58 protein-coding genes and 1 tRNA gene (1 of these 59 cut by a window edge) are annotated in these 55,116 nt (G+C 61.2%); 18 read left to right on the top strand and 41 right to left on the bottom strand.

The genetic code is table 11. From position 1 onward, the window contains the following. From E1K68_RS01905 to E1K68_RS01890, 4 genes are all read right to left on the bottom strand, one after another. Positions 1 to 213: the 5' portion of a biopolymer transporter ExbD gene (locus E1K68_RS01905; RefSeq protein WP_003187607.1), read on the bottom strand. Its footprint begins 189 nt before the window's first position; only the first 213 of its 402 coding nucleotides appear in the window; its start codon is at positions 211 to 213; its stop codon lies beyond the left edge, outside the window. A gap of 1 nt (position 214) precedes the next feature. After that, complete coding sequence (locus tag E1K68_RS01900; protein WP_212614865.1) at positions 215 to 937, bottom strand: MotA/TolQ/ExbB proton channel family protein; 723 nt, start codon at positions 935 to 937, stop codon at positions 215 to 217. 25 nt (positions 938 to 962) lie between these two features. Then, positions 963 to 1,775, bottom strand: coding sequence for an energy transducer TonB (locus E1K68_RS01895; RefSeq protein ID WP_003187602.1), 813 nt, complete (start codon positions 1,773 to 1,775; stop codon positions 963 to 965). Between the two features lie 235 nt (positions 1,776 to 2,010). Then, entirely contained in the window at positions 2,011 to 2,862 is an 852-nt protein-coding gene (locus E1K68_RS01890) for a LysR substrate-binding domain-containing protein (protein ID WP_003187599.1), read from the bottom strand. 105 nt (positions 2,863 to 2,967) lie between these two features. On the opposite strand from E1K68_RS01890, the gene E1K68_RS01885 reads away from it, so the two are divergent. Both E1K68_RS01885 and E1K68_RS01880 read left to right on the top strand, forming a co-directional pair. After that, positions 2,968 to 3,429 carry a nucleoside deaminase gene (locus E1K68_RS01885; protein WP_003187598.1) on the top strand — a complete coding sequence of 154 codons (462 nt, stop codon included), beginning with the start codon at positions 2,968 to 2,970 and terminating at the stop codon, positions 3,427 to 3,429. After that, positions 3,416 to 4,603, top strand: coding sequence for a CynX/NimT family MFS transporter (locus tag E1K68_RS01880; RefSeq protein WP_212613717.1), 1,188 nt, complete (start codon positions 3,416 to 3,418; stop codon positions 4,601 to 4,603). The genes E1K68_RS01885 and E1K68_RS01880 overlap by 14 nt, the downstream gene beginning before the upstream one ends. Here the strand turns inward: E1K68_RS01880 and E1K68_RS01875 are convergent. Next, positions 4,574 to 6,889 (bottom strand): TonB-dependent receptor, encoded by a 2,316-nt coding sequence (locus E1K68_RS01875; protein ID WP_057709526.1) that lies wholly within the window; start codon positions 6,887 to 6,889, stop codon positions 4,574 to 4,576. The genes E1K68_RS01880 and E1K68_RS01875 overlap by 30 nt on opposite strands. Positions 6,890 to 7,044: 155 nt before the next feature. On the opposite strand from E1K68_RS01875, the gene E1K68_RS01870 reads away from it, so the two are divergent. The 3 genes from E1K68_RS01870 to E1K68_RS01860 all read left to right on the top strand — a co-directional run bounded on the left by E1K68_RS01870 (position 7,045) and on the right by E1K68_RS01860 (position 10,330). Beyond that, positions 7,045 to 7,989, top strand: coding sequence for a LysR family transcriptional regulator (locus tag E1K68_RS01870; protein WP_212613716.1), 945 nt, complete (start codon positions 7,045 to 7,047; stop codon positions 7,987 to 7,989). Between the two features lie 101 nt (positions 7,990 to 8,090). Further along, the gene (locus tag E1K68_RS01865) at positions 8,091 to 8,552 is read left to right on the top strand and encodes an HIT family protein (RefSeq protein ID WP_212614864.1); all 462 of its coding nucleotides are present in this window, start codon (positions 8,091 to 8,093) and stop codon (positions 8,550 to 8,552) included. Between the two features lie 170 nt (positions 8,553 to 8,722). After that, positions 8,723 to 10,330: an alkaline phosphatase family protein gene (locus E1K68_RS01860; protein ID WP_212613715.1), complete on the top strand. Its 1,608-nt coding sequence runs from the start codon at positions 8,723 to 8,725 to the stop codon at positions 10,328 to 10,330. Positions 10,331 to 10,456: 126 nt separating this feature from the next. Here E1K68_RS01860 and E1K68_RS01855 read toward each other — a convergent pair whose 3' ends face one another. Continuing rightward, the gene (locus tag E1K68_RS01855) at positions 10,457 to 11,362 is read right to left on the bottom strand and encodes a TauD/TfdA family dioxygenase (protein ID WP_003187589.1); all 906 of its coding nucleotides are present in this window, start codon (positions 11,360 to 11,362) and stop codon (positions 10,457 to 10,459) included. A 183-nt stretch (positions 11,363 to 11,545) separates the two neighbouring features. Here E1K68_RS01855 and E1K68_RS01850 point away from each other — a divergent pair, with 183 nt between their 5' ends. After that, positions 11,546 to 12,466 (top strand): LysR family transcriptional regulator, encoded by a 921-nt coding sequence (locus E1K68_RS01850; RefSeq protein WP_003187586.1) that lies wholly within the window; start codon positions 11,546 to 11,548, stop codon positions 12,464 to 12,466. 106 nt (positions 12,467 to 12,572) lie between these two features. Here E1K68_RS01850 and E1K68_RS01845 read toward each other — a convergent pair whose 3' ends face one another. After that, positions 12,573 to 13,574, bottom strand: a complete 1,002-nt coding sequence (locus E1K68_RS01845; protein ID WP_003187584.1) for an ABC transporter substrate-binding protein — start codon at positions 13,572 to 13,574, stop codon at positions 12,573 to 12,575. 279 nt (positions 13,575 to 13,853) lie between these two features. On the opposite strand from E1K68_RS01845, the gene E1K68_RS01840 reads away from it, so the two are divergent. Both E1K68_RS01840 and E1K68_RS01835 read left to right on the top strand, forming a co-directional pair. After that, positions 13,854 to 15,452: an ABC transporter permease gene (locus E1K68_RS01840; protein ID WP_212613714.1), complete on the top strand. Its 1,599-nt coding sequence runs from the start codon at positions 13,854 to 13,856 to the stop codon at positions 15,450 to 15,452. Further along, entirely contained in the window at positions 15,449 to 16,264 is an 816-nt protein-coding gene (locus E1K68_RS01835; RefSeq protein WP_003187579.1) for an ABC transporter ATP-binding protein, read from the top strand. Before E1K68_RS01840 ends, E1K68_RS01835 begins: the two co-directional genes overlap by 4 nt. Here the strand turns inward: E1K68_RS01835 and E1K68_RS01830 are convergent. Beyond that, positions 16,251 to 17,324: a fatty acid desaturase gene (locus E1K68_RS01830; RefSeq protein ID WP_003187578.1), complete on the bottom strand. Its 1,074-nt coding sequence runs from the start codon at positions 17,322 to 17,324 to the stop codon at positions 16,251 to 16,253. The genes E1K68_RS01835 and E1K68_RS01830 overlap by 14 nt on opposite strands. A gap of 101 nt (positions 17,325 to 17,425) precedes the next feature. Between E1K68_RS01830 and E1K68_RS01825 the strand changes: the two genes are divergently transcribed. Beyond that, positions 17,426 to 18,430 (top strand): AraC family transcriptional regulator, encoded by a 1,005-nt coding sequence (locus E1K68_RS01825; protein ID WP_137205028.1) that lies wholly within the window; start codon positions 17,426 to 17,428, stop codon positions 18,428 to 18,430. Positions 18,431 to 18,493: 63 nt separating this feature from the next. Here E1K68_RS01825 and E1K68_RS01820 read toward each other — a convergent pair whose 3' ends face one another. Next, positions 18,494 to 18,820, bottom strand: a complete 327-nt coding sequence (locus E1K68_RS01820; RefSeq protein WP_212613713.1) for a hypothetical protein — start codon at positions 18,818 to 18,820, stop codon at positions 18,494 to 18,496. Between the two features lie 189 nt (positions 18,821 to 19,009). Between E1K68_RS01820 and E1K68_RS01815 the strand changes: the two genes are divergently transcribed. Both E1K68_RS01815 and uraH read left to right on the top strand, forming a co-directional pair. Continuing rightward, a complete protein-coding gene (locus tag E1K68_RS01815) occupies positions 19,010 to 19,483 on the top strand; it encodes a heme-binding protein (protein ID WP_003187574.1) in 474 nt (157 codons plus the stop codon). 27 nt (positions 19,484 to 19,510) lie between these two features. Then, positions 19,511 to 19,921: a hydroxyisourate hydrolase gene (gene uraH / locus E1K68_RS01810; RefSeq protein ID WP_032894191.1), complete on the top strand. Its 411-nt coding sequence runs from the start codon at positions 19,511 to 19,513 to the stop codon at positions 19,919 to 19,921. On the opposite strand, the gene E1K68_RS01805 is transcribed toward uraH, so the two are convergent. Beyond that, positions 19,916 to 20,602: a Crp/Fnr family transcriptional regulator gene (locus E1K68_RS01805; protein ID WP_003187570.1), complete on the bottom strand. Its 687-nt coding sequence runs from the start codon at positions 20,600 to 20,602 to the stop codon at positions 19,916 to 19,918. The genes uraH and E1K68_RS01805 overlap by 6 nt on opposite strands. 83 nt (positions 20,603 to 20,685) lie before the next feature. On the opposite strand from E1K68_RS01805, the gene E1K68_RS01800 reads away from it, so the two are divergent. Beyond that, entirely contained in the window at positions 20,686 to 21,210 is a 525-nt protein-coding gene (locus tag E1K68_RS01800) for an Mpo1-like protein (RefSeq protein ID WP_019819908.1), read from the top strand. A 127-nt stretch (positions 21,211 to 21,337) separates the two neighbouring features. Here E1K68_RS01800 and E1K68_RS01795 read toward each other — a convergent pair whose 3' ends face one another. The 6 genes from E1K68_RS01795 to dibA form a co-directional block, all read right to left on the bottom strand. Beyond that, positions 21,338 to 22,306 carry a sulfate ABC transporter ATP-binding protein gene (locus tag E1K68_RS01795; protein ID WP_094774325.1) on the bottom strand — a complete coding sequence of 323 codons (969 nt, stop codon included), beginning with the start codon at positions 22,304 to 22,306 and terminating at the stop codon, positions 21,338 to 21,340. A gap of 3 nt (positions 22,307 to 22,309) precedes the next feature. Continuing rightward, entirely contained in the window at positions 22,310 to 23,182 is an 873-nt protein-coding gene (gene cysW / locus E1K68_RS01790; RefSeq protein WP_137205032.1) for a sulfate ABC transporter permease subunit CysW, read from the bottom strand. Between the two features lie 13 nt (positions 23,183 to 23,195). Then, positions 23,196 to 24,014: a sulfate ABC transporter permease subunit CysT gene (cysT, locus tag E1K68_RS01785; protein ID WP_032894195.1), complete on the bottom strand. Its 819-nt coding sequence runs from the start codon at positions 24,012 to 24,014 to the stop codon at positions 23,196 to 23,198. A gap of 200 nt (positions 24,015 to 24,214) precedes the next feature. Continuing rightward, positions 24,215 to 25,225 carry a sulfate ABC transporter substrate-binding protein gene (locus tag E1K68_RS01780; protein ID WP_003187562.1) on the bottom strand — a complete coding sequence of 337 codons (1,011 nt, stop codon included), beginning with the start codon at positions 25,223 to 25,225 and terminating at the stop codon, positions 24,215 to 24,217. 64 nt (positions 25,226 to 25,289) lie between these two features. Beyond that, a complete protein-coding gene (oscA, locus tag E1K68_RS01775) occupies positions 25,290 to 25,472 on the bottom strand; it encodes a sulfur starvation response protein OscA (RefSeq protein WP_003170956.1) in 183 nt (60 codons plus the stop codon). A 298-nt stretch (positions 25,473 to 25,770) separates the two neighbouring features. After that, the gene (dibA, locus tag E1K68_RS01770) at positions 25,771 to 27,687 is read right to left on the bottom strand and encodes a phosphodiesterase DibA (RefSeq protein WP_034134600.1); all 1,917 of its coding nucleotides are present in this window, start codon (positions 27,685 to 27,687) and stop codon (positions 25,771 to 25,773) included. Positions 27,688 to 27,853: 166 nt separating this feature from the next. Between dibA and desA the strand changes: the two genes are divergently transcribed. Both desA and E1K68_RS01760 read left to right on the top strand, forming a co-directional pair. Then, positions 27,854 to 29,038, top strand: coding sequence for a delta-9 fatty acid desaturase DesA (gene desA / locus E1K68_RS01765; RefSeq protein ID WP_003187559.1), 1,185 nt, complete (start codon positions 27,854 to 27,856; stop codon positions 29,036 to 29,038). A 187-nt stretch (positions 29,039 to 29,225) separates the two neighbouring features. Further along, positions 29,226 to 30,227, top strand: coding sequence for a sensor domain-containing diguanylate cyclase (locus E1K68_RS01760; RefSeq protein WP_003187557.1), 1,002 nt, complete (start codon positions 29,226 to 29,228; stop codon positions 30,225 to 30,227). A 99-nt stretch (positions 30,228 to 30,326) separates the two neighbouring features. On the opposite strand, the gene E1K68_RS01755 is transcribed toward E1K68_RS01760, so the two are convergent. From E1K68_RS01755 to E1K68_RS01705, 11 genes are all read right to left on the bottom strand, one after another. Next, positions 30,327 to 31,529, bottom strand: coding sequence for an HDOD domain-containing protein (locus tag E1K68_RS01755; RefSeq protein WP_169856429.1), 1,203 nt, complete (start codon positions 31,527 to 31,529; stop codon positions 30,327 to 30,329). Positions 31,530 to 31,743: 214 nt separating this feature from the next. After that, complete coding sequence (gene gabT / locus E1K68_RS01750; protein WP_212613712.1) at positions 31,744 to 33,021, bottom strand: 4-aminobutyrate--2-oxoglutarate transaminase; 1,278 nt, start codon at positions 33,019 to 33,021, stop codon at positions 31,744 to 31,746. A 177-nt stretch (positions 33,022 to 33,198) separates the two neighbouring features. After that, positions 33,199 to 34,641, bottom strand: coding sequence for an NADP-dependent succinate-semialdehyde dehydrogenase (gabD, locus tag E1K68_RS01745; protein ID WP_003187552.1), 1,443 nt, complete (start codon positions 34,639 to 34,641; stop codon positions 33,199 to 33,201). Between the two features lie 296 nt (positions 34,642 to 34,937). After that, entirely contained in the window at positions 34,938 to 35,252 is a 315-nt protein-coding gene (locus tag E1K68_RS01740) for a RebB family R body protein (RefSeq protein WP_003187551.1), read from the bottom strand. A 50-nt stretch (positions 35,253 to 35,302) separates the two neighbouring features. Beyond that, positions 35,303 to 35,617: a RebB family R body protein gene (locus E1K68_RS01735; RefSeq protein ID WP_003187550.1), complete on the bottom strand. Its 315-nt coding sequence runs from the start codon at positions 35,615 to 35,617 to the stop codon at positions 35,303 to 35,305. A 79-nt stretch (positions 35,618 to 35,696) separates the two neighbouring features. Then, complete coding sequence (locus E1K68_RS01730) at positions 35,697 to 36,008, bottom strand: hypothetical protein (protein ID WP_212613711.1); 312 nt, start codon at positions 36,006 to 36,008, stop codon at positions 35,697 to 35,699. Between the two features lie 40 nt (positions 36,009 to 36,048). Beyond that, the gene (locus E1K68_RS01725) at positions 36,049 to 36,675 is read right to left on the bottom strand and encodes a hypothetical protein (RefSeq protein ID WP_003187547.1); all 627 of its coding nucleotides are present in this window, start codon (positions 36,673 to 36,675) and stop codon (positions 36,049 to 36,051) included. An 82-nt stretch (positions 36,676 to 36,757) separates the two neighbouring features. Continuing rightward, positions 36,758 to 37,324, bottom strand: a complete 567-nt coding sequence (locus E1K68_RS01720) for a hypothetical protein (protein WP_169913134.1) — start codon at positions 37,322 to 37,324, stop codon at positions 36,758 to 36,760. Between the two features lie 18 nt (positions 37,325 to 37,342). Further along, complete coding sequence (locus E1K68_RS01715) at positions 37,343 to 37,570, bottom strand: RebB family R body protein (RefSeq protein ID WP_003187543.1); 228 nt, start codon at positions 37,568 to 37,570, stop codon at positions 37,343 to 37,345. A 103-nt stretch (positions 37,571 to 37,673) separates the two neighbouring features. Further along, positions 37,674 to 38,216 carry a sigma factor-like helix-turn-helix DNA-binding protein gene (locus E1K68_RS01710; RefSeq protein WP_212613710.1) on the bottom strand — a complete coding sequence of 181 codons (543 nt, stop codon included), beginning with the start codon at positions 38,214 to 38,216 and terminating at the stop codon, positions 37,674 to 37,676. 87 nt (positions 38,217 to 38,303) lie between these two features. Next, positions 38,304 to 39,020 (bottom strand): Crp/Fnr family transcriptional regulator, encoded by a 717-nt coding sequence (locus E1K68_RS01705; protein ID WP_212613709.1) that lies wholly within the window; start codon positions 39,018 to 39,020, stop codon positions 38,304 to 38,306. A gap of 195 nt (positions 39,021 to 39,215) precedes the next feature. Between E1K68_RS01705 and E1K68_RS01700 the strand changes: the two genes are divergently transcribed. After that, positions 39,216 to 39,292, top strand: a tRNA-Arg gene (locus E1K68_RS01700). Between the two features lie 194 nt (positions 39,293 to 39,486). Here the strand turns inward: E1K68_RS01700 and E1K68_RS01695 are convergent. Then, a complete protein-coding gene (locus E1K68_RS01695; RefSeq protein ID WP_038448426.1) occupies positions 39,487 to 40,662 on the bottom strand; it encodes an ATP-binding protein in 1,176 nt (391 codons plus the stop codon). 5 nt (positions 40,663 to 40,667) lie between these two features. Further along, positions 40,668 to 41,357, bottom strand: coding sequence for a response regulator (locus E1K68_RS01690; protein WP_003187519.1), 690 nt, complete (start codon positions 41,355 to 41,357; stop codon positions 40,668 to 40,670). A 218-nt stretch (positions 41,358 to 41,575) separates the two neighbouring features. On the opposite strand from E1K68_RS01690, the gene E1K68_RS01685 reads away from it, so the two are divergent. Together E1K68_RS01685 and E1K68_RS01680 are read left to right on the top strand one after the other, a co-directional pair. Beyond that, on the top strand, positions 41,576 to 42,388 hold the full coding sequence (locus tag E1K68_RS01685) for a MipA/OmpV family protein (RefSeq protein ID WP_003187517.1): 813 nt from the start codon (positions 41,576 to 41,578) through the stop codon (positions 42,386 to 42,388). Between the two features lie 113 nt (positions 42,389 to 42,501). Then, entirely contained in the window at positions 42,502 to 43,722 is a 1,221-nt protein-coding gene (locus E1K68_RS01680) for an alginate lyase family protein (protein WP_212613708.1), read from the top strand. A gap of 252 nt (positions 43,723 to 43,974) precedes the next feature. Here the strand turns inward: E1K68_RS01680 and E1K68_RS01675 are convergent, their stop codons facing one another. Next, positions 43,975 to 44,874: a LysR family transcriptional regulator gene (locus E1K68_RS01675; RefSeq protein ID WP_212613707.1), complete on the bottom strand. Its 900-nt coding sequence runs from the start codon at positions 44,872 to 44,874 to the stop codon at positions 43,975 to 43,977. 116 nt (positions 44,875 to 44,990) lie between these two features. On the opposite strand from E1K68_RS01675, the gene E1K68_RS01670 reads away from it, so the two are divergent. Beyond that, complete coding sequence (locus E1K68_RS01670; protein ID WP_212613706.1) at positions 44,991 to 46,022, top strand: SDR family oxidoreductase; 1,032 nt, start codon at positions 44,991 to 44,993, stop codon at positions 46,020 to 46,022. 42 nt (positions 46,023 to 46,064) lie between these two features. Here the strand turns inward: E1K68_RS01670 and E1K68_RS01665 are convergent, their stop codons facing one another. The 11 genes from E1K68_RS01665 to E1K68_RS01615 all read right to left on the bottom strand — a co-directional run. Beyond that, positions 46,065 to 46,367: a hypothetical protein gene (locus E1K68_RS01665; RefSeq protein WP_034134591.1), complete on the bottom strand. Its 303-nt coding sequence runs from the start codon at positions 46,365 to 46,367 to the stop codon at positions 46,065 to 46,067. Positions 46,368 to 46,376: 9 nt separating this feature from the next. Then, on the bottom strand, positions 46,377 to 47,000 hold the full coding sequence (locus tag E1K68_RS01660) for a LysE family translocator (RefSeq protein ID WP_034134590.1): 624 nt from the start codon (positions 46,998 to 47,000) through the stop codon (positions 46,377 to 46,379). 52 nt (positions 47,001 to 47,052) lie between these two features. Then, positions 47,053 to 48,357: a SidA/IucD/PvdA family monooxygenase gene (locus E1K68_RS01655; protein WP_034134589.1), complete on the bottom strand. Its 1,305-nt coding sequence runs from the start codon at positions 48,355 to 48,357 to the stop codon at positions 47,053 to 47,055. A gap of 10 nt (positions 48,358 to 48,367) precedes the next feature. After that, entirely contained in the window at positions 48,368 to 48,835 is a 468-nt protein-coding gene (locus E1K68_RS01650) for a GNAT family N-acetyltransferase (RefSeq protein ID WP_057709507.1), read from the bottom strand. Then, positions 48,832 to 50,085, bottom strand: coding sequence for a diaminobutyrate--2-oxoglutarate transaminase (ectB, locus tag E1K68_RS01645; RefSeq protein WP_212614863.1), 1,254 nt, complete (start codon positions 50,083 to 50,085; stop codon positions 48,832 to 48,834). Before ectB ends, E1K68_RS01650 begins: the two co-directional genes overlap by 4 nt. A 341-nt stretch (positions 50,086 to 50,426) precedes the next feature. After that, entirely contained in the window at positions 50,427 to 50,969 is a 543-nt protein-coding gene (locus E1K68_RS01640) for a hypothetical protein (RefSeq protein WP_212613705.1), read from the bottom strand. Then, on the bottom strand, positions 50,966 to 51,538 hold the full coding sequence (locus E1K68_RS01635) for an RNA polymerase sigma factor (protein WP_212613704.1): 573 nt from the start codon (positions 51,536 to 51,538) through the stop codon (positions 50,966 to 50,968). Before E1K68_RS01635 ends, E1K68_RS01640 begins: the two co-directional genes overlap by 4 nt. A 193-nt stretch (positions 51,539 to 51,731) precedes the next feature. Beyond that, positions 51,732 to 53,354 (bottom strand): VWA domain-containing protein, encoded by a 1,623-nt coding sequence (locus tag E1K68_RS01630; protein WP_212613703.1) that lies wholly within the window; start codon positions 53,352 to 53,354, stop codon positions 51,732 to 51,734. 201 nt (positions 53,355 to 53,555) lie between these two features. Then, entirely contained in the window at positions 53,556 to 54,206 is a 651-nt protein-coding gene (locus E1K68_RS01625) for a DUF799 domain-containing protein (RefSeq protein ID WP_003187506.1), read from the bottom strand. Next, the gene (locus tag E1K68_RS01620; protein WP_003187504.1) at positions 54,203 to 54,565 is read right to left on the bottom strand and encodes a DUF4810 domain-containing protein; all 363 of its coding nucleotides are present in this window, start codon (positions 54,563 to 54,565) and stop codon (positions 54,203 to 54,205) included. Before E1K68_RS01620 ends, E1K68_RS01625 begins: the two co-directional genes overlap by 4 nt. Positions 54,566 to 54,594: 29 nt before the next feature. After that, positions 54,595 to 55,116, bottom strand: a 522-nt coding sequence (locus E1K68_RS01615) for a CsgG/HfaB family protein (protein ID WP_212613702.1), incomplete at its 5' end; no start/stop codon positions are given.

The raw sequence follows: 55,116 nt of genomic DNA, 5'->3' as shown, positions 1-55,116 counted from the left end.
CACTTTGCCTGCGCCGTCGATGCTCACCACCAGCGGGTCTTTCTGCTCGACCGGCGCTACGGCCTGGGTCTTGGGCAGGTTGATCGGGATGGAGTTGGTCAACAGCGGCGCGGTGACGATAAACACCACCAGCAGCACCAGCATCACGTCCACCAGCGGCGTGACGTTGATCTCGCTCAGCACCTCATCACTGTCTTGCGTGGAGAAGGCCATGTCAGGACGCCTCCTTCACTTTTTGCGGGCTGGCGACGCTGGCTTTGGTCAGTGTCGGATGCAACAGCACGCGGAATGAGTTCTTCTGCGCCAGGCTGTAGAAGTCGTGGGCAAAGTCATCCAGGTCTGCCGCCGTCAGCTTCAGGCGGCGCAGGAAATAGTTGTAGACCAACACCGCAGGCACCGCGACGGCGATCCCCACGCCGGTCGCAACCAGCGCCGCACCAATCGGCCCAGCCACGGTTTCCAGGCTGGCGGACCCGGCGGCGCTGATCCCCTTCAGCGCTTCCATGATGCCCCACACGGTGCCAAACAGGCCGATAAACGGCGAGGTGCTGCCGATACTGGCAACTACGGCCAGGCCGGTCTCCAGGGAGCGGCGCTCGCGCACGATTTGCTGGCGCAGGGCGCGTTCGAGGCGGTCCTGGTGATTGATCGCCTGGCTCAAATCCGCAGCGTGGGTGGTATCGCCCACCTGGATCGCGGCATAGCCAGCTTGGGCTACACGGGCGGCGGCGCCAGGCTGGGTGTCGGCGAGTTCGGCGGCCGAGTCGAGGCTCGATGCCGCCCAGAACTGTTTGTGAAACTTGCGATCCTGGGCTTTGAGGCGACCGAACTGCACGCCCTTGAGCAAGGCCAGGCACCAGGTGGCGACCGAAAAGGCCACCAGCAGCCAGATCACCGCGCTTTCGATGGATTCAAGTGGAGATGCCAATGCCATGATGTTTTCCCTCTGCGCCGCTGAACAATTAATGAATCTTGAAATCGATGGGCACGCTGACCCAGCCGTTCTGGGCCACATCGCCCTGCTTGGCAGGCACGAAACTCCAGCGCTTCACCGCTGCCAATGCCGCGTCATCCAACTGCTGGCGACCGCTGCTTTTTTGCACCTGGATCTCACCCGGTTTACCGCTGGCCAGCACCTGCACGCGCAGCAACACCGTGCCTTCCCAACCGCGGCGCTGAGCCAGTGACGGGTATTCCGGCGCCGGGTTTTTCAGGTACGCGGCGTTGGCCGAAGCAGGCGTCACCGGCTCTGGCGCCGCAGGTGCGGGCGGTGCAGGTGGCGCTGGCGTCGGTGGTGCAGGTGGCTGCTCGACGGCCTTGGGGGCCGGCTTGGGCTCAGGTTTAGGCACGGGCTTGGGCTTGGGTTTCACAATGGGTTTGGGCGGCGCCGGCTTGGCCGCCAACTCATCCACCACCGGCGGCGGTGGCTCGACCACAGGCGGTGGCGGTGGTGGCGGTACAGGCGGTGGCGGTTCAACCACCGGCGGCGCCGGCTGGGAAAATTCGATGGTCATCGGTGGAATTTCCGGCGGCACAATCGGCAGCACCGGCGTGGGTTTCTGGCTCACCCAATAGATCACTGCACCGTGCAGCGCCAACACCAGCAACCCGAGCAAAACCCCTTCGCGGCGGCTGGAAAAACGCTTCGGGGTCTTCTGCAGGCGCAATTGCCCCAACGGCGCGCGATGCGGCCGGCCAAGGTCGACCAACTCACCACTCGGTGCCTGGCGCCACTGCGCCTCGGGTGCACTGGCGGCGGTCTGGACATTGCCCATTGATTCACTCCCTGCGGTTTTGAAAAACCGACGGGGCCTACGTGAAGGCCCGTCGAGGGCTGAATCATCGGGGCCAGACACTTATCTCTTAAAGTAATCTTTAAAGTTATAAATAGAACAAAATTGCATATATAAAACAGCCGTTAACGCCAAAGCCACGGGGTACGTGGCCTGGCTTCAAGCCGTCGTTTTTCAATGCCCTAAAGGCATACAAAATATTCAGCAAAGGTATGGCTCAGTGCGGGTTTCCACTGCACAAAGCCAGCAATTCACCCAGCAAACTCTGGCCCGCGGCGCCCAAACCACTGCGGCCATACAGGGCCAATCGCACGCCATGAACAGGTGGCAAGCCACTCTCTGGGCCGAGTATGCGATGGCCCGGTTGCAACACCCGTTCCGGCAATAAACTGATGCCCAAGCCTGCCGCCACCGCCGAACACACGCTGGCCAGGCTGGCACTGGAATAGCCGATGCGCCAACGCCAACCGGCACGCTCAAGATGGTGCAGCATGTCGTTGCGATACAGGCCGCCCACGGGGAAAGCCACCAGCGGCAGCGGGTCACGGCCCAGGGCCGGGGTGCTTAGGCTGTCGACCCAGTACAAGGGCTCCGGCCACGACGCCACACAGTCGTCGCTGTCACCCATTTGCTTGACCAGCAACACGTCGAACTCACCGCCCCGGTACTGGCGCTGCAATTCAGGGCCCAGCCCGCTGGTGACTTCCAGTCGCACCCGTGGATAAGCCACGACAAACGCCGAAAGCAGCGGCATCAGGCGCTCGGCGGCAAAGTCCTCCGGCACGCCGAGGCGCAACACGCCATCGCTTTGCTGGTTGATCAGCACATCGGCGGCTTCTTCGTGCAGCGCGAGGATGCGGCGCGCATACGCGAGCAGGCGCTCACCCTCGGCGGTGGCCACTACCCGGCGCTGGTCGCGGTCGAGTAACTGATAAGCCACTGCGTCTTCCAGGCGGCGGATCTGTTGGCTGACGGTGGACTGGGTCAAGTGCAGGCGCTCGGCGGCGCGGGTGAAATTGCCGCAGTCCACCACGGCGACAAAGCTGCGCAACAACACGGGATCGAACAACGTCATCACCATTGTGTTTGCCACTGATTGGCATGTTTATATTTAATTTCAGAATACCTTGCTGGCTGACCATACTTCACCTTTCATCGCATCCGGGGGCCTTGTATGACCAACGATCAACCACACCTGCAACGCGCTATTGCCTTGGCCCGCGCCAACGTCGCCCAAGGTGGCCGCCCCTTCGGCGCAGTGCTGACGCGCAACAATGAGGTGCTGGTGGAAGCCGTGAATGAGATCCACCTGACCCAGGACCCCACCGCCCACGCCGAGCTGCTGGCGATCCGCGCAGCGAGCCGACAACTGGGCGCACGCCTGGAAGGGTGCGTGATCTATGCCAGCGGACAGCCTTGCCCGATGTGCTTGAGCGCCATGTACCTGTGCGGTGTAGAACGCGTAGTGTTTGCCGCCAGCAACGAAATGGCCGAGCCGTTCGGCCTGTCGACCGCAGCCATTGGCCAACAGGTCGGCCTGCCAATCGGCGCGCAACGCCTGCCCATCCAGCACCTTCCCGACGCCGCAATGACTGCGCTGTATCACCAGTGGAAAACCCTGCATGAGCCTGAATAAATCCCTCGCCGGCTGGGGCCTGCTGGTGGTGCTCGGCCTGAACCTGCGCCCCATCCTCAGTTCCATCAGCCCGCTGCTCGGCGAGATTCGCCAGGCCACCGGCCTGAGCTTTCAGAGCAGCGCCCTGCTCACCAGCCTGCCGGTGATCTGCATGGGGTTGGTGGCACTGGTCGGCGTGCGCGTGGAGGCGCGCCTGGGCGAGCGTCGCGGCATCGCCCTGGGCTTGTTGATGATTCTGCTGGCGTGCCTGGCGCGCTGGCTGATGGGCCAGGCTTCGGCACTGCTGGTGACCGCGCTGCTCGGCGGCGCGGGCGTGGCGCTGATCCAGGCGTTGGTGCCGGCGATGATCAAGCGCGAATTCCATCACCGCGTGCCGGTGGCGATGGGGGTGTACTCAGCTTCGCTGATGGCCGGCGGTGGGCTGGCGGCGTTGTTCAGCCCGGTAGTGGCCACGTATTTCGAGCAATGGCAGGCGGGATTGGGTGTGTGGCTCCTGCCGGCGCTGGGGGCACTGCTGCTGTGGGCCTGGCTGCCGCTGGGCGCGGCACGAAACCCACAGCAGGCGCCTGCGTTCAAAGGGTTACGCAACCGCCGCGCCTGGTTGCTGGCGCTGTATTTCGGCCTGGTGAACTGCGGCTACATGAGCATGGTCGCGTGGCTGCCCGCCTACTATCAGCAACTGGGTTGGGGCGTGCTGCCCAGCGGTTCATTGTTGGCGTTCATGACGATTTTTCAGGTGACGGCCGCCCTGCTGATGCCAGTGCTGGCGCAACGCGGTATCGACCGTCGCCCATTGCTCAGCATCAGCCTGTTGGCGCAAACCATTGGCTACCTGGGCCTGATCATTGCGCCGCAGGAATATCCTCACCTGTGGGTGGCCTTGTGCGGCTTCGGCCTGGGCGCCTGTTTCGCCCTGAGCCTGCTGCTGACCCTCGACCACCATCGCGACCCTCGCCAAGCGGGGCAACTGGCGGCGTTCGTGCAAGGCCTGGGCTTTTTGATCAATGCGATTTCGCCGTGGCTGACCGGCTGGCTGCGCGAGCTTACCGGCAACTTTGTCAGTGCCTGGGTGGTGCTGACGGTGACGGTAGTGGCAATGCTGCTGGTGACGCGGGTGTTCAGCCCGGCCACCTATCGCACCGACCTAGAAGTCGTAGCGCCCAGTCACGCCTAAGGTGCGCGGCGTGCCCAGCAAGCCCTCGTAACCGCCGTTACCGCCGGTCCACAGAGTGGTGTAGTAGGTTTTGTCGAAGGCGTTTTTCAGCCACAGCGACACATCCCACTGCCCTTGGTCATAGTCGCCGCGCAAACCGGTAGACAGGTTGACCACCGCATACGCCGGGATCTGCCCGTAGTCGGAATCTTCCACCGTGCCCACCGCCTTGGAACGGAACGCGTAGCTGGCGGTGACGTAGGGTTCGAAGCCGTTCGCCAGGTTCCACTTGTACTCGCCGTTGGCGTTGGCGATCCACTTGGAGGCGCCCACTACCTGATGGCCGCTCAAGTCGCAGGACGCCGGCGCACCGGGACGCAGGCTGGTTTCCGGCGGGCATGGCGCATCCTTGTAAGACAGGTACGTCACGTCATTGAAGGAGCCGTTGATGTTCAGGGTCAGGCCCTTGATCGGCACCAGGGTGCTTTCCACTTCCACGCCCCGCGAGCGCACCGAGCCGGCGTTGGTCAGGTACTGCACGCGGTTGTCCTGGTCGTAGGCGTTGGTCTGGTAGCCGTTGACCTGGGTCCAGAACAGGTTGGCATTGAGCTGCAGGCGGCGGTCCCACAACGTGCTCTTGAAACCCATCTCGGCGTTGTTGGCGCGCTCGGTGCCGATCAGCAACGAGTCGGCACCCGCTGTTGGCGCAGACCCCACCGCCAGGTTCACACCGCCGGATTTCTCGCCATGGGACAGCGTCGCGTAGCCCAGCAGGTTTTCGTTGAAGTGATAACTGAGGTTGAGCAGCCCCGACGGCGTGGCGCTGTATTGCGACAGGTCGCCTGAATCATAGGCCCCGGTACGCCCACGCCGCGCCGTGGCGGCAGGCCCGCTGACCGCCGCGCCACCGACTGGCGCATTGCGCGTGACCCAGGCGCTTTTTTCTTCATAGGTGCCGCGCACACCGGCGGTGAAATCCAGGCGCTCGGTCAGGTGCCAGGTGCCTTGGGCGAACAGCGCGAAGCTGTCGGTGCGGATATGCCCGTTGCCCACACTGCTCACATTGCTCAACGCACCGGCAGGCGTGCCGTTCCAGATATCGGCCTTGGGCCCGTAGTAGGCAAAGGATTTGTTATCCAGGTCGGAGCCGAAGTAGTAAGCGCCGAGTACGTAATCGAAGAAACCACCGCTGGGCGACGCCAGGCGAAACTCCTGGGACCACTGCTTATCTTCCACCGAAACCCCGGCGTTATACGACGCCGGTACATTGAGGCCGTCATCGTTGCGCGGGGTGAAATTCCACCAGCGGTACGAACTCACCGAGGTCAGGGTGAAGTCGCTGGGCAGCGTCCAGTTGGCTTCCAGCGACGTACCGCCCTGGAACACCGTGACGTGCTGGTCGTTGTCCAGGTTGACCTTGCGATGGGTGCCGTCCACCAGGGTGGCGCCTGCCGCGTTGGCCCGGGATTGATACAGGTTGGTGCCATTGATGGTCGGCCCGGTGCTGTACAGCACGCGGGTGCCGGCGCTGGAGTCTTCTTCGTTGTAGTCGCCGATCCAGCGCAGGTTGAAGGCCTCGCTGGGTTTGTACAGCAGTTGCCCGCGAAAGCCCTGGCGGGAGCCGCCGTTCAGATCATGGCCGTCATGTTCATTCTTGATATCGCCGTCGCTGCGCGTGCGATAGGCCGAGAAACGCCCCGCCAGGTCATCGGTCAGGGGTCCGGAAATCGTGCCCTTGGTCTGGAAATAACCGTCCTCGCCCAGGGAGGTTTCGATGCTGCGCTCTGGGGTAAAACTCGGCGCGCGGGTGCTGATATTGATCACGCCAGCGGTGGTGTTCTTGCCGAACAACGTACCCTGGGGACCGCGCAAAACCTCAAGCTGCTCGATGTCCATCAGGTCGAACACCGCCATGCCCGGGCGCCCCAGGTAGACGTTGTCGATATACAGCCCCACGCTGCCTTCCAGGCCATCGCTGGCCGGGTTGTTGCCCAGGCCGCGGATCGATACGCTGGACTGGCGCGCATGCATATAGGCGACGTTGACGCTGGGCACCAATTGCTGCAAATCCTGGATGCGATACACCCGCTGGGTTTCCAGGGCCTGGCCGCCGACCACGCTCATGGGCGTCGGCACGGCCTGGGCACTTTCGGTCCGCCGCCGGGCAGTCACCGTGACGGTTTCCAGTTGGCCACTGGCGCTTTCGCCCTTGCCAGCAGGCGCGGGGTTTTCAGCGGCCTGGGCCGGCGACCAACTGGTACTGCCGGCCACCAACATAGCCAGGGGCAAGGACTTGAACAGACTCATAAGCGGCTCCAGAACCCCGGAATACTCGTCGCCTAATATTCCCAAAGGTTATTTATTTATGTTTTTACGAACATTTACTGCATAAGAGATAGCCTTTATAAGGAGTCGACGTAATGCATAGCCAATGCATTTCCCGGATATTTTTGATGTGAAAAATGCATATCGACTTGCGCCAGCTTCGCCACTTCATCGCCCTCGCCGAACAGCGCAGTTTCGTCGCGGCAGCCGCAGCGGTGAACCTGTCGCAGTCGGCGTTCAGCCGTAGCATCCAGGCCCTGGAACACAGTGCCGGCTGCCAACTGGTGGACCGTGGCCGCAAAGACCTGGCGCCCACCAAGCAAGGCCAGGTGCTGCTCGAACATGCACGCCGCCTGGTCAGTGGCGCACAACAACTGGCCAACGAAATCAGCCAGTTCAATGGCCTGGAAGCCGGTGAACTGCGCTTCGGTTGCGGCCCCGCGCCGGCAGCGGGGTTAGTCCCACGTGCCATCGGCAGTTTTATCGGGCGCTACCCCAAGGCCCGCGTGCAGTTCCAGGTGGACGACTGGCAAAGCCTGGGCAAGCGCCTGCTCAGCGAAGAGTTCGAATTCTTCGTCGCCGACACCCGCCACTTCGAAGCCAACCCCGACTACCACACCCACCGCCTGCGCCCGCGCCGTTGGCACTTCTGCTGCCGCGCCGGCCACCCCTTGGCAGCGCACAACAGCGTCAGCGCCGCCGAGCTGATGAGCTACCCGCTGGCAGTGACCATCCGCCCGCCGAACCTGCGCAAAGTCATCGTCGACCTCAGCGGCCGGCCGGATTACCAGCCCAATGTGGAATGCGAAAACGGCTACAGCCTCATGGGCGTGGTACTGCGCTCGGACGCCATCGGCATCGTCAGCGCCAACAGCGACGTGCTGCACATGGCGCGCGGCGAACTGGTGTGTTTGCAGATTGAGGGATTGGACGAAAACCTGGAGGAGCGCTACACCCGCTACGGAATCGTCAGCCGCGCAGGGTATCGGTTGTCGCCGCTGGCGCAGGCGATGATTGAGCAGATCAAGGAGATAGATGAGAGGGACGAGGATGCTTATGCGTTGGAAAATATTGCGGTCTGACTAAGCGGCTGCCCGTCACCTGCGTGAAGTCATCATTAGATAACAAAGATCACCTACAAGAGGGTCTATAACCTTTTGACCCGCACGAGGAAGCGCGTTTGATGGACTGTATCTTTTGCAGCATTGCCCGCGGTACTGCACTCTCCCACCTCCTGTGGGAAGACCAGACCCACATGGCCTTTCTCTCCATATTTCCCAATACGCCGGGGTTCAGTGTGGTTATCCCCAAAACCCATCACGGCAGCTATGCGTTTGCCGAACCGGACACCGTGCTGTGTGACTTGGTCATCGCAGCCAAGAAGACGGCGAAGCTTTTGGACAAAGCGCTAAAAGGTGTGGCTAGAACGGGCATGATTCTGGAGGGTTATGGCGTCGATCATCTGCACGCCAAATTATTCCCGATGCACGGGACCGGGGAAGATAGCGCCTTCAAAAAAATCAGTTCGACCCAGGACAAATATTTTGAGCGTTATGAAGGCTATGTCTCCTCCCATGACGCGGCCAGGGCAGATGATAAAGCGCTGGCAGGACTGGCCGCTCACATCAGGTCCTTCGCCGGGTAAGCCTGCTCCCACAGGGGAATGCATTTCAACTGTGGGAGCTGGCTTGCCTGCAATGACGTCAGCAGCCACACCCATGCACTCAATGCATAGAACCCAGTCCCCAAATGCACTTGCCAGAGCGCCCCTCGAACGGCGAAAAAACCCACCTGTCCTCCGTTCGGTAAATTCCTATGTCTGACGCCAAACCCGTGCGCAACGTGCTCTACATCATGTGCGACCAACTGCGCCGCGACTACCTGTCCTGCTACGGCCATGCCCATTTGCACACCCCGAATATCGACCGCCTGGCCGACGCTGGCGTGCGTTTCAGTCGGGCCTATACACAAGGCACCATCTGCGGCCCGTCGCGCATGTCGGCCTACACCGGGCGTTATGTCAGCAGCCATCAAGTGGCCTGGAACGCAGTGCCGCTGCCCCTGGAAGAACTGACGATCGGCGACTACCTGCGCCCCCACGGCATCCGCACCGCACTGGTGGGCAAGACCCACGCCACGCCGAACCTTGAGGCCTTGCAGCGCCTGCAGATCGACCCCGACAGTGCCCAGGCCGAGCCACTCAATGAGGTCGGTTTCGATGCGTATCTGCGTCACGACGGCATCTACCCCGACAGCCCGCTGTTCGAGGATAAGCGCGAGTCCGCGCCCTACACCCAATACTTGCGTGATCACGGCTACCACGGCAGCAACCCTTGGCACGAATGGGCCAACGCCGCCGAAGGTGAGAACGGCGAAGTGCTCAGCGGCTGGCACATGCGCAACGCCGGCAAACCCGCACGTGTGGCCGAAGAACATTCGGAGACCGTCTACACCACCGACCGCGCCATCGACTTTATCGACGAACAAGGTGAACAGCCCTGGTGCCTGCACCTGTCGTATATCAAGCCGCACTGGCCCTACATCGCGCCGGCGCCTTATCACGCGCTGTACGGTACCGAGCATGTACAGGCACCGATTCAACCTGAGCACACCAGCGATCACCCGGTGTACCAGGCATTCCGCCAACACCAGGAGAGCCAGAATTTTTCCCGTGACGAGGTGCGCCTCACGGTGATTCCGACCTACATGGGCCTGATCAAACAGATCGACGATCAACTCGGGCGGCTGTTCGATTTTCTGCAAAGCACTGGCCGCTGGGACGACACGCTGATCGTGTTCACCAGCGACCACGGCGACTTCCTCGGCGATCATTTCCTCGGTGAAAAAGAATTCTTGCTGGAGCCTGCGGTGGGTGTACCGCTGATCGTGCGCGACCCGCGTGCCAGCGCCGATATCAGCCGCGGCACCGTAGACGAGCGCCTGGTGGAAACCATCGACGCCCTGCCCACCTTCCTCGACGCCTTGGGCTTGCCCGCCGCCGACCATCGCCTGGAAGGCCGCTCATTGATTCCATTGCTGCAGGGCGAGCAACCCAGCTGGCGCCGCTACGCCATTGCCGAATACGACTACGCCTTCCAGGCCCCGGCTCGCGAGCGCCTGGAGCAACCCATCGACCGTTGCCGCATGACCATGGTGTGCAGCGAGCGCTGGAAGTACCTGGCGTACGACGGCTTTCGCCCGCAACTGTTCGACCTGGAAAACGACCCGCAAGAACTGCACGACCTGGGCAGCGATCCTGCCTATGCCCAGGTGCGCGAGACGCACCTGGGTTATCTGTTCGACTGGCTGCGCGGTTTGAAGCGGCGCACCACCATCAGCCACACGGAGGTTGAACTGCGTGGGCAATGGTTTCGTTATGGTGAGCCAGAGGCAGAGAAAGTGGTGAAGATCGGAGTCTGGTAAACACCACGAATCCAAATGTGGGAGCGGGCTTGCTCGCGAATGCAGTGGGTCAGTTGATGAATACGTCGACTGACACTGCGCATTCGCGGGCAACCCCGCTCCCACATTTTTTAATCTTCACTCAGATTAAAGACCTTTAGTGGTTTTGCTTGATTGCCCCTGCACCCCCACCGGCACATCCCCCTTGAGCGTAACCCGGCGCACGATGCGCTCCTGGGTGCCGTAGTCGTCCACCGCGTAATGCTGGGTGGCACGGTTATCCCAGATCGCCACGTCGCCGGTGTTCCAGCGCCAGCGCACGGTGTTTTCCAGGCGAGTGACGTGGCCTTGCAGCAGGTTGAACAACTGCGCCGACTCTGCCTGGGAGTAGCCTTTCAGGCGTTTGACGAAGTGCCCCAACAGCAGGGTTTTCTCACCACTGACCGGGTGCACGCGCACCACCGGGTGTTCGGTTTCGTACACCGTGGAGGTGAACACCTTGCGGTATTCCTCCAGCTTCTCCACCGCCACATCCGGCTTGCGGGCGGCATAGTCGTACTCGTTGCTGTGCACTGCCCACAGGTGGTCAGCCAATGCGCGCAGTTCCACGCTCAGGTCGTTGTAGGCAGCGGCGGTGTTGGCCCATACGGTGTCGCCACCGGAAGCAGGCGCCAGCACCGAACGCAGGATCGAGGCCTTTGGGTACGCATCGACGAAAGTCACGTCGGTGTGCCAGGAATTGGCGCGCTGGCCACGGGTGCCATCCAACTCCATCAAGAAGCGCGTGCCGTCCCGCACCGGCACCGTCGGGTGGGCAATCGGCTCACCGAGCAGGTGAGCAAAGGCTTCCTGGCTCTGGTCATCAAGATGGGTTTGTTCGCGGAAGAAGATCACCTTGTACTGCACCAGCGCCTGCTGAATGGCTTCGACGGTGGCGGCATCCAGCTCACCGGACAGTTTGATGCCACGGATCTCGGCACCGATTCGCCCGGCCACCGGGTGAATATCGAGTGCGTGGGCGATGGGTTGAACGGCTAATGCGGCGTTGCTCATTGTGATGACCCTCATGTGCCTGCGAAATGGTGGGGGACGCTTCCAGCAACGCTCTATTCATATGCAATTTAGGTCTAGCAAATGAATGAATGCTTCGTTGACGAAATAAGAGCTTGCATTTAAAACCTCAGCTTGCTCGGTCGCAAATGCCTTCGACCTATTTTTAAAATGCCGGGAAAGCATATGGATCTTCGCCAACTGCGCTACTTCATCGCCCTCAACGAACACCGCAGTTTCGTGCGTGCCGCGGACGCCATGGGCATCACCCAACCAGCGTTCAGCCGCAGCATCCAGGGGCTGGAGCAGGAGTTCGGTTGCGTGCTCGTAGACCGTGGCCACAAGGACTTGCGCCCCACGCCGGAAGGCCAGGTGGTGTTGCAGCACGCCCTGAGCCTGGTGCATGGCGCAGCGCTGCTGAGCAGTGAAGTGACGCGCATGACCAAGCTGGACGCCGGCGACCTGCGTTTCGGCTGCGGTCCGGCGCCCGCGGTGAAACTGGTGCCGGATGCCGTGGCGCGGTTTATCAACGCGCACCCGAAAATCCGCACCACGTTTCAGGTGGATAACTGGGAAACCCTCAGCCGCCGCCTGAGCCGTGAAGAGATCGAATTCTTTATCGCTGACATTCGTCAGTTCGAGGCCGACCCGAATTTCCAGACCCGCGCACTCACCCCCAAACGCGGGGTGTTTTTCTGCCGCCCTGGGCACCCGTTGTTGGCCAAGGACAGCCTGTCGACCAACGATATGTTCGACTACCCGCTGGCGGCGCCGCTGATTTCCCAAGGCATTCGCAAGCTGTTGGCCAACCTGAGTGGGCGTATGGATTTTTCACCGAGCATCCAGACCGAGCACTTCCCGGCGCTGGTGAGCATCGTGCTGCAAACCAATGCCATCGGTGTCGGCACTGAAGAAGCGTTTGCCGAGGACATTGCCAGGGGGGCGTTGGTACTGCTGCACTGGCGCAACTTGCCGCAGCACATGGACACCCTGAGTGCACGCTGCGGGATTGTCAGCCGCACGGGGTCGCGGTTGTCGCCGGCGGCGAAGGCGATGATTGAGACCTTGGTGGAGGTGGATAGTCAGCAGGTGAGTGTGGCGGTTTGACGGGCCTCATCGCAGGCAAGCCAGCTCCCACATTTGAGCGGTGTACACATTCAAGTGTGTGGGAGCTGGCTTGCCTGCGATAGCGATAGCCCAGGCACCGACAAGCTCAGAGCCCCGCCGCCACCAACCCAGGCGCCACCCAATCACTCACCTGAAACGACTTGCGAATCAACTTCTCCCTGGACGCCAGGTCCACCGCATCCTGCAATTTGCCAAGGAACACCGGGTCCAGTGTGGAGGGGAAAACTTCGCTGAGTTTCTGGTCTTTCAAATCATTGGTGAGGATCACCGGCGGGTAACTGGCCAGCCCTGACACCAGTGCGATGTACGCCTGTTTGTTATTGTCATCGGTCAACCACTGCACCGCTTGCTGCTGAGCCTTGAGCAACGTGGCCACAGCGTCTGGGTGTTCATCGACGAATTTGGCGCTGCCCACCAGCACGGCCTGGATGCTGCCGGCATCGCCCAGGTCTTTGGTGGTCAGCGGTATCTCTGCCAAGCCTTTGGCCTGCAACGCCGTCAGGGTGGAACCGCCCCAGGTGGCGTCAATCTGCTTGGCGGCCAGGGCGGCAGCGGCCGCGTTGAAGTCCAGGTTGATCACCTTCAGGTCCTTCTCGCTCAAGCCCTGGCTGGCCAAAGCGCTGTCGAACGACAACTGGCTGGCCGTGCCACGGAACACCGCCACGCGCTTGCCCTTGAGGTCTTGCAAGGTCTTGATGCCGGAGCCCGGCACCACGCCGAGGTAGTGTTTCACTCCCCGTGCGGAGGCGCTGAGCAGCCGCGTGTCCAGGCCATTGGAGCGGCCGATGATCGCCGCCAGGTCGCCCAGATAGGCCAGGTCCACCTGGCCGTTGGCGAACGCTTCGTTGATCACCGGGCCGGCGCCCTTGAAATAATTCCACTGGATCTGGATGCCTTGGTCGGCAAAGGCTTTTTCAAAGATCTGCTGTTCACGCAACACGTCGGTGATGCCACCGCCGCTGTGCTGGCTGCCGGCACTGAGGTCGGGCACCGCAATGCGGATTTCCTTGAGGTCGGCGGCATGCACCAACCCGGCCAGGGCAGTGCCGACGAACAGGCTGATCAGACGTTTAAAGGGCAGTTTCATAAGCGCAGCTCCTGGTGGGCGACGGTCGCCTGGGGAGCAAAAAGTAGGCACAGACTGAACAAAACTTTAAATACTATAAATTCACAATTTAATAGCTTTTAGAACTATACAAGCTAACCCGCAGCCTCCAGCGGGGTATGCACAAACAGCATCGAAAATATTCTTCGAATGCATTGGATGCGTGGCGGTGTGAGGCTTTAAATGACTTTTCTTATCTCACAATCATCTTGATCACGATTTTGTAAGATCGAAATCACATAACGCATTCGGAGGTCTTCCATGGCCCGGATTTCACTTCTGAGCCTGCCGCTGGCGGCCCCGCCCAAAGGCATCGCGCCGCGCTGGCCGCAGCTGGGCCAGCGTTTATTGCCGTGGCTGCTGCCACTCACGCTGTTTGCCTTATGGTGGCTGGCCAGCCGCAATCATTGGATGAGCGAGCAGATTCTGCCCACCCCCGCCCTGGTGTGGAGCAGCGCGGTGGAGTTGGCCGGCGGCGAGTTATGGAGCCATCTGGCGATCAGCTTGCAGCGCCTGTTCTGGGGCCTGCTGGCCGGTATCAGTGCCGGCGCGATACTGGGTGCGTTCCTGGGCTTCAGTGCGCGCGCCGAGCGCTTGGTATTCCCGACCTTCAGCGCCCTGGCTCAAGTGCCGACCCTGGCCTGGATCCCGCTGTTCATGGTGTTTTTCGGCATTGGCGAAACCCTCAAACTGGTGGTGCTGGTCAAGGCCATCGTGGTGCCCGTGACCCTGCATACCCTGGTGGGCGTGCGCGATGCCCAGCCCAACCTGCGCGAAGCTGCCCGGGTGCTGCGCCTGCCTGGCCACTTGCTGATCCGCCGTCTGGTCCTGCCCGCCGCACTGCCGGCGTTCATGGCCGGCGTGCGTCTGGCCCTGGGGGCCGGCTGGACTTCCTTGCTGGCCGTGGAGTTGCTGGCCTCCAGCGAAGGCATCGGCTACCTGATGGTGTGGGCGCGCCAGTTGTTCATGCTCGATATCGTCTTCGTGTGCATCGTGGTCATTGGCGTGCTGGGTGTGGTGATGGACCGCGGCATCGGCTGGCTGGATCGCAAGTGGGTGCACTGGCCCCACCCTGCCACCGCGCAGATCCGCCGCGGGCCACGCTATGAAGGCTGGCAACGCCTGCAGCCCTGGTTGTTACCCTTGCTGTTGTTGGCGCTGTGGCAGGCAGCGACGCAACAGGGCTGGGTAGACCCGAACATTCTGGTCAGCCCCTGGACCGTGCTGCAAACCACCCTGGCCGGCGCACTGGATGGCAGCCTGACCACAGCCCTGGGCAAAAGCCTGGGCCGAGCCCTGGGCGGCTTGCTGCTCGGCGGCAGCCTGGGCTTTGCCGTGGGCCTGTGGCTGGGGTTGTCGCGGCGCAGTGAGCGACTGTTCGGCCCAACCTTGTCCGCGCTGCGTCAGATTGCGATTTTCGCCTGGGTGCCGCTGCTGACCGCTTGGTTCGGCCTGGGTGAGTTGGCCAAGTGGGTGTTTATCGCCCTCGCCGCCTTCTTCCCGTTGTTTATCGCCACCCAGCGCAGCGTGCTCAACCTGTCGCCCCAGCTGCGCGAAGCCGCGCAGGTGCTGCGCCTGAACCTCTGGCAACGCCTGCGTCGCCTGGTGCTGCCGGGCGCCGCGTCGGGCATTTTCGCCGGCCTGCGCCTGAGCCTGATCTACGCGTGGATGGGCACCCTCGGCGCCGAATATTTCATGCCCTCCAATGGCGGCATCGGCAGCCTGATGATCGGTGCCCAACAGCTGCTGCGCATGGACCTGATCATGAGCGGCATGCTGCTGGTCGGCCTCACCGGCGCCACCCTCAACCTGCTCGGCCAACGCCTCGAAACCCGCGCCACTCGCTGGAGACACGCATGAACGCACCGATTGTCAGCTTCAACCACGTGGGCAAGTCCTTCGACGTCGATGGCTTCGAACTGGAAGCCATCCGTGAATTCAACTTGGAGGTGGCCGAAGGGGAATTCGTCGCGATTGTCGGCGCCAGCGGTTGCGGCAAGTCGACCCTGCTGCGCCTGCTGGTGGGGCTCGATACGCAGTTTCGCGGCGAGATCCAGGTGGATGGCAACGCTGTCAGCGGTATCGGCGGCGAACGCGGCATTGTATTCCAGGAGCACCGTCTGTTTCCGTGGCTGACCGTGGCGCAAAACATCGGCTTGGGCTTGGTCAACGAGCCGCTGAGCGAGGCCGAGCGCACGCGGCGCATCAACGATTTTATCGAGCTGGTGGGCCTTACCGACTTCACCCGTGCCTACCCGCACCAACTCTCCGGCGGCATGGCGCAACGGGTGGCGATTGCCCGCGGCCTGGTGGCCAGCCCGCGCATCCTGTTGCTGGACGAGCCCTTCGGCGCCCTCGACGCGCTGACTCGTCAGCAGATGCAGGATGAACTGCTGGCGATTCGTGCCCGCGCCAGGATCACCACGGTGCTGGTGACCCACGATGTGGAAGAGGCGATTTTCCTGGCCGACCGCGTGGTAGTGATGGAGCCCAGGCCCGGGCGCATCAAGCAAGTGGTGAACATCGCCCTGCCCCATCCGCGCCAGCGCAGCAGCTTTGAATTTCACCAACTGCGCGAAGAACTGCTGCACGAGCTGATCAGCGATGACCACTACCAACCACCCGTGCGCGAACAGATTCGCGATTTGCCCCTGGCGTTTATTGCCTGCTGAGGTGAGCTAAATCGCTGTGTGCCTGCTCACGTCGCTCGAAGCGGTTGGCGCGGGCAAAGGTGCCCAAATCATTGAAGCGCACACCCATCTCGGCCATGACCTTATGCGCCACCTTGGTGGTCATCTGGCGGATGTAAAACGGCTCTTTCACCACAAAGTGATGGATGCCATGGGTGCTGCCGAAGTTGAAGCAGAACGCCTGCAACGGCCACAGCCACCAGGGGTTCAGCACTTGGGTTTGCTGGATCACATTGCCCAGCTCCACATCGCCGTAGTAATGCATGTTGGAGCTGACAAAGTGCAGGCAGAAGGTGCGCAACACGTTCGGGCCGATGATCACCACCGCAGCGATATCGATCACCTGCATCACCTGCAAGGTACCAGCTGACCACTGAATGGGCGCGCCCATCAAACTGGCAATCCCATTGGCGGCATGAAAGCCCAGGAAGACGTACCACGCGCCCCAATGCAGCAAGGCCAGCGGTGCGTACACCAGCAGCACGCGCTTGAGGATGCTGAACCTGTGCGGCCAGGTCTTGGCGCGCAACAGGCGGATCAAGGCCGACATCATGTTGTCCCCCACCATCAGCAACCGCGCGATGCCCCAGGGTTCGCCATTGGTGATCGCGCGCTCTTCCATATCGGCCTCGGTGCCCGAAACCTTGTGATGGTTGAGGTGCAGATGCCTGCGTATCCACGGGTTGATGGTGCTCGGGCGCGCCAGCCACACCAGGCCCATCATCAAATTGTGGGGCACGCGCTGTTTGCGAAAGTACATGCTGTGGATCAGGTCGTGTTCCAGCTCGTGAGTGAGCGAGGCGAAGAACGCATTGAGCAGCAGGCACACCCACCAGGCCATGTGACCGCTGATATAGAGCGCCGCCGAGCCGAGCATGCCTAACAAGGCAAAGGCCAGGATGCCCGCGCCCAGCGCGTCCTGATGCAACAACCAGGGGTGCCGCTGGCGCAGGCGCACGCCCTCGGCCATCACCACCTCGCGGATATGCGCCGAACGCTGTTGTGCGTTCAACGGCTGGGGGCTTGCAGAAGTACCGTCCATGCTTCCATTCTCTTGTGAAGTGATGCCTGAATCCTGCACCTAACCCTAGCGCAGGACGCTAGCCGCGCACGCCAATCTTTTGACCACAAGCGCCAATTGCCATGACCGAACCCACTTCCCTCGCCAGCTGGACCCGCGCCCTGCGCAAGCAGCTCGACGCCCTGGGCCTCGACAGCGCCGCGCTGTGCGCCGAAGCCGGGCTGGACCCGCAGCAGATGGACGACCCCAACGCCCGCTATCGGTTGTCGGCCACTACGCGCTTATGGGCGCTGGCGGTAGAGGCCAGTGGCGACCCGGCGATTGGGTTGCGGGTGTCGCGGTTTGTCAGCCCCACCACCTTTCATGCGCTGGGTTACGCATTGGTGGCCAGCGGCAGCTTGCGCGAGGTGTTCGAGCGCATCGTGCGCTATCACCAGGTGGTCAGTGATGCCCTGGACCTGGAGCTGAGCCGCCACGGCGACGTCTACCGTTTTCGCCTGCTCCAACCCCCAGGCAGCCCCGCGCCCGCGCCGGAAGCGATCGATGCCTTTGCGGCGATCTATGTGCGCACCTGCCGCAACCGCCTCGGGCGTGACTATGCGCCGCTGGCCGTTTACCTACGGCGCCCGGAACCTGCCGACCCCAAGCCGTGGCATACGGTATTTCGCTCGCCAGTATTCTTTGCCGCCGACGAAGACCGCCTGGAGTTCGCCGCCAGCGACTTCGACAGCCACCTGGACGATGCCAACCCGGAGCTGGCCGAACACAACGAAACCGTGCTCAAGCGCACCCTCGCCCAACTGCAACCGCTGACCTGGGAACGCAAGGTGCGCGCCGCCATCGAGGCGCAATTGCCAGACGGCGAGCCGAGTGCCGAACGCATTGCACAAGCGCTGCACTTGAGCCTGCGCAGCCTGCAAAGGCACTTGGCCGATGAGGGGTGTCGGTTTGACGCCTTGCTTAACGAGTGCCGGCAAAACCTGGCGTTATTGCACCTGCGCGACCCGCAGTGCTCATTGGCCGAGATCAGCCATTTGCTGGGGTTTGCCGATACCAGCAGTTTCAACCGTGCGTTCAAGCGCTGGACAGGGATGACGCCGGGGCAGTTTCGGGGGGATTTGCAGTAGCCACCCAAGCATGCGCTGTCTTCCCACAAGAACGACTCCTGAACCGGGCCAAAAACCACCCGCTCACTCCACCGTAAATCTAATAACAGATGTCCATGCGGAACGCTCCAGAGTTGTTTCCTGCCACCCGAAAACACCGACCTCACCTGGGTCCAGAAAATGTGTGAACTCCCATGATCCATCTGGCTTAACTTTAGCGCCGCCAAATTTATCCCCATTTACCGGAGTAAGGGAGAAGTAGACGTCCCAGTCGGGAAGACCCGCGCCTTTGAACATCACTGGGCTCGCATAACTTCCACCTTTCACCGGTAGTTCTACAACCGGTGGGTTTTCTACCCGTTTTCCTGGCCTCGATATTGGAGGGAAAACATCACAAGAATTTTCTGACATGAGCCTTAACTCCTCGATTGTCACGACTGACAATCAAAGTCTGCGCCCTCTGAAACATCAAATCTACTGTCAAAGTTGACAGGTACAAACCCCATGCAGCCAGTTTGATTACAAACCTGTCATCCAATTGTGCGGCTTTTGTCCGCATCCGCTGGTTACCGTGACGGCCTGCTTTCTGGAGCCCTCACTATGTACCGCACTGCCTTGTTCTTGAGCCTCGCCGTGGCCACCGCCGCCCAGGCGGCGCCACAATTGCCACGCCACGCCGAGTTGGATCTGCACACCGCTCGCCAACTGGCCGACGCCAGCCTGGCCCACTGCACCGCTGCGCTGACCGTCCTCGACCGCGGTGGCAACCTGTTGCTGGGCCTGCGCGCTGACGGTGTTGGCCCGCACAACAGCCTCGCCAGCCAACGCAAGGCGTACACGGCGCTGTCGACAAAAAACCCGACCCGGCTGTTTGCCGAACGGGCGCGTAATAACCCCGAGGCCGCCAACCTCAACAGCTTGCCCGAGCTGCTGTTGCTCGGCGGTGGCGTGCCGCTGTTTGCCGACGCCGAACTGGTCGGTGCCCTAGGCATCGCCGGTGCCGGTGGCGCCGCGCAGGATGAAGCCTGCGCCGTGCAGGCCGCCGAGCAACTGGGCCTGAAAATCACCCCTTGATTCCACTTCCCTCAAAAGGACTTCGCGATGAAAACCTTGAGCATGACCCTTGCCGCACTAAGCCTGAGCGGCCTGTGCAACCTGGCCCTGGCCGACGGCAACCCGCTGAGCGTGCACGTACTCAACCTGGAAAATGGCCTGCCAAGCGCCGGGGTCAATGTCACCCTGGAACAGCACGTGGGCGATAAATGGCAGTCGCTGTCTGAAGGTGTCACCAACCAGCAAGGCCGCATCGCCGAGCTGTTCCCGGCCAACCGCAGCCTGCAGCCGGGCGAGTACCGCGTGGTGTTCAAGACCGGCGATTACTACAAGAAGGCTAACCGCGAGACGTTCTTCCCCGAGGTGCCGGTGATTTTCCAGGTCAAGCAGGCCGACCAGCACTACCACATCCCGCTGCTGCTCAGCCCTTACGGCTTCTCCACCTATCGCGGTTCATAGGCCCGCGGCCAGCTGCAGCCCGTTGAGGTCGCATATCTCGATGGCGCCGTAACTCAAGCCGATAATGCCCTGTTGCTCCAGCGCCTTGAGCAGACTGTTGATGGTCTGGCGCGACAGGCCCAGCATTGCCGCCAGATCCTCCTGGGGCAGGTGCAGCACGCGGCGCGCCTGCTCCACTTCGCCGTAGCCTTGGGCAATCATCAGCAACCGATGGGCCAGGCGCTTTGAGGCGGGCATCAGGCTTATCTGTTCGATATTGATCAACGACAGCCGCAGTTTATGGCTCATCAACAGGGCCATCTCCCGCCAGAACAGCGGATGCTGTTCGAGAATGCCGAGCATCGCCGCCTGCGGCACCTGCAACAGCCTGCATGCGCCCGTGGCCAGGGCATCGTGGGTGCGCGGCAGGTTGTCGAACAGGCAGATCTCGCCGAACCAGTAGGGCGTTTCCACCAGGCTCAACACCGCTTCCTTGCCTTGGGCACTGACCGCACTGATGCGCACCGTGCCTTCCAGCACCGCATACACGCCGCACGGCGGGTCACCTCGCTTGAACAGGTACTGCCCCGCCGTCAGCACACGCAACCGCGCTGCCTCCAGCAGGCTACGCTGCAAGTCAGGCGGCAAATGGCTGAACCAATGACCGCGAGCCAATTGCGCGTGCCATGTCCCTGTGTCCATGCGAACTCCGAAGATTGTCGCCCAGTTGACAGTTAGGTACAGGCTGACAGGGCATGATCAAACATCCTACAGGAGGAACAACAATGAAAAGCCTCGTCGACCACCTCAGTCAATACGCCGCATACCACCGCGACCCACGCAACATCGCCAGCCACTTCATCGGTATCCCGCTGATTGTGGTGGCGGTGGCCGTGCTGCTGTCGCGCCCCGAGTGGTCGGTGGGCGGGCTGTGGCTATCACCTGCGGTGCTGCTGGCGTTGTTTTCGGCGTGGTTTTACCTGCGCCTGGAACTGGCCTTGGGCGTGTTGATGACGGTGCTGATGGGCTTGTCGGTGTGGGCCGGGCATGTGCTGGCGGCGCAAAGCACGGCGGTGTGGCTGAGCAGCGGCGTGGGCATGTTTGTGGTGGGCTGGGTGATTCAGTTCGTCGGGCATTACTACGAAGGCAGAAAGCCTGCGTTTGTGGACGATGTGTCGGGGCTGATCGTGGGGCCGTTGTTTGTGGTGGCGGAGTTGGCGTTTTTGCTGGGGTTGCGGCAGGACCTCAAGCGGCAGATTGAAGAGCGTTCGGGGCCGGTGGCGGTACGCGGGAAAAACGCCACGGTCTAACAGGTACTGAAGACCCAATGTGGGAGCCGGGCTTGCCCGCGATGGCGGTGGATCAGCTGGCATAACCGTCGACTGACACATCGCCATCGCGGGCAAGCCCGGCTCCCACAGGGGTATTGTGTTGGGCTCAGGTTTTGGGTTTGAAGAACAGGGTCTCGCCCCGCGCCAGGCCGGTGAGGCTGTCGTGGTCTTTCACCACTTCGGCCTCGATCAGTTCGTTTTGGCCCTCAACCTTGAGCGTAACCCGCGTGGTCGCACCCAACGGCCGGATATCCCGCACCTGCGCCGCATGGTGATCCTCCAGCTCATGGCGCGACAGCGACACTTCGTGAGGGCGGAACAGCACGTGCTGGTCGTCACCCAGGTGCAAGCGGTTGGAGTCACCCAGGAAGTGGTACACAAAGTCGCTGGCCGGGTTTTCGTAGACGTCGCCCGGTGAACCGATCTGCTCGATCACGCCCTTGTTCATCACCACGATACGGTCGGCGACTTCCATGGCCTCTTCCTGGTCGTGGGTCACGAAGACCGAAGTCAGGTTGATGTCTTCGTGCAGGCGCGCCAGCCAGCGGCGCAGTTCTTTACGCACCTTGGCGTCGAGGGCGCCGAAGGGTTCGTCGAGCAGCAACACCTTGGGCTCCACCGCCAGGGCGCGGGCCAGGGCGATACGCTGGCGCTGGCCACCGGAGAGTTGCTCCGGATAACGGTCCGACAACCAATCAAGCTGCACCATGTTCAGCAGCTCATGAACCTTGCTCGCGATCTGGCTTTCGCTGGGGCGTTGGTTTTTCGGCTTCATGCGCAGGCCGAAAGCGACGTTGTCGAACACGGTCATGTGGCGAAACAGCGCGTAGTGCTGGAACACAAAGCCCACGTTGCGATCACGCACATCGTGGCCGGAGACGTCTTCACCATGGAACACGATGCTGCCGGCATCCGGGGTTTCCAGACCGGCGATGATGCGCAGCAGCGTGGTCTTGCCGCAGCCGGACGGGCCCAGCAACGCCACCAGCTCGCCACTTTGGATATCCAGGTTGATGCTGTCCAGGGCCTTGAAGGCGTTGAAGTTCTTGCTGACATTACGGACTTCGATCGACATGACTTATTCCTCACCCGCGCTGTTGCGCAGGCGGTTGATTCGGTTCTCGCTCCACTGCTTGAGCAGCAGGATGAAGAGCGCCAGGATCAGCAACAGGCTGGCCACCGCAAACGCGGCAACGTGGTTGTATTCGTTGTAGAGAATCTCGACATGCAGCGGCAGCGTGTTGGTGACGCCGCGAATGTGGCCGGACACCACCGACACCGCGCCGAACTCCCCCATGGCCCGCGCCGTACACAGCACCACGCCGTAGATCAGGCCCCATTTGATGTTCGGCACGGTGACATGCCAGAACATCTGCCAGCCATTGGCGCCCAGCAGGCGCGCGGCTTCTTCTTCCTGGGTGCCCTGCTCCTGCATCAGCGGGATCAGCTCACGGGCCACGAACGGCACGGTGACGAAGATGGTCGCCAGCACGATGCCCGGCAGGGCGAACACGATCTGGATGTCATGGTCTTGCAACCACGGCCCGAAGAAGCCCTGGGCGCCGAACATCAACACGTATACCAGGCCGGCGATCACCGGCGAGACCGAGAACGGCAGGTCGATCAGCGTGACCAAAATGCTCTTGCCGCGGAACGAGTACTTGCTCACGCACCAGGCGGCGCTGACGCCGAATACCAGGTTGAGCGGCACCGAAATCAGCACGGCGATCACCGTGAGTTTCAGCGCCGACAGCGCGTCCGGTTCAAGGATTGCGGTGAAGAAAGCGCCGAGGCCGTTCTTCAAGCCCTGGGACACCACCACCAGCAACGGCAGCAGCAGGAACAGCACAAATACCAGCCAGCCAAGGCCGATCAGGATACGTCGCGAGGTCGCGCTGCCACGCCGGGCGGCGTTGGCCGAGGACGCGGCGGAAATAGACGATTGGGACATGTTCCGCGCCTCCTTATGGACGTTCGATGCGCCGCTGCAACAAGTTGATCAGCAGCAGCAAGACAAAGGACACCACCAGCATCAGCACACCAATGGAGGTGGCGCCGCGGTAGTCGTATTGGTCGAGCTTGACCATGATCAGCAGTGGCAGGATTTCGGTTTTCATCGGCATGTTGCCAGCGATGAAGATCACTGACCCGTACTCACCCACGCCTCGGGCAAACGCCAGGGCGAAACCGGTGAGCCAGGCGGGCAGCAGCGCCGGCACGAGGATGTAGCGGAACACTTGCAACGGCTTCGCGCCGAGGCAGGCCGCAGCCTCTTCGATTTCCCGGGGGATATCGGCCAGTACCGGCTGCACCGTGCGCACCACGAAGGGCAACGTGACGAAGGTCAGCGCCAGGGTGATACCCAGGGGGGTGTAGGCGATCTTGAAACCCAGGTCGGTGGCAAACTGGCCGACCAGGCCGTTGGGTGCGTACAACGCCGTGAGCGCGATACCGGCGACGGCAGTGGGCAAGGCGAACGGCAGGTCGATCATCGCATCAATGACCTTGCGCCCGGGGAAGGTGTAGCGCACCAGCACCCAGGCCAGCAGCGTGCCGATCACACCGTTGATCAGCGCGGCGTAAAGCGCGGTGCTGAAGCTCAGCTTCAAGGCCGCCAGTACCCGAGGTGCGGAAATGATATTCCAGAATTGATCCCAGGTGAGTTGAGCGGCGTGTACAAACATCGCCGCCAGGGGGATGAGTACGATCAGGCTGAGGTACACCACGGTGTAGCCCAGCGTCAGCCCGAAGCCGGGTATGACGGGGGAGATACGACGCGACATAAGAGTCCTTGGTTAAAGGGTAGAAACCACTGTAGGAGCGCGCTTTTTGTGGGAGCTGGCTTTTCTGTGGGAGCCGGGCTTGCCCGCGATGCAGGCACCTCGGTGTGTCAGTCACACCACGGTGATGCTATCGCAGGCAAGCCAGCTCCCACACAAGCCCAGTTCCTACAAAAAAGTCAGGCTCCTACAGTTACTTTGGCTTATTGCGCCGTGTAGATCTGGTCGAACACGCCACCGTCATTGAAGAATTTCGGTTGGGCAGTTTTCCAGCCGCCGAAGTCTTTGTCGATAGTCACCAGGTCCAGTTTCGGGAACTGCTGGGCGTATTTGGCGGCGACTTTTTCATCCCGTGGACGGTAGAAATTCTTCGCCGCAATCTCCTGGCCCGCCGGGCTGTACAGGTGGTTGAGGTACGCGGTGGCGATCTCGGTGTTGCCCTTTTTCTCGGCGTTCTTGTCGACCACAGCCACCGGCGGTTCCGCCAGGATCGACAGGGACGGCACGACGATGTCGAACTTGTCGGCGCCGCCGTCTTCCTTCAAAGCCAGGAACGCCTCGTTTTCCCACGCCAGCAGCACATCACCCTGGCCATTGTTGACGAAGGTAATGGTAGAACCGCGCGCGCCGGTGTCCAGTATCGGGACGTGCTTGAACAGCTCTTTGACGTATTCCTGGGCCTTGGCTTCACTGCCGCCGGCCTTGAGGCCGTAGGCCCAGGCGGCGAGGAAGTTCCAGCGTGCACCGCCGGAGGTTTTCGGGTTGGGCGTGATCACCGACACGTCTTTCTTGATCAGGTCGCCCCAGTCCTTGATGCCCTTGGGGTTGCCCTTGCGCACCAGGAACACAATGGTGGAGGTGTACGGCGTGCTGGCGTCCGGCAGGCGGGTCTGCCAGTTCTCCGGCAGGGTCTTGCCCAGCTTGGCGATTTCGTCGATGTCGCCGGCCAGGGCCAGGGTGACGACATCGGCGCGCAGCCCATCGATCACCGCCCGGCCTTGTTTGCCCGAGCCACCGTGGGACTGCTGGATCTTGACGTTGTCGCCGGGGTGGGACTGTTTCCAGAAGCTGGTGAATTCAGCGTTGTAATCCTGGTACAGCTCACGGGTGGGGTCGTACGAGACGTTGAGCAACTCGTAGTCCTTGGCAACGGCGGAACCGGCAAACACGGCACTGGCCAATGCGGCCAAGGCATAACGGCGAATCGACGACATAGAAGCTCCTGAAATTCTTGAGTATTGGCTTTTCTTGTAATTGCGGGTCTATCGCCGTTCTAGCTCAGCTCGGTTTGTTACCGGGGTTCTGCAGACGGAATTTTTCCTTGCGTTCGATCTGTACCACTTGGGCGTTGTGTACGGTGATTTCCACCGCGCCAAACCGCAGGTCGCGCAGGGCGCTCTGGATTTCACGCAAAATGGCTGCTTCGTCCTGGCCGTCAACGCTACGTAGAGATGCGCTCATGGTCTCGCTCCTGAAAATGAGTAGTGCCTGGCAGTGGCGGCACTGCTTGCGGCGTGAGGGCGATAGTAGATAAGCGCGGATATTCTTAAAAATACTATTTAAGAATGTTTATATAACCAGAAAGAATTTTCTGATGGGGCATGGGGTTGCAAGAGTTTTGGCAGCAAAAACGCTCACACACAGGCGCCGCAGAACCCCCTGTGGGAGCTGGCTTGCCTGCGAAAGCGGTGGTGCAGTCACAGATGCAGCGACTGACACACCGCCTTCGCGGGCAAGCCCGGCTCCCACATTGACCGAGTCAGTCTTGGCGGATCAGAGGGGCCCGCGTCCAATCAATCTCCTGGGCCGGCATGGGCCGCCCAAACCAATACCCTTGGCCCATGTCGCATTCCTGGTCCAGCAGGAACCGCGCCTGTTCCACCTGCTCGATCCCTTCTGCATGCACCTGCATGCCCATGCTTTTGGCCAGGGCGATCACCACGCGCACAATCGCCGCGTCGTCTTCGTCCCACGGCAAGCCCGCCACAAAGCCCTGGTCGATCTTGAGCTTCTGCACCGGCAGGCGTTTGAGGCGCAGCAACGAGGAATAGCCGGTGCCAAAGTCGTCGATGGCCAGGCGCAGGCCCAGTTCGCGCAGGCGGTGCAGTTGCTCCAGCGCGACTTCCGGGTCGTCCATCACGGCGCTCTCGGTGACTTCCAGCTCCAGAAAGGCCGGATCCAGGCCAGTGGTGTGCAGCACTTGGGCGACTTGCTCATACAGCTCGCGCCGGGCAAACAGGCGGCTGGAGACATTGATGGCGATAAAGCTCAGCGGCGCGCCGTCGGCCAGCCACTGGCACATCTGGCGGCAGGCCTGGTCCATCACCCACGCATCGATGTCGGCAATCAGCCCAGTGCGCTCGGCGATGGGGATGAACTCGCCCGGCGGAACCAGGCCGCGTTCCGGGTGCTGCCAGCGCACCAGTGCTTCGACGCCGACCAAACGGCTGTCGTGCAGGTCGTGCACCGGCTGGTAATACACGCGCAATTCATGTTGGTCGAGGGCGCGACGCAACTCGCCGGCGATTTCCACCCGATGCTGGGCGTGGGCGGTCAGCTCTTCGGTATACAACGCGTAGCCTTCGCGCCCGGCGCTCTTGGCCTTGAACAAGGCGGAATCGGCGTTGCGCAGCAATTGCTCGGCGCTGAGGGCGTCACTGGGGAACAGGCTGATACCGATACTGGCGCTGATAAACAGCTGGTTGCCGTCAAAAATGAACGGATCCTTCATGGCGTTGAGCATGCGCTGCGCCAAGGCCGCCGCTTGCACCACCTGCGGGCAGCTTTCTGCCAGCACGGCAAATTCGTCGCCCCCCAGGCGCGCCAAGGTCACCCCCGGCCCAAACAGGCCGCTCAGACGTTCGGCCACCAGCTTGAGCAATTGATCGCCGACGTTATGGCCCAGGCTGTCGTTGATGATCTTGAAGTGGTCCAGGTCCATCAACAGCAGGGCGCAGCCACGCTTATGCACCTGCGCAGAGGCCAGGGCCTGCTCGGCGCGATCGGTAAACAACAGGCGGTTGGGCAGGTCGGTGAGCGGGTCGTGATGGGCCAGGTGCGCCAATTCGTGCTCAGAGTTCTTCATGGCGCTGATGTCCGAAAACACCGCGACGTAGTGGCTGACCTTGCCCTGGTCGTCGTGAATCACGCGGATGGTTTGCCACTGGGGGTAAACCTCGCCGCTTTTACGCCGGTTCCAGATTTCGCCGCTCCATTCGCCGGTGCTTTCCAGGGCCTGGAACATTTGCTGGTAGAAATGCGCCGAGTGGCGCCCGGACTTGAACAGGCTTGGCCGTTGGCCCATGACGTCGTCGCGCTGATAGCCGGTGATCTCCATGAACGCGCGGTTGACGTGCACGATCAGCCCCTGAGTATCGGTGACCAGCACCCCTTCGCGGGTGCAATCGAACACCGCAGCGGCCTGGCGCAGGCGCTCGCGATTCTCTTTCAGGGGTTGTTGCAACGCGTGGGCGCGGGCAAAACGCCGGCCTATCCAGTAAATGAGCAACGCGCTGAGGCTGACCCCCACGTATCCACGCGCCTGCAGCCAGTGCCCCAGCTCCATGGGTTCATCGATAAAGTTGATTAATAGGTAATTGCTGAGCTGGAGCCAAACGATAGAAACCAGCAGGTATACCAACCCCGCACGTAGGGCACCTCGGTATGAAAACAGCATATGTTTAGTAATCCTTACTAAATAACCAGAATCGCCCTACAAAGGATCAGGATTATAGAGGAGGAAACACTTTGTAAGTCTTATCTGAAACAGTGACTGGTTTTATCTGCAAAGGAAGTGATAATGCGGGTGCTGTTTTTTTCTTTATCTGAGGGCCATACAGCCTATGTGGTACAACGGTTTTCTTGATCTGTCCGCCTGGCAACTGGTGGCAGTCACGCTGTTGATGACCCACGTGACCATTATTGGGGTCACTGTCTATCTGCACCGTTATTCGGCCCATCGCTCGCTCGAGCTCAATGCCGGCCTGAAACACTTCTTCCGCTTCTGGCTGTGGCTGACCACGGCGCAGAACACCCGCGAGTGGACCGCCATCCACCGCAAGCACCACGCCAAGTGCGAAACCGTCGATGACCCGCACAGCCCGGTGATCAAGGGCTTGTCCACCGTGCTGCGCAAAGGTGCCGAGCTGTACCGCGCCGAGGCGGAAAACCCCGAGACCCTGCGCATCTACGGCAAGAACTGCCCGGACGACTGGATCGAACGCAATCTCTACACGCGCTACCCGCTGCTGGGCGTGGCGCTTATGGGCGTGATCGACCTGCTGCTGTTCGGCACCATCGGTATCACCATCTGGGCGATCCAGATGATGTGGATCCCGTTCTGGGCCGCCGGCGTGATCAATGGCCTGGGGCATGCCGTGGGCTATCGCAACTTCGAATGCCGTGACGCCGCCACCAACCTGGTGCCGTGGGGCATCATCGTCGGCGGCGAAGAGCTGCACAACAACCACCACACCTACCCCAACTCGGCCAAGCTGTCGGTGAAGAAGTGGGAGTTCGACCTGGGTTGGGCCTGGATCAAAGTGTTCAGCTTCCTGCGCCTGGCCAAGGTGCAGCGTGTAGCGCCCATCGCCCACCGCGTGGAAGGCAAGGGCAGCCTGGACATGGACACTGCCATGGCGATCCTCAACAACCGCTTCCAGATCATGGCCCAATACCGCAAGTTGGTAATTGGCCCGCTGGTCAAGCAGGAGCTTGAGAAGGTCGATCATTCAGTGCGCCACCAGTTCCATCGCGCCAAGCGCCTGTTGTCGCGGGAAACCAGCTTGCTGGAAGACCGCCACCACCTGCGCATCCAGAGCATGCTGGAACACAGCCATGCCCTGACCGTGATCTACGAAAAGCGCCTGGCGCTGCAGCAGATCTGGCTCAAGACCAGTTCCAACGGCCACGATATGCTGGCCGCGATCAAGGAATGGGTGCATGAAGCCGAGGCCAGCGGCATCCAATCCCTGCGCGATTTTGCCCACCAGTTGAAGACTTACTCGTTGCGCCCTACAGCGGCGTAAGGGCGCCGTGGGAGGGCTCGCCCTCCCACGCACTGGCTTTTTGGCGCCATTTTCCGGGCACCGTCAATCCACGCCGTTCACGGAACTTCACCGCAATTCCCCTCTCTCAAAGAACACTTCGCCATCATGGTGACCCCTTGTAGTGACCGCCTTTGCACCTGCGGCGCGCCCAGAGAGAGTTGTACCGATGGTTCACGAAAAGCCCAGCCTGCCCGATGTGCCCACCGCAGAGCCGCCGCGCCCGGCCGCGGCGGCGACCCTGTTGGCGCTTATGCATGCTCAAGGTGAAGTCGAGCGGCTGAGTGAGCGTGAGCAACTGCTCAGCTCACTGCTGGTCAGCGTGAACGCCGTGCTTTGGGCCATTGATTGGGAAACACGCCGCGTGCTGTATGTGAGCCCGGCCTACGAGCGCCTGTTTGGCCGCTCTGCCGGCCTGCTGCTGGCCGACCACCGTGAATGGCGCAACAGCGTCCACCCCGAAGACCTCGACTACGCCGAACACAGCCTGGCCCGCGTGCTGGAACAAGGTGCCGTGGAGGACCGCGAGTACCGCATCATCACCGCTGACGGGCAGATCCGCTGGTTGAGCGACAAGTGCTACATCAACCAGCAGGTGGTGCCCGGTGAAGCGCTGATCGTGGTGGGCATCGCCGAAGACATCACCGAAAAGAAGCAACTTGAGCTGGAACTGCATCGCCTCGCCACCACCGATGTACTGACCCAAAGCAGCAACCGCCGACACTTCTTCGAACTCGCCAACCAAGCCTTCGACAATGCCTGCGCGCAGGGCACGCCGCTGGCGTTCCTGTTGCTGGACATCGATGATTTCAAAGACATCAACGACACCTACGGCCACCTGGAGGGCGACCAGGTGCTGCGGCGTATCGCGGAGAGCGGTCGCGGGGTATTGCGCCGGGGCGACCTGTTCGGGCGCGTTGGCGGCGAAGAATTTGCTGCTGTGCTGCCGGGTTGCCCACCGGAGATGGCCCTGCAGGTGGCCGAACGGTTGGGCAAAGAGATCCAGACGTTGGTGTTCAGCTATGAGGGGCATGAATTTAACGTGACCGTCAGTCAGGGCCTGGCCGGCCTGCGCGAAGATGACTCCACCCTCGACAGCCTGTTTGCCCGGGCGGATGCGGCGATGTACGAGGCCAAGCGCCAGGGCAAGAACCGCGTTATCGCCGGTTAACACCGACCAACTGTGGGAGCTGGCTTGCCTGCGATGGCGGCTTAACTGACCCACCGCTATCGCAGGCAAGCCAGCTCCCACAATTGATCGGTGTGTGTTTCAGGTTTTGCGCACGCGGGTCAGTTCTGGCAAGCCTACCTTGAGCAGCCGCGCGGTCTTGCTGCCAGCCAGTTCTTCGAGCCCTTCGTGCTCGGTCAGCCGCGCCATTTGCACCGCCAGGTTCACCACCAGGGCTTCGCGCGAATACACCCCGCCTTCAAGTGAATAGATCCCCGCGATCAACTGCCGCAACTCCAGCGGCAAGCGCCAACGCGTGCGCAACGCCGAACCGTAGGCGGCGCCAAAGGCGTCGAGGGACTCGCCTATGGTTTGGTCATCCAGCACGCCGCCGCCCTGGCGCCAGTCTTCCAGGCAGCGCAACAAAGCCAGGTCGCCCAAGCGGTGCAGGATGCAGGCGCTGTAGCAGCGCTCGTGATCAAGCTCCAGCATGCGCGCCAGGCGCCGGGCGTAGTCGGCACTGTCCTGGGACAATTGCCAGTGCCGCTCGGCGTAGGCCACCAGCCCAGGGTCACCCAACACTACGTTGTGCTTGAGCGCCAGGCCAAGGATGAGGTTCATGCTCTGGCCGGGCACCAACTTGTGCAGGGCTTCTGGCAGGGTCTGCACCGGCGTGCCGTGGTAGCCGGCGCTGTTGGCGGCGGCGATGAGTACGGCGGTGATTTGCGGGTCGCTGTGCACCTGGTCCTCCAACTGCTTGAGGTCCAGGCCTTCGGGGCCGAGGCTGTGTTGCACGGCGGCTTTCACATCCACGCGCAACGGCGCCCCATCGCAGACCTCGCGGCGCCGTTCAAGGAAGGCTGGCAAGGTCATGCCCGGCGCCAACGGTGGGATTTCGCAGTACACGCTTTCGCCTTCGTTGAGCAGCAGGTCTTGCAGGCGCTGGGTCAGGCTTTCCATGTTCAGCGGGCGGGTCAGGTAGGCGGTGGGCGCCAGGGGCAAGGCTTCGCGCACGCTGGCACTGTCGTTGCGACTGCTTAGCAAGATAAACGGCAGCGAACGGCGCTTCTGGCGCACGCTGCGCAGCAGGCTCAGGCCATCCACGCCCGGCAGCTCCCAATCCGCCAGGATCAGGTCATAGGTTTTTTCGCCCAACAGCGTGGCGGCGTGCTGCCCATCGGCGCACACATCCAGCCGTGCGTCACAGCGCACATTCAACAGCACTTGCTTGAGCAGGTCCCGCGACCAAGGGTCTGCTTCGGCGATTAACACTCGGGGTACAGCGGGTAAATCAACAGCAGTCATCCAGCACGCTCCATCGGCAATGCTTGCACCTTAGACAATGCAGGCGCGTGCGTACAATGAAGCAGGCACAAAAAAACCGCCGAAGCGGTTTTTTTGCTTTTTCTTTTTGTAGGAGCGAGCTTGCTCGCGAAGGTCGTCAACGAAAACGCGGGCAGCCTTTGAAGCGCGGTGCCTGGGGGTTTTTCGCGAGCAAGCTCGCTCCTACAGGGGCGTGTCAGAGTTCGGAGAAGCACTCTTCGATGATCGCCAGGCCCTTGTCCAACTGCTCGTCCGGCGAGGTCAGGGGCACCAGTACGCGCAATACGTTGCCGTAGGTACCGCAGGACAGCAGGATCAGGCCCTTGTCACGTGCCTTGGCCACCACGGAGGCAACGGCGGCAGCGTTTGGCTTGTGGGTGTCGCCGTCTTCGAACAGCTCGACCGCGATCATCGCGCCCAAGGCACGCACTTCGCCGATCACCGGGTACTTGGCCTGGATGGCCTTGAGGCCAGTCACCAGGCGCTCGCCCACGGCCTTGCAGCGGTCCAGCAGGTGCTCTTCTTCGAACACTTCCATCACGGCCAGGGCCGCGGCGCAGGCAATCGGGCTACCGGCATAGGTGCCGCCCAAACCACCCGGGGCGATGGCGTCCATGTATTCGGCCTTACCGCACACACCGGCCAGCGGGAAGCCGCCCGCGATGGATTTGGCGAAGGTGGTCAGGTCGGCGGCGACGCCCATCTGTTCCATGGCGAAGAAGGTACCGGTACGGCCGGCACCGGTTTGCACTTCGTCGGCGATCAGCAGGATGCCGTGCTTGTCGCACAGTTCGCGCAGGCGCTTCATGAAGGCTTTCGGCGCGACGTAGAAACCGCCCTCGCCCTGCACCGGCTCGATGATGATGGCGGCGATATCACGCGGTTCGGCATCGTTCTTGAAAATGCGCTCGATGCTGGCGATGGAGTCGTCGACGCTCACACCGTGCAGTTCGTTGGGGTACAGCGCACGGAACACGCCGCCCGGCATCAGGCCCATGCCGGCCGAGTACGGCACCACCTTACCGGTGAGGCCCAGGGTCATCATGGTACGGCCGTGGTAAGCACCGGTGAAGGCGATTACACCTGCACGGCCCGTGGCGGCGCGGGCGATTTTCACGGCGTTTTCTACCGCTTCGGAACCAGTGGTAACCAGCAGGGTTTTCTTGGCGAAATCACCTGGCACTTTGGCGGCGACTTTTTCGCACACTTCTACGTAAGGCTCGTAGGCCAATACCTGGAAGCAGGTGTGGGTCAGCTTGTTGAGTTGCGCGGTCACGGCCGCGATGATTTTCGGGTGCACGTGGCCGGTGTTCAGCACGGCGATACCACCCGCGAAGTCGATGAACTCGCGACCTTCAACGTCGGTCACGGTGGCGTTCTTCGCGGATTCGGCGAAGATCGGGTGAATCTGGCCAACACCGCGCGGTACAGCGGCTTCGCGGCGTTTCATCAGGGAAGCGTTGGTCTTGCTCATAAAGTCCTCATTCGCCGCTCATCGGGCGGCGTGGCTCAAGGATAGGTGGCGGGGAGGCAACTACGGCAGCATGCGATGATCGACTGCCACAGCTTTCCCGGCCACTGCGAATAACCATGTGAAACACGCAAAGGGGCAGCGCTCTCGTGCCCTCTGCGTTTGCTGCAATCCCGTGCCTTAGATGCCCAGGCAGAGGTATTTGATTTCCAGGTAGTCCTCGATCCCGTACTTGGAGCCTTCACGGCCCAGGCCCGAGGCCTTGATGCCGCCGAACGGTGCCACTTCGTTGGAGATCAACCCGGTGTTGACGCCGACCATACCGTATTCCAGGGCCTCGGCCACACGGAACACCCGGCCCAGGTCGCGGGCGTAGAAGTAGGAGGCCAGGCCGAACTCGGTGTCGTTGGACATGGCGATCACTTCGGCTTCGTCTTTGAAGCGGAACAGTGGCGCCAGCGGGCCGAAGGTTTCTTCCTTGGCCACGGCGGCGTTTTTCGGCACGTCAACCAGGATGGTCGGTTCGAAGAAGTTGCCTTCCATCACCTTGCCACCGGCCAACAGCTTGGCGCCTTTGCTCAGGGCATCAGCGATATGTTCCTGCACCTTGGCCACGGCTTTTTCGTCGATCAGCGGGCCGGTGGTGGTGCCGTCTTCCAGGCCGTTACCGATCTTCAATTTGGTCACCGCCACCTTGAGCTTCTCAGCGAAGGCGTCGTACACCGAATCCTGGATGTACAGGCGGTTGGCGCAGACGCAGGTCTGGCCGTTGTTGCGGTACTTGGAGATGATCGCGCCTTCGACGGCCTTATCCAGGTCGGCGTCGTCGAACACGATGAACGGTGCGTTACCGCCCAGCTCCAGGGAGACTTTCTTGATGTCCTTGGCGCATTCGGCCATCAGCTGGCGACCGATTTCGGTCGAGCCGGTGAAGGACAATTTACGCACGATCGGGTTGCTGGTCAGCTCGCCGCCGATGTCGCCGGCGCTACCGGTGACCACACTGAGCACGCCTTTGGGGATACCGGCGCGGTGCGCCAGCTCAACCAGGGCCAGGGCCGAGAACGGGGTTTGCGAGGCCGGCTTGATCACCATGGTGCAACCGGCAGCCAGGGCCGGGCCGGCTTTGCGGGTGATCATAGCGGCGGGGAAGTTCCACGGGGTGATGGCTGCGGTCACGCCGATGGGCTGCTTGATCACGATCAGGCGCTTGTCGGGCTGGTGGCCGGGGATCACGTCACCGTAGATGCGCTTGGCTTCTTCGGCGAACCACTCGATAAAGGACGCGGCGTAGACGATTTCGCCCTTGGCTTCGGCCAGCGGCTTGCCTTGTTCGAGGGTCATCAGGCGGCCTAGGTCGTCCTGGTTTTCGATCAGCAGCTCAAACCAACGGCGCAGCTTGTTGGCGCGCTCCTTGGCAGTGAGTGCGCGCCAGGCTGGCAGGGCCTTGTCGGCGGCTTCGATGGCGCGGCGGGTTTCCGCGGCGCCCATCTTAGGCACGGTGCCAAGAATCTCGCCCGTGGCTGGGTTGTTGACCTTGATGGTTTGACCATTGTCCGCATCGACCCAAGCGCCATCAATGAAGGCTTGCTGGCGGAACAACTGGGTGTCTTTAAGCTGCATGTCGGCTTTCCTTAACAGCACCGCGCGCACGCGGAGCGAATTAGAGTTGTTGAAAGGCGCCTTGTGGGCTGCCGTCAGGGAAATCAGCCCCAGCGCGCAGAAAAAATGAAAGAGCGCACGGGAGACAGAGCGTTTGAAATCTCAAACGAATCCTAGGATCAATGGGGGTACAGGGCAATAGGATGTTCGAAAAAAAGAACGAATATGGCGCATCCGGCTCATCTTTCGGATCAAGTGCCCACACGACAACAGCCCCGGAGCCTTGTGGGCGCCGGGGCTGTTGGGGGCCTTGCAGCTTAAGGTTGGAACGACTTGAGCACGGCCAGCAGGCTGGTCAAGTTGTCGGCCACACCGCCTTGGGCGACTTTTTCCGTGGCGGCGGCGCCAGCGGTGGTGTCGACACTGTAGATCTGCATCACGCCCTGGTTGGTAGCCGCCTGGGCCAGGGTGTTTTGTTGCTGTTGAGCCGAGACCGAGTTTTGGAACAGGATCGCCGTGGCCTGGCCCATGGATTGGTAGATGGTGCTCATGGCCATTGCGGGTGATTCGGCAACCACCTTGACGTTGGTCTGGGTGACGGCATCGGTGATTTGCGGGCTGACTGTACTCATGGTTGAAACTCCTGGGTTGAGAAAGAACAACATCCGTTATTGCTCAGTGCTTAAGGCTGGAAAGACTTGAGCACGGTCAACAGGCTGGTGAGGTTATCCGACACGCCGCCCTGGGCGACTTTCTCGGTGGCCGCCGCACCTGCGGTGGTATCGACGCTGTAGATCTGCATCACGCCCTGGTTGGTGGCCGCCTGGGCCAGGGTGTTTTGCTGCTGCTGGGCCGACACCGCGTTCTGGAACAGAATCGCCGTGGCCTGCGCCATGGATTGATAAATAGTGCTCATCGCCATCGCTGGCGATTCGGCCACCACTTTGACGTTGGTCTGGGTGACCGCGTCGGTAATTTGCTCGTTGACTAATGGCATGATCAATTTCCTTATTTAGTACACGGTGCATTCCGTGTTCATCAATGAACGTTGCGAAACAGGCGCTGTGAAACCTGGTTTAGGGTTTCGCTGCGGGGCCCAGCGCCGCTTCAATCTGGGCGATCAACCCTTGGATCAGTGCCTGTACTTCCTTGCGTTGCGCGTCCTGGTCGGGAGCTGCGCCGTCCAACACCTGGCGCAGGGCCGCTTCACGTTGCTGGGCAGCGGTCTTGAGCGCTTGTTCGTTGGCCTTCGATTGCTCAAGCACCTGGGTGGCGCGCTTGAGGGTTTCGTCGACGATGGCCTGGGGCGTTCCGGCGAAAATCTGCGGGTTGCGCAGCATCGCTTCGAGCCGCTGGCGGTCATCGGTGGACAGAACCGAGGGTTGCATATCGACCTCCTTGGGAGATGCCTTGGCCGCGACACGCCCGCTAAAGCCGCACCTCAACGTTGTCCTGCCAGAAACCTGCAAAGTAAAAGTGTGGCGAAGAATCACAGAAGGTCGCCAACTCCGCAGGCGTTATGGCGCTGGGCTGGTTGGGGAAAATGGCAGGCGGAGGCGGTAGCAGGTTGGCCTCGTTATAGAGGTTGCCGACTTCATAGCAGTTGGCCGCGAATTGCGAACAAAACGACCCGCTGCCAATGTCGATAGACTCGTTGATCCGCGTCACCAGGCTGGTATCGGAAGTCCAGCGCCGAAAGGCTGAGATCATCGCGTTCCACACGCTATAACGGCCCCGGATGTCACCGCCGATCTTGTCGAAATAGAACTGTTTGGCAGCCACCGTCGCCGCCTCGCCCAACTCGGTATCCACGCAGGAAAACACCATCGCCGAACGCGGCGGCTTTTCCAGGCTCAGGTCGGTCAGGGCCAGGCCGCTGCCGACACTTTCGATCACCATGGTGTCGCTCACTGCGATCGCCGGGTGAACCACATTCAGGTACGTCGTGTCCTGCGAGAACACCTTGGCCTTGACCAGTTGACCGGCTTTGATAAACGCCCGCGTTGCGCTGTCGTCATCTTGTTTGACAGAAAAAATAATATCTCCAGGCTGCATGATGTCGCTCCTCACTCAAGAAAAGTTGCTTTCAAGTTGCTGTTGCACCGCCCCAGCAGAACGCTGGAGCGCTGTGCTGGGTTCAGGCCGCTGGCGCGGCCCGGTTGGCCAGGGTGCTCGCGTACTTGGCGATGCTCTGGTCGATCTTGTCGATGGCCACGCTGGCGGCTTCGGCCTCCATCGCACCGGCAGCAGCAGCCACAGCGGCAGCGGCGCCCACCAGCAGGTCGGTGGCCAGGGCGCCCAAGGCGTCTTCGGCAGCGGCTGGCAGGTTGTCCTTGACGATGTTCTCGGTCATTTGCTGGAGCAGTACGGCCTGGGCCGCCAACGCGATCTTGCTGACCCCGTCGAAGTACCCCGCCGCCGCTTGCGCCACCAGCCCGGCCGCCTGGCTGATCATCATGTCGGCCGGCACCGCGATCTGCGCCGGCGCATAGGCAAAGTTCTGCGAATTGGTGAACTGCACCGCCTGCACAATCTGGCTATTGAGCGCCGCCGTGCTGTCGGATGACGGCGCACTCACCTGATTGAGCAAGTGCTCGTTCATGCGCGCCATGATCGAGCGCGAGGCCGGTGCGGCGGGCGCCGGTGGGTCGGCGGCGGGCGTTGCTTGGGAGGCGGCGGGTTTCTTGCGACTGAACCACGACATAATCAATCTCCCGAGGGCTCAGCCCTTCTCGCCAATCTGCATGATCAGCGCCACGGCCTTGGAGATCACCGCGTTGGAAATCTGATTCATCGCCTGCTGGCTGTTGACCGCGTTCTGCAACGACAGGCCCGCCGCGCTGCTGGCCACCTGGTACAGCGACGCGATGGCCTGGGCTGGCGCCTCGGCCACCACCTTGACGTTGGTTTGAGTGACCGCGTCGGTGATCTGGCTGTTGACCTCTGTCATACATCTCTCCTTGATGGCATTCACCCAGGTTTGGGTGTGGATAGCGGCGGCATGCTGCGCTCTTACCACTAGAACGCCCCACGCCAGCATGTGTGAATTACCTTCAGCGCAACGCATCGCGCAGCAGTTGCACACGCTTGCGCACCAGCGGCAGCTTCACGTGCAACTCGGCGGCGATTTGCGGGTAAGGCAGGTCGTCGACAAAACGCATCTCGAACAAGCGCTGCTGCAACAGCGGTAACCGTGCGACGTGCGCCTCGAGCTGCTCCAGGCGCTCATAACACTCCACCCGCTCCAGCACCGAAGCGCAGGGCGCGGCGAGCGCGGCCAGGTGATCGTGCTCAAGGTCCACCGAATCATCGAACAACCGCCCCTCGCGCTTACTGCGCCGCACGCTGTCGAGAAACACATGATCGAGCACTAAAAACAGAAAACCCTGAGGGTCACGAATGCGCTCGGGCGAGCGCCGAAAAAACAACAGGGCCTTGATCGCCGTGGCCGCCAACCACTCCTGGCCCTGATCCAGATTGCCCTTGGCCCGCCGCAACGCCCGGCGCCTGAGCTCGCCGTGCACAGCACGCCAACTCGCTTCGAACAAACGGTCATCGGCGGCCCATTGATCCTTGAACTGAACAGTCATCCCCATCGCCAGCACTCCTGTGCATCCTTGATGAAGGGCCAGTCTGCGAGGGCTCGACGGGGGTACGCTGTTACCTGGGGAACACCGCCACAACTAATTCAGCGCAAAAGCCTTGCGCCTCAAATGCTCAACATCATTGATCACCATGCGCTCCAGATCGCCGCTGATCACCCCACTGCGCCGCCATACTTGCAGTTGCACATTCAACTTGGGGCGACTGGTATTCAGCATCGACGCCAACACCCCCTGGCTTGCGGGCAACGACACACTGGGCAAAGCCAACGCCAGGTCGATCTCGCCCAGGTTGGCCAACAAAAACCGCGCCAACCGCGACTCCAGCCGATGCAGGCACACCAACTCCAACAACTCGATGACGTGCAGCAACCGCAGCATCATCAGCATCAACAAACGCCGCAGAAACACCGGCTCCTCAAACAACACAGCAAAATGCCGGCTACCCAACTGCAACAATCGCGTGGGCCCGCTGGCAAAAGTGGAAGACTCGCGCCCATGATCCTTGATCAACGCCGTCTCCCCCACCACCTGCCCAGCCCCGGTACTGCCGATAATCTGCTCGCGCCCATCCGGCCCATGCACCATCGAATAAATCCGGCCCTCCACCACCAACGCAATGAATTCGAGGGTGTCATCCTTGAAATACAACAGCTCACGATCATCCAGCGTGCGCTCCACCATATGGGTGGCCACGTAGCGCAAGAGATGCTCCGGCATACCTCGAAACAAATCGGAGCGAGCCAGCAGGGTTTGTCTGAGCGGGAGATCGAGCATCACGGTTCCTTTGGAATGCATGCGTTCACCTGAGGAATTGCGGCGTGGAAGCGGGGTTAAAGCCACAAGAGCAAAGCAAACAAAGGGACGTGCGGCGCGGGGAGTTGTGAATGAGGGTGGCGATTAGCCATTTTTGTCGGAAATGGACGACAGGGGGCGGGGCAAATGCCGGAATGGACGCATCAGGTCGACATGGGTATGATGTCGCCCGCACAAGCATCCGTAGCTCAGCTGGATAGAGTACTGCCCTCCGAAGGCAGGGGTCGTGGGTTCGAATCCCGCCGGGTGCACCAGATATGAAATGAAAAAGCCTCAGGTCGGGAGATCTGGGGCTTTTTTGTGCGTTTGGTGGGTGGTGAGAGAGTGTTGAGTCGCGTCGGGATAGGAGAGGTGAAAATAAATCCCCTTTTTCCCAAGCAGTTTTCCAGCTCTACGATCATTACGATTTCACCGTCTTGAGCGCCGGTCTCAAGCAAAGAAGAAACGCCTACACAGGAACCTCCGCCCTGATCAGCGTACCGCCTTCGGCCAGATTGCGGGCAGTAATGGTACCGCCATGGGCCTGGCAGATCGCACGGGCGATGGACAAGCCTAGCCCGCTCCCCCCCGAGTAACGTGCCCTGGAGCGCTCTGCACGCCAGAAGCGGTCGAACACGCTGTCCAGATGCTGGGCTTCGATACCTGGCCCTCGGTCACCGACTTCAATCACCACCGAACCGTGAACCCGGCGCGCCGTTACATTCAACTCGCCTCCCCCGGCCGCATAACGCAGCAAGTTATCGACCAGAATGTTGATCACCTGGCCCAGGCGATCACGATCGGCATGCATACGAAGCCCATCAGCAATACTGACCTGCGTCAGCACGCAAGCCTCATCCAACTGCGGCTGGAACCACGCCAACCGCTCCGCCACCAGAGCTGCCAGAGAAAACTCGCTGCGCTCCAGCACCAGCCGGCCAGCACGAGCCATCGACAACAGGTGCAAGTCATCCACCAGCTTTCTGAGTTGATCGAGCTGACGCTTGACCATGCCCAACTGCATGGCATCGCTGGGGAATACCTCATCGAGCATACCCTGCACGCGCCCCATGGCGGCGTTCAAGGGTGTGCGCAGTTCGTGGGCAATGACCGCGCTGGATTCACGCACATCGCGCTCATAGCGCTCCAGTTGCGTGGTCATGCTGTTGAAGTCGCTGACCAGCCGTTGCAGCTCGTCGGGCGCGTCGCGGTGCACCGGCAGGCGAGTCAGGAAATCACCGCCGGCGACTCGCCGGGCGCCCTGGGCAATTGCCGAGAACTGGCTGGACAAGGGCCGCGAAAACCACAGGCCGAAGCCAATGATGATAGGGATCGCGGCCAGCACCAGGCCGATCAGTATCAGCCAGTCGCGATTGGCGATAGCCGGCTGGAAATAGTCCAGCGGATAGTACTGGGCAACCACTTGACGCAAGCGTGCCTCATTGAGCTCTGGCTCGGCGCGCAACGCCAGCAGCTCCTCACGCGGCCCAGGCGGCAGATGCTGCACAAAATACCAGTCCGACAGTGTGACGTTGATCCACATGCACACCGAGATCACCACCACCGCGCCGATCGCCAGCAGGCTCATGCGCAGGCCGATCCAGCGCCACATGGGTTTGTCGTTGACCCGCGGTTGCTCAAGCATGTGCGTTACCTGAATCGATAGCCAATGGAGCGCACCGTGACCAGAACGCCGGTGATGCCGTGGTTTTCCAGCTTGCGGCGCAGGTTGTGCACGTGGGTGTCGACGACGCGGGCCAGGGCTTCGCTTTCCGGTAGGCAGATTTCCAGCAACTCATCACGAGTGAAGGCCTTGGACGGCGTCTTGAGCAACGTCACCAGCAGCTTAAATTCCGTTGGGGTCAGGTCCAGCCATTGCGGTGGTGCTTCGCCCTGCTCAATGGCCGCGGTAAACGCAACAAGATCCACCCGCAGGTTTTCATGGCGCAGCAGGTGTTCGACCGGTTGGTTGCCGGTGGTGCGCCGCAACACCGCGTGCACCCGCGCCACCACTTCGCGCGGGCTGTAAGGCTTGACCACATAGTCGTCCGCGCCATAACGCAAGGCACCGAGCTTTTCCGGTTCGTCGCCCATGGCCGTGACCATGATGACCGGCGTGTCACTGCTACGGCGCACGGCGGATAACACCTCGGTGCCGCTCAAGCGCGGAAGCATCACGTCGAGCAGGATCAGGTCGGGCTGCCAGCTTTTGTACAGGTCCAGACCGCGCTGGCCGTCTTCGGCCAGGGCCACCTCATAGCCATCGCGGAGCAAGTAGGCTTCGAGAATGTTGGCGCTGTCGGCGTCGTCTTCGACGATGAGGATACGTTTTCCTGACACAAAGAAGCCTCTTGATGAAACCTTGATAATTTACGAACGGTTTATTGAAAGTGCGCTGCCAGTATTGCCCTACGCCCGCTTTCGCGAGCCGATCCTATGCCGACCACTGCATCGCTGTCCAAGCCTATCAACGGGCCTGAACAGCTCGATCAGAGGGAGGCGTTGTGTCGCGCGTCGGCGGGCGCACTGTTGTCTTCTTTTGCACATAGGGCTTGACCATGAACTTCACCACCTCCCCTACCCACAACGTTCTGTGGGGCGCCGTCACGCTGCTGTGCTGCGCGCTCGCGCCCCAGGCTCAGGCGACCGACGCCAGCCCGACAGCCGAAGAAACCACCGTTACCCTGGGCCTTGGCATGGGTGTCACGCCTCGCTACATGGGTGCTGACCGCTACCGTCCGCTCGTACTGCCGATGCTCAGCATCCAGCACGGAGCGTTGTTCGCCGACACCACTCGCGGCGTGGGCCTGCAATTTCAATCCGACAGTGGCTTCGGCGCCAGCGCAGCGATCAATTACGACCTGGGCCGCAAAGAGAAGGACAGCATCACCAGCCCGGGCGGCGACGAGCTCAGAGGTATGGGCGATATCAACGGCGCAACCGTCGCCGACTTTACCCTCAGCCAACAACTGCTTGACTGGCTGTCGGTCAACGGCGAAGCCGAACTGCGCATGGCCGGCGAGCACCGAGGCAACCGTTACCGCTTTGGCCTGGAAGGCATCTTGTTGCACACAGACCGCGACACCCTGAGCCTGGCCATCGACGCCCATGCCGGCGATAGCCGCTACAACCAGACGTTCTTCGGCGTCACCCAGGCTCAGAGCCAACGCTCGATCTACAGCAAGTACACCGCCGACGCCGGGATCTATGCCTACTCCGCTGCCTTGAACTGGCAGCACACCTTCGACGCGCACTGGTCAACGCTGGCCAGCCTGACGCTGACTCAATACGCTGACCAGGCCAGCGACAGCCCGCTGGTAAGGCGCGAAACCGCAGGCTTGGGCCTGTTTGCAATCAACTACACGTTCTGACAACAAGCCCCGGGTATGCAGGCTTCATCTGAACTATCCCTGGGGCAGATTCCAGTCCTGTGCGAATGGCTTTTCAGACCGCGCAAGGTTCTCCCCATCAGGGCGTACACACGATGATCCGTTTGAAGTACCTGTCCAAAAGAGCCGTGCTGCTCTATGCGCTATTGATGAGTATCGGCAGTCAAGCCTCCCCCACCCTGCATACCGAAGCGTTCGTGCATCCTGGCCTGCTCCAGACCCGGGAGGACTTCACGCGGATACGCGAGAAGCTGGCCAACTATAACCAGCCGTGGCTGGCCGGCTGGCAGAAGCTGATCGCCAACCCCCATGCCTCATTAGCCTGGCAGCCCAACCCGGTGCCGGTGGTGTACCCCACTTCAGGCGGCCCGAATAACGACAATGTTCTGTTCAACGACGCAGCCGCCGCGTATGCACTGGCCCTGCGCTGGCAGATCTCCAACAACCCGGCGTATGCCGACAAGGCCGTGAGTATTTTGAACCAGTGGGCCTTGACCCTCACCGCGATCAAAGACAAGCCCGGCAGAGCTTTGGTGGCAGGCTTGTACGGCTACCAACTGGCCAACGCGGCCGAACTGCTGCGCAGCTACCCAAAGTGGCGGGCGGAAGATTTCCAGCGTTTTCAAGGCATGATGCTCACTGTGTTCTACCCCATCAATCATGACTTCCTGGTGAACCACGACGGCGCCCGGCCTGATCATCATGGGGCCAGCTGGGACCTAGCCAACATGAACTCGATGCTGGCCATCGGCGTACTGACCGACCGCCGCGATCTCTACAACGAGGCCGTCGACTACTTCAAGCACGGCACCGGTAACGGCGCCATCGCCCACGCGGTGTGGAAGCTCTACGGCGATGGCCTTGGTCAAGTCCAGGAAAGCGGACGTGATCAGTCACACGCCATGCTCGACATAGCCCTGCTTGGCAGTTTCTGCCAAATGGCCTGGAGCCAGGGCAACGACCTGTTCGGCTACCAGAACAACCGCGTGCTGCAGGGCGCCGAGTATGTGGCCAAGTACAACCTTGGCCAGGAGGTGCCGTTTACCCCCATCCCCAACAGCAGCTTCAAACAGACCGTCATCTCGGCCGATCATCGCGGCGAAACCCGTCCGATATGGGAACTGCTCTACAACCACTACGCCGTGCGAAAGGGCCTCAGCGCACCGAATGTGCAGGCCATGGCAAATAACGGCCAAGTGGAAGGTGGTGGCGGGGATTACGGTGCTGACAGGGCTGGCTACGTCCAGCTGGGGTATGGGACGTTGCTGTATTCGTTGGGGGAATACGGTTTGTCGGAGATGCAGTTAATGCCTTAGAGGTATATCACCGAAGCTGCGCTGCGCATTACAAATGCGTCCTTTCTACCTGTCAAATTCGAGGAATGGCAAGAACGCATTGGTGTGTTGGAAATGTCAAAGGACGCCAGCACCATCGCCGCAGAAGTGTGGAGCCAGATATGAATGAAACACCCGAGGCCTTAAGACCCAGGGCTTTTTTGTGAGCCACTTGCACGCGCAACTCAATGTTGCTACGAGTGGCTAAGCGCCTACATCCCGATGGGTTGAATATTACGAAGGCCTTGATGAATTCCCGGAATGCTGCTTTTCCAGGCTTGAAATTTCACCGCGCAACACCCCCTCCAACACCCCAAAAAACCCCTGAATATGCCCCTGCTTCAACGCCTGTGGCCGCGTCACCAAATAAACCTCCATCGCCGGCAGTTCTATCTCCGGAAAAACCTCACTCAACCCCGTCGCCAAAATACGCGGCAACACCGCCACCCCCATCCCGCGCCTCACCGACTCAAGCTGCACCGCGAACGAACTCACCCTAATCGGCGCATGGTCCAGCCCGGCAGCTTTCGCGGCGCGCATTTGCGGTAGCAGGTCCAGCGGTGGCAGCAAGGCGATACTGGCGGCGGTGGCTGGCGTTAGCGCAGGAAACCGTTGCAGGTATTCGGCGGTTGCGAACACGCCGTAGGCGAGTTTGCCAAGCCCTCGGTAGATCAGGGAAGGTTCGCCCAGGTGTGCGGTGCGTATGGCAATGTCGGCCACACCTCGTATGATTTTGTGGAAGTCGGTGGTGACCAGGAGTTCTACGGAGCAGCCTGGGTGCTGCGCTGTGAAGCGGCTGGCGGCTTCGAGCACACTGGCGGAAAAGCCTTCGCCGGCGCTCACCAGCACGGTGCCGCTGAGGGTTGCGGGCGTGCCGTCGACGGGCGCCTGGCGGCGCAGGCCGGATTCGGCTGCCAGGGCGACGTCTACCAGGGCTTGGCCTCGGGAGGTGAGCCGGCAGCCTTCCACGCCGCGTTCCACCAGTGGTTCGCCCAGGGCGGTTTCCAGTTGGGTGAGGCGGCGGGAGACGGTAGAGGCCGCGATACCGAGTAACTGGCCTGCCTGTAAAAAGCTGCCGCGCCGTGAGACTGCCAGCAGCAGTCGAAGATCGTCCCAATTTGCCTGCAATGCCATATCTCCGCGCTTCCCTGGTGTGCAGATGTGCAAAGCCATTATGCCGCAGGCGCTGTTTTTACGGCGCGGGCTCGCGGGTATATCTACTGGCCTTCTCAACAAATGGAATGGCCTGTATGAACACGAACCCCAATCGCTTGCACAGCACCTTTGTGACCGGTGCCACCGGCTTGCTGGGCAATAACCTGGTACGGGAGCTGGTCGCACGGGGTTATGCGGTGAAGGCGCTGGTGCGCTCGGCGGTCAAGGGTGCGCAGCAGTTCGGCGATGTGCCGGGCGTGGAGCAGGTGGTGGGAGACATGGCAGATGTGGATGCCTTCGCGGCGGCGTTGCAAGGCTGCCATACGGTGTTTCACTGCGCGGCGTTTTTTCGCGATAACTACAAGGGCGGCAGCCATTGGGAGGAGCTGGAAAAGATCAATGTCGTCGGTACGCGAGCCCTGCTGCAACGGGCGTATGACGCCGGTGTGCGACGGTTTGTGCATACCTCGTCGATTGCCGTGCTTGACGGTGCCCCCGGTACGCCGATCGACGAGACGTGCCTGCGGGCCGAAGCCGATGCGGACGACTACTACCGCAGCAAGATCCTGGCTGAGCGGGAGGTGTTGAGGTTTCTTGAAAGCCATCCGCAGATGTACGCCTGCATGGTCTTGCCCGGTTGGATGTGGGGGCCGGGTGACCTTGGGCCGACGTCTTCGGGGCAGTTGGTGAGGGACGTGATCAACGGCAAGTTGCCGGGGCTGATTCCTGGCACCTTTTCGCTGGTCGATGCCCGCGATGTGGCCTGGGCGCACATTGCTGCCGCCCAGCGCGGGCGTCGGGGCGAGCGTTATCTCGCGGCCGGTCGCAACTTGACCATGCGCCAGCTGATTCCGGCGCTGGGGCGTATTGCCGGGGTCAAGGTACCCTCCCGCCAACTGCCGCTGCCCGCGCTGTACCTGTTGGCAGCTGTGCAAGAGACCTACGCGTACCTGACCGGCAAGCCCATTTTGCTGAGCATGGCGACGTTACGGCTGTTGATACGCGAGGAACACCGTACCCGCTTTGACCACCGCAAAAGTGAAGAGGAACTGGGGCTGAGCTTTCGTGTGCTGGAGCAGACCCTCACGGACACGGTGGCCTGGTACCGGGCTCACGGCGGGTTATAAGAAAGCCCCAGGCCAACGACCTGGGGCTATTTATATGGGCCTTCAGCACGCCCATTTGAAATCTTGAAAAGCCACCTCCCTGGCTAACGCGACCGGCACGGAGTAAGCCCTGCGCCGAACAGCCTGCAGTGATGCTGCGTAATTGATACCCGGCCCAAAGCTGTCGATCACTTGGAAAATGCCCTCAAGGCAGCAGTCCAAAATCAACGTCACCCCCGGATAATCCCTCGTCAGTTCCCCCGTTGAATCGCTTAGCACCAACGCCTCCGGCTTCAGGTCAATCAACAACCAACTACGATGCTTGAAGCGCACCCCCACATCCTTGAGCAACGCGTTCCATTCCATGACCCAACCTCATCGACTGGCGATCAGCACAGGAATGGCGTTGTTCAGTGAGAACGCCACCAGAAATACGGCCAGCCCGACGTCGATCTGCCGGGTGTACTTGAGGAACAGCGCCTTGATCGGACCTTGGCCGAACAGCAGCGCCACCACTGAATACCAGATGACTTCCAGGGTCGAGCACAGCATCACCACCAGCACTTTGTCGATCTCCGAGCGCGGAACCGAGAGAAAGCCGGCATAGATACTGATCATGAAAGCGATGGTTTTCATGTTGCTGATATTGGTGATCACCCCCACGCGGTAGGCCTTGGCGAAGCTGGTCGCGCCCGGTGCGGTGCTTTCGGCCGTGCCGGTGTTCTTGGCCAGCACGCTTTTGATGATGCTGTACGCGATGTACAGCAGGTACGCCGAACCGCATAACGTGGCGACTTTGGAAAACGCCGGGTACTGGTGCAACAAAGCCGCCAGGCCCAGCAACGAAATCGTCGAGAAAAACACCCCGACCGTGCAGATGCCCAGGGTCGCGCCGATGCCGGTCGACACCGAGCCCAGCGAGGCGAAGCGGCTGACAATGATGAAGTTGGGGCCCGGGCTTATCACCGCCAGGATGTAGATCAATGCTGCTGTAAACATGGGAACTCCTTGTATGAGGCAGCGGACCGCGCAGGCCGCTGCCGAGAGCCGATCAGGCCAGTGCGTGCAACGGAGCCTCGGCCTGCGCGAGCTTTGCCTCCAGGGACGCGAGGATATGTTCGACCCGCAGTGAAATCAGGCTGAATGAGCCGGCGTCACCCAGGCCATGGGAGCTTTCGCATAAGCCGTTAAGGAACACGGCAGGCAATTCATCCAGCGCCGTCAGGCTGTAATCGCGGTTCACCACCAGCGCGCCATGAGTGTCCGCTCGGAACCGGGCGTGATAAGGCGCCAACAGCGGTGGATAGAGTTCACCATTTTCCTTGGCGGCAATGTCCTTGAAACCGGTAGCCAGCACCAGCGCATCCAACGCGAGGGTCGAGTGGGTCAGTTGGTTGACCTCTTTGAGCGCCAGCTCCACCTGCCCTGATGCGTTGATCTGCGCCTGCTCGATGGCGATGTTGTTGAGAATGTGGATACGCTGTTTGCCCTGCAGTTTTTCCTCATGGATGCGCACGTATAGCGCGTTGATCACGTCTTCATCGGCCGAGCTGTAGTTGGTGCCGCGCAGTTGCTTGTCCACCCGCGCCTTGGCCTCGGGCGGCAGGTTGAAGTAGTAGTCGATAAATTCCGGAAAATACACCTTGTCGCTGAATGGGCTGGTGTCTTTGAGGCGGAAGCTGAAGCTGCGGTGCAGCGAGTAAATCTCTTTGTCCGGGAACCTGGCGGTCAGGTCGAGCACAATCTCCACGGCGCTCTGGCTGGACCCCACCACCCCGATGCGCTGCACGCTCTGGGGTAGCTGGTTGAGACGCTCCAGGTAGTGATTGAGATGGAACACCCGAGGGCCGGTCAGGCCCTCGAACACCGCTGGTATATTCGCCGTGCGCCCGGTGCCCAGCACCAGACTGCGCCCGTAGATGACCCTTTGGTCGTTATAGGTCACCTTCCACACCTGCTCGCCTTTGAATAGCAACGGCTCGACCCGGTGGGCGAACGCTGAGGATTCAACACTGGCGAGAAAATGCCCGGCCACCCATTTGATGTACTCGGCATATTCACGCCGCAACGGGTATGTCAGCGGCAGATTGAGGTAATCGAACAGGCGCCCGGTTTCTTTCAGGTAATTGACGAACCCATAGTGGCTGCGCGGGTTGCGCGGCGTGACCAGGTCGCGCAAGGGGTTGTTCTGGATGTCCGAGCCGCTGAGCAGCATTTCATCCTGCCAGTCGGGGGTGGGCTTGGCGTCGAGGAACCGATAGGTCAGCGCTGAAGCCGACTCTTGCAGCCCGATAGCCAACGCCAGGTTGGAGGGACCAAAACCAATACCTACGATATCGAAAACAGTGTCTGACATGGAAAAGCTCCTATCCCTGGATTGGCTTCAGTGGAAGATGGTAATAGTGATACGCCGTGTTTTCGATAAACCCGAAGCGCGTGTATAAGTTTCGAGCCTTTGGGTTATCGTCCGCGCCCTCAATGAACAACTGTTTGGCGCCGGTTGTTTCCGCGAACATCTTGGCCGCATTCAATAAGGCCAGGCCAACCCCCGCCCTGCGTTTGGACGCCTCAACATATAAATCATTAAGTATCCACAGGCGCTCTAACGTGACACTGGAAAAACTCGGGAACAGTTGTGTAAACCCAATGATTTCATTGTTTACCAGCGCGACGATAATAATTGACTCGCCTAAATAGAAGCGTTGTTGAATAAAGGCCGTCGAGCGGGTCAGGTCGGATGCCTCACCATAAAACTCGCGGTATTTGTCCAACAACGGCGCGATGGCGGCGGCGTCATCGAGGGACGCATGCCGAGTAAAAACTGCATCGCTCATGGTGTGGTCACCTCGGCAAACGCCTGCTCCAGAATCTGCACGCCTTGGGCGATCTGCGCAGCCGTGATGGTCAGGGCCGGAAGAAACTTCAGCACTTGGTTATCAATGCCCGAGGTTTCAATGATCAGCCCGTGGGCGTAGGCACGCGCAGCGACTTTCTGCGCCAGGCTCACGTCTTCGAACTCGATGCCTCTGAAAAAACCACGGCCCTTCAGGCGGTTGGGCGCCTTGGCGGCGAAGCCTGCGGACAAGCCCTGCAAGGCCTCATGCAGCACGCCTGCCTTGGCCTTGAGCGCCCGGGTAAAGCCTGCGTCGCTCCAATAGTGGTCGATTACCGCCTTGCCGGTAACGAACGCCAGGTTGTTACCGCGAAACGTGCCGTTGTGCTCTCCCGGCTCCCACACGTCCAGGTGAGGCGCCAGCAATACCAGCGACATGGGCAAGCCATAGCCACTGATGGACTTGGACAAGGTCACGATGTCCGGGGTGACGCCCAGGGCTTCGAAGCTGAAGAAGTCACCCGTGCGCCCGCAGCCCGCCTGGATGTCATCGATGATCAGCAGAATGTCATGGGCCTGGGCGATGCGCTGCACGGCTTGCACCCAGGCAGCCGAGGCGCTGTTGACGCCGCCCTCGCCTTGCACGGTTTCCAGCACGATGGCCGCTGGTTTGTCGATGCCACTGCCGCTGCGCAACATAGTGGCCAAGTACAGCGAGGTGTCCACCTCGTCGCCGAAGTAGCCATCGTAGGGCATGAAGGTGACATTGCTGAGGGTAACGCCCGCCCCGGCCCGCTTACGCGGGTTGCTGGTCAGGGCCAGGCTGCCCAGGGACATTCCATGGAAGGCATTGGTGAAGGCTACGATGTTCTGGCGCCCGGTGTACTTGCGCGCCAGCTTGATCGCGGCCTCTACCGCATTGGTGCCGGTGGGCCCAGGAAACTGCACTTTGTAACGCAGGTTGCGCGGCGCGAGCACCTGCGCTTCGAATGCAGTGAGAAAGGCTTTCTTGGCGGTGGTCTTGAAGTCCAGGCCATGAGTGATGCCATTGTGCGCAATGTAGTCGAGCAGCGCGGCCTTTAATACCGGGTTGTTATGCCCGTAGTTCAAGGCACCGGCACCGCTGAAAAAGTCGATGAAAAGCTGACCTTGCTCACTGGTCAGCGTTGATCCCTCGGCGGTTTTGAACGTATCGGTAAAGTCCCGGCAATAAGAGCGTACATTGGACTCTTTCAGCTCGAATATATCCAAGGGTTGTTGCAGTTCAGGTATTGCCTGTGCAAGTGAGTAATTCAGCGTCGCCGTCATATCAGGTACCGTTCATTAATCCAATTGAATGGACTTCCAACAGGTAGAGCTATTTCCCAGTGGCCATGTAGCGAATGCTGAGAAGACTTTAATCCTTGAAGTCCGCTTGCAACTTTTCATCCAATGAAAACATGACCCGCTCTGTTGGCCAGCAGGAACAATGACGTCTTTCGCTGATTAAACTAGCAGCAATTACTCCCCCTGCAACTGAATATAAATTCATATGCTTATGACCCGTTGCCGCCAAGCCGGCGATGGTATCGCGCGATACCATCGCCACGGGGTCAGTGCGGCGGCAAGCTTTTAAGGCGTTCTTCCAGGTTTTGCCCAGGGAAGCGCTTTTGCAACTCGGCAAGTTTGGCCGTCGCCGCGGCCTCATCCCCTGCCGCGCGCAGGCGCGCTACTTCCTGCAAGCCAAGCTCAAGAGGTTGCGGCGCAGCGCGCTTGGCCAGCTTGCCTTGGGGCAAGGCATCGCTGCTCATTTCGGCACTGTAGGACTCGGCACGGGGCGGCGCGCTCATCGGCGCAGGCGCGGAGAACGCGGCCGGGGCAGCGAGACGTGTGTTGTGTACCGGGTCCAACTCGGGGGTGCGCGTGATCACGCCCACCAGCAACGCCACACCGGCCAGGCTAGCGAATGCCATTTGCCAGCGCGGTTGCTGGCATGCACGCAGCCAACGCTGCCACAGGTTGGGCGCGGGCTTGGGGGCTTCGCGGCGGGCAGCGCTGAGGATGAAGGCGTCGAGGGACGCGGGCGGTTCGCCCGTGCTGTGTTGACGGTAGTGCTGGAGCAGCGCGTCGTCTGGGGTGTGTCGGGAGTCAGTCATACAGGTACCTCCTCGGCCAGCAGGCGCCGCATTTTTTGCAGGGCGTAGCGCAAGCGGCTTTTTACGGTTTCCAGCGGGGCGCCGGTGAGGGTGGCGATTTGCGGTACTTCGAGCTCGCCGTGCAGGCGCAGCAGAAACACTTCGCGCTGGTCTTCGGGCAGCTCTTGCAGGGCCGCGTCGAGGCGCGCCTGGTCGCGGCTGAGGGTCAGTTGCTGCTCGGGGCCGTCGCTGTCGTCGGCCTGGGCGTGCAGCTGTTCATCGTAGCTGTCATGCAGGGGGTTGTGGATGCCGTGCTTGCGCCAATGGTCGATCAGGCGGTTGCGGGCGATCTGGAACAACCAGGTGCGAAAACTCGCCCGGCCTTGTGGCTGGGTGGTGCTGCGGATCAGGCTGAGCCAGGTGTCCTGGTAGATTTCTTCGGCCAGTTCGGCTTTGTTGCACAGGGACACGAGGAAGCGGTAGAGGCCCTGGCGGTGGCGGCTGTACAAGGCTTCGAAGGCGGCAGCGTCACCGGTTCGGTAGCGGGCCAGCAGCGATTCGTCGCTGGGTGAGTCATCTGGAACGGCCATGTAATGGGCGAACTCCTTTTTGTCAGCCGAAACAAATTACTGTAGGAGCGAGCTTGCTCGCGAAGAACGTCAACGATAACGCGTGCTTCCTGGATAAACGCGGTGCCTGTGAGTTTTTCGCGAGCAAGCTCGCTCCTACAAAAAGCTTTAGCAGCAAGCCCTCTCCCACATTTGATCTCGGTTGTGAGCGAGATCAGGGTTTGAGGCTTTGGGCCAGCTCCACCAGTTGCACGAATTCGTTGCGCAGCCCGAAGGGGTCATCGCCCCGGGCCGAGCGTGCCAATCTGGCGGTGTCTTGCACACTCATGGTGCCAGTGTAGCGGCCATCGCCCTTGAGCTGTTGGGCGAAGGCGGCCACGGCAGCGGCGAAACGCAGGTCATCGCTGGCCGGGGTGGCCTGGTTGGCGATGGGGCGTTCGATCAACTGGCTGTTACCGCCCGCAGCGGGTTTGTAGCGCACCCGTAGCATCGCCAGCTCATCGGATTTGCCTTCGGTCGCAGGCGCGGCGGCGTAACGCAGAGGCTCCAACCAGCCCTTCTCGCCCTTGGGTACGATTTCATACAGCGCGGTCACCGTGTGCCCTGCGCCAATCTCGCCGGCATCGACTTTGTCGTTGTTGAAATCTTCACGCTTCAGGGCGCGGTTTTCATAGCCCAGCAGGCGGTATTCGCTGACCTGGGCCGGGTTGAACTCCACCTGCAGTTTCACATCTCGCGCCACCACGGCCAGGGTGGAACTGAGTTGCTCTACCAGCACCTTGCGCGCTTCACGCAGGTTGTCGATGTAGGCGTAGTTGCCGTCGCCCGCGTCGGCCAGTTGTTCCATCAGATGCTCGTTGTAGTTATCCACACCAAAGCCGAGGGTGGTCAGCGATACGCCGCTTTTGCGCTGGGCCACGGCCATTTGCTTGAGGCTGTCGAAGTCGCTGATGCCCACGTTGAAGTCGCCGTCGGTGGCCAGCAGTATGCGGTTGATGCCCTGGTCGATAAAGCCTTCGCGGGCCATCTGGTAGGCCAGTTCGATGCCGGACGCGCCTGCGGTGGAGCCGCCGGCGGTGAGTTGCTCGATAGCGTTGCGGATCTTGGCTTTTTCACTGCCCGAGGTGGGCTTGAGCACCACGCGGGATTCACCGGCGTAGACCACCAGTGATACGCGGTCCTGATCACGCAGTTGATCCACCAGTAATTTCAGCGTGCTTTTGACCAGCGGCAAGCCTTCGCGGCGGTCCATGGAGCCGGACACGTCCACCAGGAACACCAGGTTGGCGGGCGCCAGTTCGGCCACGGGTTTATCGGAGGCCTTGATGCCGATGCGCAGCAGTTTTGTGCGCGGGTTCCATGGCGTGGTGGCGACTTCGGTGGTGACGCCAAAGGGCGAACCATCGGTGGGCAGCGCGTAATTGTAGGGAAAGTAGTTGACCATTTCCTCCAATCGCACCGCGCCTTCGGGCGGTAGACGGCCTTGGTTGAGGAAGCGCCGTACGTTGGCGTAGCTGCCCGTGTCGACATCCACGCTGAAGGTGGAGACCGGAGTTTCGGCGACGCGGTGCACGGGGTTATCGGGCAGGTTGGCGTATTGCTCGCGGGGTTCGCTGCGGTCATTAATCATCGCCATTTCACGCACCGCCATCGGTGCCGGCATGGCCATGCGTTTGGCCATCGCGCCCTCAACTGGCGCGCTGTGCAACTCGGCGGTGGGTTGTGCCGGTTTGGCCACCTCGGGAGAGGAAGACAGCCCACACCCGGCCAGCGCTACCAGCAGGGTAACGGTGAAGCCTTGGGCAGCGGGACGCAGGTAAAGCAGAGGGCGGGACATGGGGCTGAACCTCGTGAATGAATGAGCCGTTCACAAGGTCAGACGCGACATAGGTTGGGTTCGGGTTAAACCCTTGAGACTCACCCCGATCAATGTGGGAGCTGGCTTGCCTGCGATAGCGGTGTATCAGGCAATCTCTGCAGCACTGGCCCACCGCAATCGCAGGCAAGCCAGCTCCCACAGTTGAATGGCGGTGTTCTCTTAGTCCGTGCCGTATTTCGGGTTACGCGGGCCGTACAAGATGCCGGTGCGTTGCCCCGCCGACAGCAACCGCGCACTGGTGATACCGGCAATCGGGTGCGCCGCATCGGTAGAGCTGTTGATCACCTGCTTGACCGCCGCCGTGATCAACATGCCCACCAGGCCGCCACCGTTGTTGTTGCCCTCCTCGCTCGACGCCCGCGCAGAACCGGTCCACAAGGTGGTGCCAGTGCGCAGGTCCACCAGTTTGGCCGAGGCCGTCACTGAGGTGTCGCTGGAGATCAGCATGTACTGGGTGCCGTACTCGCTGATGGTGATGTACAGCGCCGCGTCCGCACCAAAGATGTCATGCAGCTTGGCCGGTTGTACGGCCTGGACATCGTTGGCGGTGGTGAGGCCGTTCTGGCGGAAAGTTTCGTCCACCAGGGCAATCGGCAACACGTAGTAGCCGGCTTCGGCCAGCGGGTAGGTGACTTGCGACACCAGGCTGTAAGACGCCTGCACTTCCGGCGATTCATTGATCGGCGGCAGTACCAGGATCGACTTGGGCCGCGCCTGTTTGTACGCCGAATAATCAACCGTCTTGGGCGCGGCGCAACCGCCGAGCAACGCCAGGGCCAGCAAGGCGCCGGTGAGTTTTAACAGGCTCATTTAGTGGCGACTCCGGCTTTGGCGTTTTTCAACAGAAAGTCCATGTACGCAGCAGACTCGGGGAACAGCGCCTTCTCGGTGCGAAACTCCTGCACCATCTGGTCATCCTTGCCCATGTTCATGTACAGCATGCCCAGGTGCGCGTGGTAACCCGGCGGCGCCTTGCGGCCACTGGCGTTGATCTTCTGCAGATCGCGCTCCAGTGCTTCCACCTGCGCTTCCTTGGGCTCGCCCTTGAAGTACTCGTAAACCTGCGGCTGGTAGCTCTCCCATTGATACAGGGGCTGGGGCGCCGTCTGGCACCCGGCTACCGTCGCGACTGCTGCCAGCGTCAGCGCCAATTTCACTGCCTTGCTCATCCGTGTACTGCTCCTTGTGGTGTGGCTGATCAGTTACGCGGGTTCCAGGCGCCGGCGTTGATGCCGTCGACCAGGCGGTTGATCGCTTCGCGCATGGCCAGGTCCAGCACCTTGCCATTGAGGGTGGAGTCATAGCTAGCGGTGCCGCCGAAGCCGATCACTTCACGGTTGGACAGCGCGTACTCACCGGCACCCTGGGTGGAATACACCACTTCGGAGGTATTGATGTTGACGATATTCAACGCGACTTTGGCGTAGGCCACTTGGGTCTTGCCACGGCCGAGAATGCCGAACAACTGGCGGTCGCCGGTTTCTTTGCGGCCGAACTCGGTCACATCGCCAGTTACCACATAGTCAGCGCCCTTGAGCTTCTGCACGGTGCCTTTGATTTTGGCTTCCTGGGAGATCTCGCCCATGTTGTCGCGGTCCAGCACGCTGAAGCGATTGGTCTGCTGCAAGTGGGTGATCAGGATCGTCTTGGCCTGGCCGCCGAGACGGTCAACGCCATCGGAGAAGATGCCGCGCATGTAGCTGGAGCGGTTATCGAACTT

Origin of the sequence: Pseudomonas sp. B2021, from assembly GCF_018135665.1 — a bacterium.
GTDB lineage: Bacteria > Pseudomonadota > Gammaproteobacteria > Pseudomonadales > Pseudomonadaceae > Aquipseudomonas > Aquipseudomonas lactis.
The sequence above is the reverse complement of the archived record's forward strand: the minus strand, read 5'-3'. Positions and strand labels throughout refer to the sequence as shown.

Bases quoted from the DNA above. Each gene is read 5' to 3' on its own strand.
- E1K68_RS01800 (WP_019819908.1), top strand. From the start codon at position 20,686: ATGAAAAGCCTCGTCGACCACCTCAGTCAATACGCCGCATACCACCGC.
- E1K68_RS01860 (WP_212613715.1), top strand. From the start codon at position 8,723: ATGTCTGACGCCAAACCCGTGCGCAACGTGCTCTACATCATGTGCGAC.
- E1K68_RS01815 (WP_003187574.1), top strand. From the start codon at position 19,010: ATGTACCGCACTGCCTTGTTCTTGAGCCTCGCCGTGGCCACCGCCGCC.
- E1K68_RS01840 (WP_212613714.1), top strand. From the start codon at position 13,854: ATGGCCCGGATTTCACTTCTGAGCCTGCCGCTGGCGGCCCCGCCCAAA.
- dibA (WP_034134600.1), bottom strand. From the start codon at position 27,687: ATGCTGTTTTCATACCGAGGTGCCCTACGTGCGGGGTTGGTATACCTG.
- E1K68_RS01820 (WP_212613713.1), bottom strand. From the start codon at position 18,820: ATGTCAGAAAATTCTTGTGATGTTTTCCCTCCAATATCGAGGCCAGGA.
- E1K68_RS01655 (WP_034134589.1), bottom strand. From the start codon at position 48,357: ATGTCAGACACTGTTTTCGATATCGTAGGTATTGGTTTTGGTCCCTCC.
- E1K68_RS01640 (WP_212613705.1), bottom strand. From the start codon at position 50,969: ATGACTGACTCCCGACACACCCCAGACGACGCGCTGCTCCAGCACTAC.
- E1K68_RS01710 (WP_212613710.1), bottom strand. From the start codon at position 38,216: ATGGGGATGACTGTTCAGTTCAAGGATCAATGGGCCGCCGATGACCGT.
- E1K68_RS01670 (WP_212613706.1), top strand. From the start codon at position 44,991: ATGAACACGAACCCCAATCGCTTGCACAGCACCTTTGTGACCGGTGCC.
- E1K68_RS01720 (WP_169913134.1), bottom strand. From the start codon at position 37,324: ATGTCGTGGTTCAGTCGCAAGAAACCCGCCGCCTCCCAAGCAACGCCC.
- uraH (WP_032894191.1), top strand. From the start codon at position 19,511: ATGAAAACCTTGAGCATGACCCTTGCCGCACTAAGCCTGAGCGGCCTG.
- E1K68_RS01835 (WP_003187579.1), top strand. From the start codon at position 15,449: ATGAACGCACCGATTGTCAGCTTCAACCACGTGGGCAAGTCCTTCGAC.
- E1K68_RS01865 (WP_212614864.1), top strand. From the start codon at position 8,091: ATGGACTGTATCTTTTGCAGCATTGCCCGCGGTACTGCACTCTCCCAC.
- E1K68_RS01845 (WP_003187584.1), bottom strand. From the start codon at position 13,574: ATGAAACTGCCCTTTAAACGTCTGATCAGCCTGTTCGTCGGCACTGCC.
- E1K68_RS01830 (WP_003187578.1), bottom strand. From the start codon at position 17,324: ATGGACGGTACTTCTGCAAGCCCCCAGCCGTTGAACGCACAACAGCGT.
- E1K68_RS01870 (WP_212613716.1), top strand. From the start codon at position 7,045: ATGCATATCGACTTGCGCCAGCTTCGCCACTTCATCGCCCTCGCCGAA.
- E1K68_RS01660 (WP_034134590.1), bottom strand. From the start codon at position 47,000: ATGTTTACAGCAGCATTGATCTACATCCTGGCGGTGATAAGCCCGGGC.
- E1K68_RS01630 (WP_212613703.1), bottom strand. From the start codon at position 53,354: ATGTCCCGCCCTCTGCTTTACCTGCGTCCCGCTGCCCAAGGCTTCACC.
- E1K68_RS01735 (WP_003187550.1), bottom strand. From the start codon at position 35,617: ATGCCATTAGTCAACGAGCAAATTACCGACGCGGTCACCCAGACCAAC.
- E1K68_RS01740 (WP_003187551.1), bottom strand. From the start codon at position 35,252: ATGAGTACAGTCAGCCCGCAAATCACCGATGCCGTCACCCAGACCAAC.
- E1K68_RS01680 (WP_212613708.1), top strand. From the start codon at position 42,502: ATGATCCGTTTGAAGTACCTGTCCAAAAGAGCCGTGCTGCTCTATGCG.
- E1K68_RS01885 (WP_003187598.1), top strand. From the start codon at position 2,968: ATGACCAACGATCAACCACACCTGCAACGCGCTATTGCCTTGGCCCGC.
- E1K68_RS01715 (WP_003187543.1), bottom strand. From the start codon at position 37,570: ATGACAGAGGTCAACAGCCAGATCACCGACGCGGTCACTCAAACCAAC.
- E1K68_RS01875 (WP_057709526.1), bottom strand. From the start codon at position 6,889: ATGAGTCTGTTCAAGTCCTTGCCCCTGGCTATGTTGGTGGCCGGCAGT.
- E1K68_RS01780 (WP_003187562.1), bottom strand. From the start codon at position 25,225: ATGTCGTCGATTCGCCGTTATGCCTTGGCCGCATTGGCCAGTGCCGTG.
- gabD (WP_003187552.1), bottom strand. From the start codon at position 34,641: ATGCAGCTTAAAGACACCCAGTTGTTCCGCCAGCAAGCCTTCATTGAT.
- E1K68_RS01880 (WP_212613717.1), top strand. From the start codon at position 3,416: ATGAGCCTGAATAAATCCCTCGCCGGCTGGGGCCTGCTGGTGGTGCTC.
- E1K68_RS01650 (WP_057709507.1), bottom strand. From the start codon at position 48,835: ATGAGCGATGCAGTTTTTACTCGGCATGCGTCCCTCGATGACGCCGCC.
- E1K68_RS01805 (WP_003187570.1), bottom strand. From the start codon at position 20,602: ATGGACACAGGGACATGGCACGCGCAATTGGCTCGCGGTCATTGGTTC.
- E1K68_RS01855 (WP_003187589.1), bottom strand. From the start codon at position 11,362: ATGAGCAACGCCGCATTAGCCGTTCAACCCATCGCCCACGCACTCGAT.
- E1K68_RS01755 (WP_169856429.1), bottom strand. From the start codon at position 31,529: ATGACTGCTGTTGATTTACCCGCTGTACCCCGAGTGTTAATCGCCGAA.
- gabT (WP_212613712.1), bottom strand. From the start codon at position 33,021: ATGAGCAAGACCAACGCTTCCCTGATGAAACGCCGCGAAGCCGCTGTA.
- E1K68_RS01695 (WP_038448426.1), bottom strand. From the start codon at position 40,662: ATGCTTGAGCAACCGCGGGTCAACGACAAACCCATGTGGCGCTGGATC.
- E1K68_RS01705 (WP_212613709.1), bottom strand. From the start codon at position 39,020: ATGCATTCCAAAGGAACCGTGATGCTCGATCTCCCGCTCAGACAAACC.
- E1K68_RS01725 (WP_003187547.1), bottom strand. From the start codon at position 36,675: ATGCAGCCTGGAGATATTATTTTTTCTGTCAAACAAGATGACGACAGC.
- E1K68_RS01675 (WP_212613707.1), bottom strand. From the start codon at position 44,874: ATGGCATTGCAGGCAAATTGGGACGATCTTCGACTGCTGCTGGCAGTC.
- E1K68_RS01625 (WP_003187506.1), bottom strand. From the start codon at position 54,206: ATGAGCCTGTTAAAACTCACCGGCGCCTTGCTGGCCCTGGCGTTGCTC.
- E1K68_RS01825 (WP_137205028.1), top strand. From the start codon at position 17,426: ATGACCGAACCCACTTCCCTCGCCAGCTGGACCCGCGCCCTGCGCAAG.
- E1K68_RS01685 (WP_003187517.1), top strand. From the start codon at position 41,576: ATGAACTTCACCACCTCCCCTACCCACAACGTTCTGTGGGGCGCCGTC.
- cysT (WP_032894195.1), bottom strand. From the start codon at position 24,014: ATGTCGCGTCGTATCTCCCCCGTCATACCCGGCTTCGGGCTGACGCTG.
- E1K68_RS01795 (WP_094774325.1), bottom strand. From the start codon at position 22,306: ATGTCGATCGAAGTCCGTAATGTCAGCAAGAACTTCAACGCCTTCAAG.
- E1K68_RS01850 (WP_003187586.1), top strand. From the start codon at position 11,546: ATGGATCTTCGCCAACTGCGCTACTTCATCGCCCTCAACGAACACCGC.
- desA (WP_003187559.1), top strand. From the start codon at position 27,854: ATGTGGTACAACGGTTTTCTTGATCTGTCCGCCTGGCAACTGGTGGCA.
- E1K68_RS01730 (WP_212613711.1), bottom strand. From the start codon at position 36,008: ATGCAACCCTCGGTTCTGTCCACCGATGACCGCCAGCGGCTCGAAGCG.
- E1K68_RS01620 (WP_003187504.1), bottom strand. From the start codon at position 54,565: ATGAGCAAGGCAGTGAAATTGGCGCTGACGCTGGCAGCAGTCGCGACG.
- E1K68_RS01635 (WP_212613704.1), bottom strand. From the start codon at position 51,538: ATGGCCGTTCCAGATGACTCACCCAGCGACGAATCGCTGCTGGCCCGC.
- E1K68_RS01665 (WP_034134591.1), bottom strand. From the start codon at position 46,367: ATGGAATGGAACGCGTTGCTCAAGGATGTGGGGGTGCGCTTCAAGCAT.
- E1K68_RS01895 (WP_003187602.1), bottom strand. From the start codon at position 1,775: ATGGGCAATGTCCAGACCGCCGCCAGTGCACCCGAGGCGCAGTGGCGC.
- cysW (WP_137205032.1), bottom strand. From the start codon at position 23,182: ATGTCCCAATCGTCTATTTCCGCCGCGTCCTCGGCCAACGCCGCCCGG.
- E1K68_RS01760 (WP_003187557.1), top strand. From the start codon at position 29,226: ATGGTTCACGAAAAGCCCAGCCTGCCCGATGTGCCCACCGCAGAGCCG.
- oscA (WP_003170956.1), bottom strand. From the start codon at position 25,472: ATGAGCGCATCTCTACGTAGCGTTGACGGCCAGGACGAAGCAGCCATT.